This is a genomic window from Microbulbifer maximicatervae (SeqCode) (genome assembly GCF_052467505.1).
This window is the reverse complement of sequence record NZ_CP174313.1, coordinates 1,882,391-1,940,061: the sequence shown is the minus strand read 5'-3', so window position 1 is coordinate 1,940,061 and position 57,671 is coordinate 1,882,391. Positions and strand designations below refer to the sequence as shown.

At 50.6% G+C, this 57,671-nt stretch carries 48 protein-coding genes (1 of these 48 cut by a window edge); 29 read left to right on the top strand and 19 right to left on the bottom strand.

What is annotated here, in order from left to right:
- The 3 genes from nagZ to ACJJIN_RS08475 all read left to right on the top strand — a co-directional run.
- A protein-coding gene (nagZ, locus tag ACJJIN_RS08485; protein ID WP_444897698.1) for a beta-N-acetylhexosaminidase crosses the window boundary here: on the top strand, positions 1-247 show its end. 770 nt of this gene lie to the left of the window's left edge; 247 of the gene's 1,017 nt are visible here — the last part of the coding sequence; its start codon lies beyond the left edge, outside the window; its stop codon occupies positions 245-247.
- An 81-nt stretch (positions 248-328) separates the two neighbouring features.
- Positions 329-1,435, top strand: coding sequence for a mechanosensitive ion channel family protein (locus ACJJIN_RS08480; RefSeq protein ID WP_282932325.1), 1,107 nt, complete (start codon positions 329-331; stop codon positions 1,433-1,435).
- 299 nt (positions 1,436-1,734) lie between these two features.
- Positions 1,735-1,950, top strand: coding sequence for a cold-shock protein (locus ACJJIN_RS08475; RefSeq protein WP_020413094.1), 216 nt, complete (start codon positions 1,735-1,737; stop codon positions 1,948-1,950).
- Between the two features lie 514 nt (positions 1,951-2,464).
- Here ACJJIN_RS08475 and ACJJIN_RS08470 read toward each other — a convergent pair.
- On the bottom strand, positions 2,465-3,460 hold the full coding sequence (locus ACJJIN_RS08470; RefSeq protein WP_444897697.1) for a CsiV family protein: 996 nt from the start codon (positions 3,458-3,460) through the stop codon (positions 2,465-2,467).
- A 123-nt stretch (positions 3,461-3,583) separates the two neighbouring features.
- Positions 3,584-7,063 carry a transcription-repair coupling factor gene (gene mfd, locus ACJJIN_RS08465; RefSeq protein WP_444897696.1) on the bottom strand — a complete coding sequence of 1,160 codons (3,480 nt, stop codon included), beginning with the start codon at positions 7,061-7,063 and terminating at the stop codon, positions 3,584-3,586.
- Positions 7,064-7,367: 304 nt separating this feature from the next.
- Between mfd and ACJJIN_RS08460 the strand changes: the two genes are divergently transcribed.
- The 14 genes from ACJJIN_RS08460 (at position 7,368) to ACJJIN_RS08395 (ending at position 22,809) form a co-directional block, all read left to right on the top strand.
- Positions 7,368-8,828, top strand: coding sequence for a glyceraldehyde-3-phosphate dehydrogenase (locus ACJJIN_RS08460; RefSeq protein WP_444898235.1), 1,461 nt, complete (start codon positions 7,368-7,370; stop codon positions 8,826-8,828).
- Between the two features lie 374 nt (positions 8,829-9,202).
- On the top strand, positions 9,203-10,543 hold the full coding sequence (locus ACJJIN_RS08455) for a Na(+)-translocating NADH-quinone reductase subunit A (protein WP_444897695.1): 1,341 nt from the start codon (positions 9,203-9,205) through the stop codon (positions 10,541-10,543).
- Positions 10,544-10,545: 2 nt separating this feature from the next.
- A complete protein-coding gene (locus ACJJIN_RS08450; protein ID WP_108733655.1) occupies positions 10,546-11,757 on the top strand; it encodes an NADH:ubiquinone reductase (Na(+)-transporting) subunit B in 1,212 nt (403 codons plus the stop codon).
- On the top strand, positions 11,750-12,532 hold the full coding sequence (locus ACJJIN_RS08445; RefSeq protein ID WP_282932330.1) for a Na(+)-translocating NADH-quinone reductase subunit C: 783 nt from the start codon (positions 11,750-11,752) through the stop codon (positions 12,530-12,532). Before ACJJIN_RS08450 ends, ACJJIN_RS08445 begins: the two co-directional genes overlap by 8 nt.
- Before the next feature lie 2 nt (positions 12,533-12,534).
- Positions 12,535-13,191 (top strand): NADH:ubiquinone reductase (Na(+)-transporting) subunit D, encoded by a 657-nt coding sequence (locus tag ACJJIN_RS08440; protein ID WP_282932331.1) that lies wholly within the window; start codon positions 12,535-12,537, stop codon positions 13,189-13,191.
- Positions 13,192-13,194: 3 nt separating this feature from the next.
- The gene (nqrE, locus tag ACJJIN_RS08435; RefSeq protein ID WP_020413086.1) at positions 13,195-13,803 is read left to right on the top strand and encodes an NADH:ubiquinone reductase (Na(+)-transporting) subunit E; all 609 of its coding nucleotides are present in this window, start codon (positions 13,195-13,197) and stop codon (positions 13,801-13,803) included.
- A 17-nt stretch (positions 13,804-13,820) separates the two neighbouring features.
- Complete coding sequence (gene nqrF, locus ACJJIN_RS08430) at positions 13,821-15,044, top strand: NADH:ubiquinone reductase (Na(+)-transporting) subunit F (protein WP_108733652.1); 1,224 nt, start codon at positions 13,821-13,823, stop codon at positions 15,042-15,044.
- A 14-nt stretch (positions 15,045-15,058) separates the two neighbouring features.
- Entirely contained in the window at positions 15,059-16,120 is a 1,062-nt protein-coding gene (locus ACJJIN_RS08425) for an FAD:protein FMN transferase (RefSeq protein ID WP_444897694.1), read from the top strand.
- Complete coding sequence (nqrM, locus tag ACJJIN_RS08420) at positions 16,117-16,359, top strand: (Na+)-NQR maturation NqrM (protein WP_282932334.1); 243 nt, start codon at positions 16,117-16,119, stop codon at positions 16,357-16,359. The genes ACJJIN_RS08425 and nqrM overlap by 4 nt, the downstream gene beginning before the upstream one ends.
- A gap of 147 nt (positions 16,360-16,506) precedes the next feature.
- Positions 16,507-17,904: a Si-specific NAD(P)(+) transhydrogenase gene (sthA, locus tag ACJJIN_RS08415; RefSeq protein ID WP_108733649.1), complete on the top strand. Its 1,398-nt coding sequence runs from the start codon at positions 16,507-16,509 to the stop codon at positions 17,902-17,904.
- The gene (locus tag ACJJIN_RS08410; RefSeq protein WP_282932335.1) at positions 17,901-18,365 is read left to right on the top strand and encodes a thioesterase family protein; all 465 of its coding nucleotides are present in this window, start codon (positions 17,901-17,903) and stop codon (positions 18,363-18,365) included. Before sthA ends, ACJJIN_RS08410 begins: the two co-directional genes overlap by 4 nt.
- Before the next feature lie 96 nt (positions 18,366-18,461).
- Positions 18,462-19,100, top strand: a complete 639-nt coding sequence (locus ACJJIN_RS08405) for a LysE family translocator (RefSeq protein WP_444897693.1) — start codon at positions 18,462-18,464, stop codon at positions 19,098-19,100.
- Between the two features lie 765 nt (positions 19,101-19,865).
- Positions 19,866-20,567, top strand: coding sequence for a YopT-type cysteine protease domain-containing protein (locus ACJJIN_RS08400; protein ID WP_444897692.1), 702 nt, complete (start codon positions 19,866-19,868; stop codon positions 20,565-20,567).
- Positions 20,568-21,225: 658 nt separating this feature from the next.
- Positions 21,226-22,809, top strand: a complete 1,584-nt coding sequence (locus tag ACJJIN_RS08395) for a bifunctional AfsR/SARP family transcriptional regulator/alpha/beta hydrolase (RefSeq protein ID WP_444897691.1) — start codon at positions 21,226-21,228, stop codon at positions 22,807-22,809.
- A 99-nt stretch (positions 22,810-22,908) separates the two neighbouring features.
- Here the strand turns inward: ACJJIN_RS08395 and ACJJIN_RS08390 are convergent, their stop codons facing one another.
- Positions 22,909-23,244, bottom strand: coding sequence for a hypothetical protein (locus ACJJIN_RS08390; protein WP_444897690.1), 336 nt, complete (start codon positions 23,242-23,244; stop codon positions 22,909-22,911).
- A 1,046-nt stretch (positions 23,245-24,290) separates the two neighbouring features.
- Here ACJJIN_RS08390 and ACJJIN_RS08385 point away from each other — a divergent pair.
- Positions 24,291-25,244 (top strand): helix-turn-helix transcriptional regulator, encoded by a 954-nt coding sequence (locus ACJJIN_RS08385; RefSeq protein WP_444897689.1) that lies wholly within the window; start codon positions 24,291-24,293, stop codon positions 25,242-25,244.
- 104 nt (positions 25,245-25,348) lie between these two features.
- Positions 25,349-25,798, top strand: coding sequence for a GyrI-like domain-containing protein (locus ACJJIN_RS08380; RefSeq protein ID WP_444897688.1), 450 nt, complete (start codon positions 25,349-25,351; stop codon positions 25,796-25,798).
- 32 nt (positions 25,799-25,830) lie between these two features.
- Here the strand turns inward: ACJJIN_RS08380 and ACJJIN_RS08375 are convergent, their stop codons facing one another.
- Complete coding sequence (locus ACJJIN_RS08375) at positions 25,831-27,798, bottom strand: DUF3604 domain-containing protein (protein ID WP_444897687.1); 1,968 nt, start codon at positions 27,796-27,798, stop codon at positions 25,831-25,833.
- Between the two features lie 282 nt (positions 27,799-28,080).
- Here ACJJIN_RS08375 and ACJJIN_RS08370 point away from each other — a divergent pair, with 282 nt between their 5' ends.
- Positions 28,081-29,760: an NAD-dependent malic enzyme gene (locus tag ACJJIN_RS08370; RefSeq protein WP_444897686.1), complete on the top strand. Its 1,680-nt coding sequence runs from the start codon at positions 28,081-28,083 to the stop codon at positions 29,758-29,760.
- Between the two features lie 44 nt (positions 29,761-29,804).
- Here ACJJIN_RS08370 and ACJJIN_RS08365 read toward each other — a convergent pair whose 3' ends face one another.
- From ACJJIN_RS08365 to ACJJIN_RS08330, 8 genes are all read right to left on the bottom strand, one after another.
- Complete coding sequence (locus tag ACJJIN_RS08365) at positions 29,805-31,109, bottom strand: patatin-like phospholipase family protein (RefSeq protein WP_444897685.1); 1,305 nt, start codon at positions 31,107-31,109, stop codon at positions 29,805-29,807.
- 41 nt (positions 31,110-31,150) lie between these two features.
- Complete coding sequence (locus ACJJIN_RS08360) at positions 31,151-31,945, bottom strand: M48 family metallopeptidase (RefSeq protein WP_444897684.1); 795 nt, start codon at positions 31,943-31,945, stop codon at positions 31,151-31,153.
- Between the two features lie 7 nt (positions 31,946-31,952).
- Positions 31,953-35,276, bottom strand: a complete 3,324-nt coding sequence (locus tag ACJJIN_RS08355) for a type I restriction endonuclease subunit R (protein WP_444897683.1) — start codon at positions 35,274-35,276, stop codon at positions 31,953-31,955.
- 14 nt (positions 35,277-35,290) lie between these two features.
- Complete coding sequence (locus ACJJIN_RS08350) at positions 35,291-36,631, bottom strand: McrC family protein (protein ID WP_444897682.1); 1,341 nt, start codon at positions 36,629-36,631, stop codon at positions 35,291-35,293.
- Entirely contained in the window at positions 36,628-38,904 is a 2,277-nt protein-coding gene (locus ACJJIN_RS08345) for a DUF8426 domain-containing protein (RefSeq protein ID WP_444897681.1), read from the bottom strand. Before ACJJIN_RS08345 ends, ACJJIN_RS08350 begins: the two co-directional genes overlap by 4 nt.
- 65 nt (positions 38,905-38,969) lie before the next feature.
- The gene (locus ACJJIN_RS08340) at positions 38,970-39,659 is read right to left on the bottom strand and encodes a UPF0149 family protein (RefSeq protein WP_444897680.1); all 690 of its coding nucleotides are present in this window, start codon (positions 39,657-39,659) and stop codon (positions 38,970-38,972) included.
- Positions 39,656-40,900 carry a restriction endonuclease subunit S gene (locus ACJJIN_RS08335; protein ID WP_444897679.1) on the bottom strand — a complete coding sequence of 415 codons (1,245 nt, stop codon included), beginning with the start codon at positions 40,898-40,900 and terminating at the stop codon, positions 39,656-39,658. The genes ACJJIN_RS08340 and ACJJIN_RS08335 overlap by 4 nt, the downstream gene beginning before the upstream one ends.
- Entirely contained in the window at positions 40,890-42,428 is a 1,539-nt protein-coding gene (locus tag ACJJIN_RS08330; protein ID WP_444897678.1) for a type I restriction-modification system subunit M, read from the bottom strand. Before ACJJIN_RS08330 ends, ACJJIN_RS08335 begins: the two co-directional genes overlap by 11 nt.
- A gap of 37 nt (positions 42,429-42,465) precedes the next feature.
- Here ACJJIN_RS08330 and ACJJIN_RS08325 point away from each other — a divergent pair, with 37 nt between their 5' ends.
- Entirely contained in the window at positions 42,466-42,690 is a 225-nt protein-coding gene (locus ACJJIN_RS08325; protein WP_444897677.1) for a hypothetical protein, read from the top strand.
- Between the two features lie 648 nt (positions 42,691-43,338).
- Here ACJJIN_RS08325 and ACJJIN_RS08320 read toward each other — a convergent pair.
- Positions 43,339-43,584 (bottom strand): hypothetical protein, encoded by a 246-nt coding sequence (locus tag ACJJIN_RS08320; protein WP_444897676.1) that lies wholly within the window; start codon positions 43,582-43,584, stop codon positions 43,339-43,341.
- A 589-nt stretch (positions 43,585-44,173) separates the two neighbouring features.
- On the opposite strand from ACJJIN_RS08320, the gene ACJJIN_RS08315 reads away from it, so the two are divergent.
- On the top strand, positions 44,174-44,548 hold the full coding sequence (locus ACJJIN_RS08315; RefSeq protein WP_444897675.1) for a hypothetical protein: 375 nt from the start codon (positions 44,174-44,176) through the stop codon (positions 44,546-44,548).
- 46 nt (positions 44,549-44,594) lie between these two features.
- On the opposite strand, the gene ACJJIN_RS08310 is transcribed toward ACJJIN_RS08315, so the two are convergent.
- The 3 genes from ACJJIN_RS08310 to ACJJIN_RS08300 form a co-directional block, all read right to left on the bottom strand.
- Positions 44,595-45,341 carry a siderophore-interacting protein gene (locus ACJJIN_RS08310; RefSeq protein ID WP_444897674.1) on the bottom strand — a complete coding sequence of 249 codons (747 nt, stop codon included), beginning with the start codon at positions 45,339-45,341 and terminating at the stop codon, positions 44,595-44,597.
- 5 nt (positions 45,342-45,346) lie between these two features.
- Positions 45,347-45,796: a MarR family winged helix-turn-helix transcriptional regulator gene (locus tag ACJJIN_RS08305; protein WP_444897673.1), complete on the bottom strand. Its 450-nt coding sequence runs from the start codon at positions 45,794-45,796 to the stop codon at positions 45,347-45,349.
- A gap of 157 nt (positions 45,797-45,953) precedes the next feature.
- Entirely contained in the window at positions 45,954-47,678 is a 1,725-nt protein-coding gene (locus ACJJIN_RS08300) for a hypothetical protein (protein ID WP_444897672.1), read from the bottom strand.
- Between the two features lie 438 nt (positions 47,679-48,116).
- On the opposite strand from ACJJIN_RS08300, the gene ACJJIN_RS08295 reads away from it, so the two are divergent.
- From ACJJIN_RS08295 to ACJJIN_RS08275, 5 genes are all read left to right on the top strand, one after another.
- The gene (locus ACJJIN_RS08295) at positions 48,117-48,509 is read left to right on the top strand and encodes a hypothetical protein (protein ID WP_444897671.1); all 393 of its coding nucleotides are present in this window, start codon (positions 48,117-48,119) and stop codon (positions 48,507-48,509) included.
- Between the two features lie 185 nt (positions 48,510-48,694).
- On the top strand, positions 48,695-49,129 hold the full coding sequence (locus ACJJIN_RS08290) for a type 1 glutamine amidotransferase family protein (protein ID WP_444897670.1): 435 nt from the start codon (positions 48,695-48,697) through the stop codon (positions 49,127-49,129).
- A 260-nt stretch (positions 49,130-49,389) separates the two neighbouring features.
- Positions 49,390-49,734, top strand: coding sequence for a type 1 glutamine amidotransferase family protein (locus ACJJIN_RS08285; protein ID WP_444897669.1), 345 nt, complete (start codon positions 49,390-49,392; stop codon positions 49,732-49,734).
- 912 nt (positions 49,735-50,646) lie between these two features.
- The gene (locus tag ACJJIN_RS08280) at positions 50,647-50,898 is read left to right on the top strand and encodes a hypothetical protein (protein WP_444897668.1); all 252 of its coding nucleotides are present in this window, start codon (positions 50,647-50,649) and stop codon (positions 50,896-50,898) included.
- Positions 50,899-51,391: 493 nt separating this feature from the next.
- Positions 51,392-51,826, top strand: coding sequence for a hypothetical protein (locus tag ACJJIN_RS08275; RefSeq protein ID WP_444897667.1), 435 nt, complete (start codon positions 51,392-51,394; stop codon positions 51,824-51,826).
- A gap of 82 nt (positions 51,827-51,908) precedes the next feature.
- Here the strand turns inward: ACJJIN_RS08275 and greB are convergent, their stop codons facing one another.
- Together greB and ACJJIN_RS08265 are read right to left on the bottom strand one after the other, a co-directional pair.
- A complete protein-coding gene (greB, locus tag ACJJIN_RS08270) occupies positions 51,909-52,409 on the bottom strand; it encodes a transcription elongation factor GreB (RefSeq protein ID WP_444897666.1) in 501 nt (166 codons plus the stop codon).
- A gap of 39 nt (positions 52,410-52,448) precedes the next feature.
- A complete protein-coding gene (locus ACJJIN_RS08265; protein ID WP_444897665.1) occupies positions 52,449-54,395 on the bottom strand; it encodes a S9 family peptidase in 1,947 nt (648 codons plus the stop codon).
- A gap of 206 nt (positions 54,396-54,601) precedes the next feature.
- Between ACJJIN_RS08265 and ACJJIN_RS08260 the strand changes: the two genes are divergently transcribed.
- Both ACJJIN_RS08260 and ACJJIN_RS08255 read left to right on the top strand, forming a co-directional pair.
- On the top strand, positions 54,602-55,513 hold the full coding sequence (locus ACJJIN_RS08260) for a beta-keto acid cleavage family enzyme (RefSeq protein WP_444897664.1): 912 nt from the start codon (positions 54,602-54,604) through the stop codon (positions 55,511-55,513).
- Positions 55,514-55,760: 247 nt separating this feature from the next.
- Positions 55,761-57,227 (top strand): alanine/glycine:cation symporter family protein, encoded by a 1,467-nt coding sequence (locus ACJJIN_RS08255; protein WP_444897663.1) that lies wholly within the window; start codon positions 55,761-55,763, stop codon positions 57,225-57,227.
- 41 nt (positions 57,228-57,268) lie between these two features.
- Here ACJJIN_RS08255 and ACJJIN_RS08250 read toward each other — a convergent pair whose 3' ends face one another.
- On the bottom strand, positions 57,269-57,643 hold the full coding sequence (locus tag ACJJIN_RS08250) for a SirB2 family protein (protein ID WP_108733614.1): 375 nt from the start codon (positions 57,641-57,643) through the stop codon (positions 57,269-57,271).
- Between the last annotated feature and the right edge of the window lie 28 nt (positions 57,644-57,671).

Sequence of the window (57,671 nt, the reverse complement as noted above, 5' to 3'; positions counted from 1 at the left end):
GGCCGGAGGCTATGGCGATAGGATTCGCGCAGCCCTAGAAGCCGGTTGTGATATGGGTATCGTATGCAACAATCGTGTCGGCGCTTTTGAGGCGCTGGCGGCACTGGATACCTTTGTGCCCAAACCGGAGTCCACTCATCGGTTGTCGGCCATGGGTGGCAGGCCGGTGATCGGCTCCTGGGAGGAGCTTGAGAAGAGTGCGCGGTGGCACAGAACCAGGGAGTGGTTAGCTTCCATAATGCGCTGAAATAAGTTGTTGAGATCCGTCGTCTATTGAGAAGGCGTTGTACGGATATTACTGATTGTTGGTTAAAGCGGAGGGGTTCGAGTGGAGTCCGTTGAGAGCGTGCTGTTGTCCTGGCTTGGTGAGAACCGGGTCTGGATAGTTTCTGTTTTCCTCATAGTACTTGCGTCTGGGGTGTTGGCCTGGTTATTTGGCCGGTTTGTGCAGCGCATGGCCATTAAGGCGGAAAAGACGGTTAATCCCTGGGATGATGCTTTGGTTGGGGCACTCTCCCCTCCCGGGCAGGTACTTGTATGGCTGCTGGGCTTGAGTGTCGCTGCCCAGCGAGCGGGGGACGCCACTGGTGCCGAGATATTCTCCCTGGCTGCACCGACGCGGGAAATAGGCTTGATCCTGGTGATGGCCTGGTTTGCCTGGCGATTCTCACACAGCGTGGAACATAACCTGTGCGATCCGCGCTATATGGGCAAGCCGATGGATGCCACTACGGTACGTGCGATCGGCAAGCTGGTCAGGGCCTCAATCGTGATCACAGCGGGAATTGTGGTCATGCAGTTCCTGGGCTATAGCGTCAGCGGTGTTTTGGCGTTTGGTGGTATTGGTGGGCTGGCTGTCGGTTTTGCGGCCAAGGACCTGCTGGCAAACTTTTTCGGCGGCCTGATGATCTATCTGGATCGGCCCTTTGCGGTGGGCGACTGGATTCGCTCCCCCGATAAGGAAATTGAGGGGACCGTGGAAGATATCGGTTGGCGCCTGACCAGAATCCGCACTTTTGATATGCGACCCGTCTATGTTCCCAATGGCATCTTCACCCAGATTGCGGTAGAAAATCCTTCCCGTATGTTAAATCGTAGGATTTTTGAAACGATTGGTATTCGTTATGAAGATGCCCATCATATGGCGGCAATCGTGGCGGATGTTAAAAATATGTTACAGGAACATCCGGAAATTGATTCTAATCGTACGCTTATTGTTAATTTTAATAGTTTTGCTTCCTCTTCTTTGGATTTCTTTATATATACGTTTACCCGCACTACCGATTGGGTTCGTTATCATGAAGTAAAGCAGGATGTTCTATTAACGATTCTTAAAATAATTGAGGGATATGGGGCATCCTGTGCATTCCCAACCTCAACATTACATATTGCCGATATACCTTCATTAACGCGAGAGGCCGCGTTAGACAGTTGAGGAATGGGAGTGCAATAAGGTACAAATGATTAGTTTCTAATTGAGCACTATTGAAGATTTTGACGGTTAATTACGCATATTGGGAAAAACGTAGTATTTATTTCACATAGAAAACTAGACACTGGCGCTGTTTTATCTAAGAATCAGGGTACGTCCTTTGAGTATATGCTCATTGGATTAAGCAAGATAGCATTCTGCATGGAGCAGTTTGTTAACAATGGGGTGGCGTTTGCCCCTCTTGCCGAATTGAGCAGTGAGGTAAAAGAGGTAGGCGCAATAACAATAATGAGGTTTTCTCAATGAGTGATCGCGTTACAGGTACAGTGAAGTGGTTTAATAACGCACGGGGTTATGGCTTCATCACCTGTGGAGAAGGAACTGAAGATATTTTCGTTCACTATCGCAGCATTCGCGGCGAGGGCTACAAAACCCTTAATGAGGGGCAGGCGGTAGAGTTCGAAATGCAACAAGGTGACAAAGGACTGCTGGCGGAAGATGTTGTTCCCTGTGAGTGATTTATAGATCACTCGTTGAAAGAACTGTTGTCGTGTAGGGTCCTGCGGCTCAATTGACGCCGGCCCTGTCAGCGCCTCTGAAAAGCGGATCTTTATGATCCGCTTTTTTGTTTGCTACTTTGCAGTGGATATAGGCTTTTCTTCTTTAAGTTGCATTTGTGTCCCTCTTTGTAGGTTTGGTCATATCCCGCCCCGCCTAAAGCCCCCAATGTAATTGTGTGTATATGAGTGAGTTTATTGTGCTCAATACCCTGTGCTAATTATTACTTTAATACTCCCGGAATATTGGCCTACTGATAGTAATTTTTTTGTTGTTGTGGGGTGGCGGTATTTGCTTGTTTGCTGGCTGTATTTTGATTAAAGATAAATTGATTAAATATCGGTTGGGTGGGGTGTGCTTGCAGTGATGGTGAAATTAATTCGTTTGAGGTGAAGAGTTTTAAAGGTATATTTAAAATAACAGCCCCGGCAAGATTTGCTGGGGCTTTTGGCGAAAGTCGATTATTTAAATAAATTAACTTTCCGTGCGGTTATCTTTTTCTTGGTCGGAATTAAGCATATCCATATTTTGCGAATCTTCTTTGGGTTTGGCTACAGTGCGCACTTCAATAAGAATTCCAAATGCAGGGTGGTCGATATAATGAAGTTGTCCGCTACGCAAACGTCTCTCGTGTTGCAGTCTCGCAGTATGGGCTACATATAATGGCTCTTCTTTTATAAATTCCGGCTCGCCCAGTGTGAGTGGCTCAGTTGTGTTAATTGCGCCCTGACTATTTTCGATATCAAACCCGTTATTTTGTGAATATGAATTTTCAATATCACTGTAATTGCCGGTTAGGATTTGTAGCGGCTTTTCGATTTTATTTTGTGGGCGTTGAGGAAGAAGAATACTGTGTTCCCCGGGTTGCGTATAAAAATCGCTGAGCCACAAATTAGTACTGATATGTAAATAGCGAGCGACACTCAGGGTGATAGATCCCTCAAGCTGGCTGTGGCCGCTGAGCTGGCTGCCGCCATCAATCAGAATGGCCGGAGAGTTTCTCTTGGTATTTAAAACCTGGCGCCAGGCCTTGTGAAACAGGACCCTGTCACCAGCCCTGGAAATTGCGGCGGCTTTGTTGTCCAGCAGCCTGGGTACAGGTCTTAGCAGCAAGTTTCTTTGTGCTTGCTCAGAGTTCTGCGAACTAGTAGATGCGTCGCCCTCAAGCTCCGATGATTCAATATCGGCTGGGCCGCTCGTTTCTGGGCTCGAGATGATGTCTTCAAGCGATAACACCTCATCCTCTGTTGGCTGAGTTGGGGTGCGCAGGGTGTCAAAGTCGATCCACTTTGATGGATACTGAAGACGGGGTGCCGTCGGCCAGGTCTCTGCGGTTCTTTCCATCCCCTGGGGGCGCTCGAATACGATCATTTCTATTTCGAAAGTATTGCCAGCGTAGTTGACGGCCTGGGCACTGGTTGCTGCCAGCGTGAGCGCCAGGGTTGAGCAGAGGCTAATTATCCTTTTCATGGGTTTACCACTTAAACAATTCTATTTGGGTGCCGAGGGTGTCATTGCCGACAGGCCGTTTAAGCGGGAGTAGGAGACTAATTAGTTTTGCCGCCAGCTCCCGCCGCTGCCTGCCGGATGGTATCACTGTGCAAGCTTTTCCAGAACTTCGTTAATTTCCTGGAGCTTGCGATCAGTACCCTCCTCATCGAGACTGAAATTCAGTTGGTTTGCGCCGGCCAGCTGGTAGCGCCCCGGCTGGGTTTGCACCATCTTAACCAAAGTGAGCGGATCTACACGGGTATTCTCCGCAAATTCGATACGCCCTCTTGCCGCAGAGGCCTCAAGTTTGCGGATGCCCATATTCTCGGCCTTTAACTTGATCTCCGTGGTGCGGAACAAGTGTTTTACCGATTCCGGCAGTAGCCCGAAACGGTCGATCATCTCTACCTGAAGTTCTTTCAGTTGCTGCCTGTCGGTGGCATTGGCAATGCGTTTGTACATGATCAGACGGCCGTGGACATCGGGCAGGTAGTCCTCGGGAATCAGCGCAGCAACCCGCAGATTGACGTCCACCGCAGGGGATTCGAGGGGTTCGTCAATATTCGGTGTGCGGCCCTCGCGAATGGCCTTCACTGCCTTGTCGAGCATCTCCATATACAAGTTGAAGCCAACACTCTGAATCTGCCCGCTTTGTTCCTCACCCAGCAGTTCGCCTGCACCGCGAATTTCCAGGTCGTGGGTAGCCAGGGTAAAGCCTGCACCTAAATCCTGGGCCTCGCTAATCGCTTCCAGGCGCTTCACGGCGTCATTGGTCATGGAGCGTTTGTTGGGAGTCAGTAGGTAGGCGTAGGCCTGGTGGTGCGAGCGTCCCACGCGACCGCGCAACTGGTGAAGCTGGGCCAGGCCGAACTTGTCTGCGCGCTCGATCAGTATCGTGTTGGCTGTGGGGACGTCGATACCGGTTTCGATAATGGTGGTACAGACCAGGACATTAAAGCGCTTGTGATAGAAGTCGCTCATCACCTGTTCCAACTCCCGTTCGCGCATCTGGCCATGGCCTATGCCGATACGGGCCTCGGGAATCATCTCCTGTAGCTCCCGCGCGATTCGCTCAATGCTTTTGACTTCGTTGTGCAGGAAATACACCTGACCGCCGCGCAAGATCTCCCGCAGGATAGCCTCTTTTACCAAGGCATCATCGCGCTCGCGCACGAAGGTTTTCACAGAGAGGCGCCGTGCTGGTGGGGTGGCGATCACCGACAGATCGCGAATACCGGCCATGGCCATATTCAGGGTGCGGGGAATAGGGGTGGCGGTAAGGTTGAGGATATCCACCTCGGAGCGCAGGCTCTTGAGGCGCTCCTTCTGCCGGACGCCAAAGCGGTGTTCTTCGTCGATAATCAGCAGGCCGAGATTTTTAAAGTCCAGATCGCTTTGCAACAGCTTGTGGGTGCCAACCAGGATATCCACCTTGCCACTGGCAACCTTCTCTTTCACGCTGTCCACTTCCTTGCCGGAGCGGAAGCGGGAGATCACCTCGATATTGATCGGCCAATCGGCAAAGCGATCCTGGAAGGATTGATAGTGTTGCTGGGCCAACAGGGTGGTGGGAACCAGCATGGCCACTTGCATACCTGCGTGGGCCGAGACAAATGCAGCCCGCATGGCCACTTCTGTCTTACCGAATCCCACGTCGCCGCAAACCAGTCGGTCCATCGGCTTATCTGAGAGCATATCCCCCAGAACTGCCTCGATAGCCTGTTGTTGATCCGGTGTTTCCTCGAAGGGGAAACCTGCGGAAAACTCCCGGTAGGCCAATTGAGGGTTATCGAAGGCATGGCCAATACGGGCTTCGCGGCGGGCGTAGATATCCAGCAGCTCCGCAGCTGCATCGCGGACTTTCTCGGCGGCTTTGCGTTTGGCTTTTTGCCACTGTTCACTGCCCATTCTGTGCAGCGGGGCCAGGGCTTCATCGGCACCGGAGTAGCGGCTGATCAAGTGCAGGCTGGCTACCGGTACGTAGAGTTTGGCATCGTCGGCATATTCAAGGGTCAGGAATTCTGCCGGTTGCCCGTCGATCTCCAGATGCTGTAGGCCGCGATAACGACCTACGCCGTGATCAATGTGAACGACGGGAGTGCCCATGCGCAGTTCAGCCAGGTTTTTAACCGCGTTGTCCGCTTCATCTTTGGCTTTTTTACGGCGGCGTTGCTGCAGTACCCGCTCACCAAATAACTGCGGTTCCGCGATCAAGTTGATTTGCGGGTCCTCAAGCAGCAGCCCTTGATCGATGGGGGCTACGGTAATCCCGATAGTGTCCTTTGCGGCGAGGAAGTCCTGCCAGCTTTGGAAGCTGGGAGGGCTTAGCCGTATGCCCTTTAATAGCTCCAGCAGCGCTTCGCGGCGCCCGCTACTTTCAGCGCAGAAAAGCACCCGACCGGAGTATTCCATCAGGTAGCTTTCCAGTGCAGCCAGGGGTTGTTCGGACTTGCCATCTACTGGCAGTGAGGGGGGTACTGAAGTGTCAAAATTACAGTTGCCCTGGGCTTCCGGAAGACTCTCGGCAGAGAAGGTTGCCCGGGGCATGGACTTCAGGGCACCGTTAAGCTCATCAATTTCCAGTAAAATCTGGCGCGGTGGCAATATGGGGCGGGTCAGGTCGCCGCGACGACTTTCATAGCGATTGCTGACTTCGCGCCAGAAATTGTCCAGCGGCTGTTGGATATCTCCCTGTAAAAATGCCTGGCTGCCCTCGGGCAGATAGTCGAACAGGCTTGAGCAGTTCCCATCGAAGAACAGGGGCAGGTAATACTCAATGCCCGCCGGGGCAATTCCTGCACTGATATCCTGGTAAATTGGCACTTGGCTGGGATCGCTATCGAATTCACCGTGCCAATTTTGCAGAAACCCTGATAGGGCAGCCTTGTGCAAAGGGAATTCCCGCGCAGGTAAAAGGTGAATGGTTTTCACCTTGTCGATGGTGCGTTGGGTTTCCGGGTCAAAGGTGCGCAGGGATTCAATTTCATCGTCGAAAAGATCGATGCGGTAGGGCAGGGGGCTGCCCATTGGAAAAATATCCATCAGTGAGCCGCGCACAGCGAATTCGCCGTGTTCGTAGACGGTGTCTACGCAGTGGTAGCCGGCCTGCTCCAGCAGTCTCCGCTGGATATCGATATCAAACTGCTGCCCCTCCTCCAATATGAGCGCATTGCCAGCAATATAATTGCAGGGTGGTAGCCGGTGCATCAGGGTGCTGACTGGGATTATGACGATCCCGGCCCCCATTTTCGGCAGCTGGTAAAGGGTGGCGAGGCGATCCGAGATGATGTCCTGGTGGGGAGAGAAGGTGTCGTAGGGGAGAATTTCCCAGTCGGGAAAATGGAAAATTTCCAGCTCCCCGTTTTCCCCCTTATCTCGCCGCGCTTTGTTAAAAAATTTCAATTGCACCTCTAAACGGTGCGCTTCGAGACTGTCCTTTGTGATTAACAGGGTGGGCGCTTTGTTATTGCGTGCCGCGTTGAGGATGGCGAGCGCGGCAGCTGCGCCATGCAGTTGTCCCCAAAATTGTCGGTCACTGGAGGAGCGAAACTTCGGTGGGGTCAGGGGCTGTATTTCTGTCATCTTTCCTTATATATCCGCGCATTCATTCGAGATGTCTTCGAGGTCGGCTATTGTAGCCGCGAACAGTTTTGCTTGCAGGGAATGTTAACCCTGCCTGTGTTTCCAGTCGGGAACAACTACGCTTTTTTATGGATTGCGCAATGTCGCTCGGGTGGACTACAAAAAGGTAGTTTTACTACATTTTTTTGGCTCTTTTTTGCTCAGTTGCGCAGTGTAAAGCGAACACTATAATGCGCAGCCATGCGGTCGTGAGTGGTTTCAAGGCCGTATTTCTTGCCTACTAAATACATTGCAGAGGTGTCCGATAGTGACTCAGAAGCGACCGAAGCCCGCGGACTTTTTCAAGGACTGGAAACAGCGTGAAGCACTGGCTGAATCCATGATCCCGATGATTGGAAAGCTCAACCGTGAGAGCAACGTCGGTATTTATATGTACGGCCGCAACCTGGTTAATCGCTCAGTTCTGAGCATTATGAAAGCGCACCGTTTCGTGCGTCAGGTTGAGGAAAATGAACTCTCCGAGTTTGAAACCTTCCCTGTATTGGAAGCCATCTGCAAGATGGAGCTGGGTCCCGTACATATCGACCTGGGAACCATGACCAACAAGTACATGCGCGACGATCGCGGCTTGTCTGTGGACGAGTTTGTACGTGAAGAGCTGTCCGACGCAGCGGGTGCCGGCAAGCCTCTGCCCGAATCCAAAGATGTTGTGATCTACGGTTTTGGTCGTATCGGCCGTCTGGTTGCCCGCCTGCTAATCGACAAGGCTGGTAGTGGTGATGTTCTGCGTCTGCGCGCTATCGTACTGCGCAAGGGCAAGGCCCCTAACGATCTGGTGAAGCGCGCTTCTCTGCTGCGTCGCGACTCCGTACATGGCGCCTTCCAGGGCACTATCCGTGTGGACGAGGAGACCAACTCCCTGATCTGTAACGGTAATGAAATCAAGATCATCTACGCCAACTCCCCCCAGGAAGTGGATTACACCCAGCACGGTATCAACGATGCGATTATCGTTGACAGCACCGGTGTATGGCGCGATGAAGAAGGTCTGAGCCAGCACCTGCAGAGCCCAGGCGCTTCCAAGGTGCTGCTGACTGCACCGGGCAAGGGCGATATCAAGAATGTTGTTTACGGTATCAACAGCAGCGATATCAAGCCGGAAGACAAGGTACTGTCCGCTGCTTCCTGTACCACTAACGCCATCGTACCTGTCCTGAAGGCGATGATGGATGGCTACGGCGTTGAGCACGGCCACGTAGAAACCGTACACGCCTACACCAACGACCAGAACCTGATCGACAACTACCACAAAGGCGAGCGTCGCGGTCGCGCAGCAGCGCTGAATATGGTTCTGACTGAAACCGGAGCTGCCAAGGCGGTTGCCAAAGCGCTGCCTGAGCTGAAAGGTAAGCTCACCGGCAACGCAATTCGTGTTCCAACCCCGAATGTTTCCATGGCGATCCTGAACCTGAACCTGGGTAAAGAGACCACCAAGGAAGAGTTGAACGAATACATGCGCGATGTGGCACTGCACTCGCCGCTGCGTCAGCAAATCGATTTCACCAACTCCCCGGAAGTGGTGTCCAGCGATTTTGTTGGCTCTCGCGTTGCCTGCGTATTCGATTCCACTGCGACTATCGTGGATGGTAAGAGCGCTGTGCTCTACTGCTGGTACGACAACGAGTTCGGCTATAGCTGTCAGGTGGTTCGCTGCCTGGAAGATATGGCTGGCGTTCGTTACAAGCAGTTCCCTAAAGAGGACTAAGGCGTCACGCCTCCTTGCCGCAGTCGGTACCCAGATCCGACTGCGGGGTTTCGGCGACTGTTCCAGTCGCCGCACCATATCTCCCCAAATCCCTGTTTTTTCAACAGAAATTTCCAATCTTAGTGCCACTTAAAGACTTTCCAGACTGGTAATGACTCTGGCCCATCTTTATAATGCGCGCGATTTTGCGGGGCGGCCGTGCGCCGAGAAGTTAGCGCGCACATCCTTTTTAGTTAGCTTCCTTCCTCCCGGTTCACGGGTGATACGGCATAAGCCCTCGCAGCACGGAATTCCACAATAGGACCCGTCATCCCAGGCATGGGACGGTGGGTCCTATTGCAATTTTTTTAAACTAGAAACTTAGGCATAGGCGTATGAGAAAGATCCGTCGGGGATTGGACTTACCCATATCCGGCGCGCCCGAGCAGGTCATTCAAAAAGGACCTGCGATCAAGACCGTTGCTGTTCTCGGCCCCGATTATCACGGGATGAAGCCGACAATGGCAGTGGCTGTAGGGGATCGCGTCAATCTTGGTCAGCTGTTGTTTAGCGACAAAAAAACTGAAGGCGTGCGCTACACAGCGCCTGCTGCCGGTCGTGTTGTTGCGATTAACCGTGGCGCTCGTCGTGTTCTGCAATCCGTCGTGATTGGCATAGACGGCGATGCAGCGGAACAGTTCCAAAGCTACAGCGCAGATAAACTGTCTGGTCTGACTCGCGAACAGGTCGTTGAAAACCTGGTTGAGTCCGGCATGTGGACCGCACTGCGCACCCGCCCGTTCAGCCGCGTTCCCGCCCTGGACGCTGAGCCGGTAGCTGTGTTTATCAATGCGATGGACACCAACCCTCTGGCAGCCAATCCAGAAGTAGTGATTGCTGAGAATCCCAAAGCCTTCTCTCAGGGCGTTGAGATTCTTTCCAAACTGGCAGAAACCACTTACGTCTGTACTGCTCCAGATACGGATATTCCAGTACCGAACGCAGCGAATATTCGCCGCGAAACCTTTGCCGGCCCCCATCCGGCAGGTCTGTCCGGTACCCACATCCACTACCTGAAGCCAGTTTCTGGCAACCGCAGTGTATTTACCATTAATTACCAGGATGTGATCGCTGTAGGCAAACTGTTTACCACCGGTAAGCTGTTTACCGATCGTGTCGTTTCCCTGGCAGGCCCTCAGGTCAAGCAGCCGCGTTTGCTGCGCACCCGCCTCGGTGCCAGTCTGGAAACCCTGACTTCTGATGAGCTGAAAGGCGATAACGATCGCATCATCTCCGGCTCTGTATTCGGTGGCCGCACCGCTGCTGGCCCGATGGCTTACCTGGGTCGCTACCACAACCAGGTTTCTGTACTGGAAGAGGGCGATGAGCGCCCGTTCCTGCACTATCTGCGTGCGGGTAATAAGCGTTTCTCTGTATTCCCGATTTATCTGTCGCGCCTGGTGAAGAACAAGCTGTTCAACTTCACCACCAGCACCAACGGTTCTGAGCGTGCCATGGTACCGGTCGGTAGTTATGAGAAAGTCATGCCGCTGGATGTACTGCCCACTCAGTTGCTGCGCTCCCTGATCGTTGGCGATACTGCAATGGCGCAGAAGCTGGGCGCACTGGAGCTGGACGAAGAAGATCTGGCGTTGTGCACCTTTGTGTGTCCGGGCAAGTACGAGTACGGCCCCATTTTGCGGGACAACCTGACCCGTATTGAGAAGGAGGGGTAAGTATGTTGCGTAAATTCCTCGATTCGATCGAACCCAAGTTTCACAAAGGCGGTAAGTTCGAAAAGTTCTACGCCCTGTTTGAAGCGATTGACACCGGTCTGTTCCAGCCGGCAGACAAGACCAAAACCACTGCTCACGTGCGCGACGGTATCGACCTGAAGCGTATTATGATCACCGTTTGGGCTTGTGCCATGATCCCGGCGTTCTACGGTATGTGGAATATCGGTTTCCAGTCCAACACCATTCTGGAAGGTATGACCAACCCGGATCTGTCCGGCTGGCGTCACGCCATTATCGGCGCTCTGACTTCCTACAACCCAGCTAGCCTGTGGGACAACTTTGTCTACGGCGCTATGTACTTCCTGCCTATTTATGCGGTCACTTTTATTGTGGGCGGTATCTGGGAAGTCCTGTTTGCTGCGGTGCGCGGTCACGAAGTCAACGAAGGCTTCTTTGTAACCTCCATCCTGTTCGCCTTGACCTGTCCGCCGGATCTGCCTCTGTGGATGGTGGCTATGGGCATCAGCTTCGGTGTGGTTATCGGTAAGGAAGTATTCGGTGGTACCGGCAAGAACTTCCTCAACCCGGCTCTTACCGGCCGTGCCTTCGTATTCTTTGCCTATCCGGCAGCAATGTCTGGAGATGCGGTTTGGACTGCGGTTGACGGTTATACCGGTGCTACTGCGCTGTCTGTTATGGCCAGCGAAGGTATCCAGAACGGTATCGTCAATGCTGCTGTTGGCCAGGTAACCTGGTTCGACGCTTTCTTCGGTCAGATCCATGGTTCCATTGGTGAAACTTCTACCCTGGCTATCCTGATTGCCGGCGTAATCCTGATGGGCATGAAGATCGCCAGCTGGCGCATCGTAGCCGGCACTCTGCTGGGCATGATGGCCACCTCTTTCATGTTTAACATGATTGGTTCCGAGACCAACCCGATGTTCCAGGTACCCTGGTACTGGCACCTGGTAGTGGGCGGTTTTGCCTTCGGTCTGATCTTTATGACTACGGACCCTGTATCTGCTGCGATGACCAACACCGGTCGCTGGTGGTACGGCATCCTGATCGGGGTGATGGTTGTCCTGATTCGTGTGGTGAACCCGGCCTTCCCGGAAGGCATGATGCTGGCGATTCTGTTCGCCAACCTGTTCGCTCCGCTGTTTGACCACTTTGTGGTGCAGTCCAATATCAAACGGAGGTTGGCACGTGGCTAATAAAGATTCCGTAACCGGTACTCTGATTGTCGCGCTGGTAATGTGCCTGGTGTGCTCCGTAGTGGTATCCACCGCTGCGGTAATGCTGAAGCCTGCCCAGCAGGCGAATGCCGAGCTGGACATGAAGCGCAACGTACTGATGGCTGGCGGCCTGTTGAAAGACTCTCACGCTGATAAAGCGGAAGTCGAAAAGGCCTTCGCCGACGTAAAAATCAAATACGTCGACCTGAATACCGGTAAGTTTACCGATCAGGCTCCGGCTGGTGGCAGTGGTCGCGCTGCTGCCAAGATCCCGTCTGACAGTGAAAAACTGCCGGCTGACGAGGACACTGCCAAAATTATCCGCCGGGAAAATACCAAAGAGGTATACCTGGTAGAGAAAGACGGCAAGCTGGACAAGATCATTCTGCCGATTCGCGGTTATGGCCTGTGGGGCACCCTGTACGGCTTCCTCGCTCTGGAGAGCAACCTCGACACCGTAGCGGGCCTTGGCTTCTACGAGCACAAGGAAACTCCGGGACTGGGTGGTGAAGTTGACAACCCCAACTGGAAAGCCCAGTGGATTGGTAAGAAAGTCTTCAACAACCAGGGCGACGTGGATATCGCAGTGATCAAGGGTCAGGTTAACCCCAACAGCCCAGACGCGATTCACGAAGTAGATGGTCTGTCTGGTGCAACTCTGACCAGTAAGGGCGTTAGCAACCTGGTGAACTTCTGGTTGGGTAACCAGGGTTATGGTCCCTTCCTGAAAAACCTTAAAGCAGGGGAGGCATAAGCATGAAAATTAAAGATACTCTGCTAGAGCCGATTTTTAACAACAACCCGATCGCGCTGCAGATCCTGGGTATCTGTTCTGCACTGGCTGTTACCAGCTCGCTGCAGGTTACCCTGGTAATGTGTATCGCACTGACCTCGGTTGTGGCCTGTTCCAACGTTGCGGTATCCCTGATCCGCAAACAGATCCCGAACAGCATCCGTATCATTGTACAGATGACCGTGATTGCCTCTTTGGTAATCCTGGTAGACCAGCTGATCAAGGCCCTGGCTTACGACATCTCCAAGCAGCTGTCTGTATTCGTTGGTCTGATCATTACCAACTGTATCGTAATGGGCCGTGCGGAAGCCTTCGCTATGAAGAACCCGCCGCTGCCCAGCTTCTTCGACGGTCTTGGTAACGGTCTGGGATACAGTGTGATCCTGATCGGTCTCGCGGTGGTTCGTGAACTCTTCGGCGCCGGCAAACTGTTCGGTGTAGATATCCTGACTACCGTGAGCAACGGCGGTTGGTATATCCCCAACGGCTTGCTGCTGTTGCCGCCGAGTGCATTCTTCCTGATCGGCCTGTTCATCTGGGCAATCCGTGCCTGGAAACCGGCACAGGTGGAAGAAGATGAGTTCAAGATTGCGCCTAATTCCCAAGCGCAGGAGGCCTAATCCGTGGAACATTATATTTCTTTGATTATCCGCGCCGTTTTCGTTGAAAACATGGCGCTGGCCTTCTTCCTCGGTATGTGTACCTTCTTGGCGGTATCGAAGAAGATTGAGGCCGCTATTGGCCTGGGTGTTGCGGTTATCGTGGTGCTGACTCTGACAGTACCAGTGAACAACCTGATCTACACCTACCTGCTGAAAGACGGTGCACTGGCCTGGGCCGGTTACCCCGACGTGGACCTGAGCTTCCTCGGCCTGTTGTCCTACATCGGCGTAATTGCGGCACTGGTACAGATCCTGGAGATGTTCCTGGATAAATATGTACCGGCTCTCTACAACGCGCTGGGTGTATTCCTGCCGCTGATTACCGTGAACTGCGCCATCATGGGTGCTTCCTTGTTCATGGTTGAGCGCGAGTACGCGTTTGGCGAGAGTGTTGCCTATGGCTTCGGTGCCGGCCTCGGCTGGGCACTGGCGATTACCGCTCTGGCCGGTATTCGTGAAAAGCTGAAGTACAGTGACGTTCCGGATGGCCTGAAAGGTCTGGGTATCACCTTCGTAACTGTTGGTCTGATGTCCCTGGGCTTCATGTCCTTCGGCGGCATCGATATCTAAGCGGGGAAAACAATAGAATGAGTATTGAAATTATCCTCGGCGTAGCGATGTTTACCGTCATCGTTTTGGCGCTGGTAGCGGTGATCCTTGCGGCCCGCTCGCGCCTGGTAAACACCGGCAACGTCAACATCCTGGTTAACGGTGAGAAGACTCTCACCGTACCGGCCGGCGGCAAGCTGCTGCAAACCCTGGCTGCCAACAACCTGTTTCTGGCCTCCGCCTGTGGTGGTGGCGGCAGCTGTGCGCAGTGTATCTGTAAGGTGAATTCCGGTGGTGGCGATATGCTGCCGACTGAAGCGGCTCACTTTACCCCGCGCGATGCAAAAGAAGGCAAGCGTCTTTCCTGTCAGGTTGCGGTTAAGCAAGACATGGAAATCGAAGTGCCGGAAGAGGTGTTTGGTGTTAAGCAGTGGGAATGCACTGTGGAATCCAACCCGAACGTGGCCACCTTTATTAAAGAGCTGACCCTGCGTCTGCCCGAAGGTGAAAACGTTGACTTCCGCGCTGGTGGTTACGTACAGCTGGAAGCTCCGGCTCACCATGTCAAGTTTGCTGACTTCGATGTCGAAGAGCAGTACCGTGGCGACTGGGAGCACTTTGGCTTCTTCAAGCTGGAGTCCAAAGTGACCGAGCCTGTGGTTCGCGCTTACTCCATGGCTAACTACCCGGAAGAGAAAGGTGTTGTTAAGTTCAACATCCGTATCGCGACTCCGCCGCCCCGCACTGAGGGCATTCCGCCGGGTCAGATGTCTTCCTACGTTTTCAGCCTGAAGGCAGGTGACAAGATTAAGGTGTATGGTCCCTTCGGTGAGTTCTTCGCCAAGGAAACTGACAACGAAATGGTATTTATCGGCGGTGGTGCCGGTATGGCGCCAATGCGTTCACACATCTTTGATCAGCTCAAGCGCCTGAACTCCACCCGTAAGATCAGCTTCTGGTACGGCGCGCGCTCCCTGCGCGAGATGTTCTACGAAGATGACTATAACGGTCTGGCTTCCGAGTTCGATAACTTCCAGTGGCATGTGGCTCTGTCCGATCCGCAGCCGGAAGACAATTGGACGGGTTACACCGGATTCATCCACAACGTGGTATATGAAAACTATTTGAAGGACCACCCGGCTCCGGAAGATTGTGAGTACTACATGTGTGGGCCGCCCATGATGAACGCGGCAGTCATCAATATGCTCAAGGACTTGGGTGTAGAAGATGAAAATATCCTGCTGGATGACTTCGGCGGATAATTGGAGGGCTTAGCTTGCTAAAAGCAATCACAGGCCCGACAAACTCAAAAACAGGGCCCGTCTTTACGGCCCTGTTTTTGCTTTGGGCGGCTGTAATTTTATCGGCTTGTGCTCCTTCGCCGGAGTCCTGGCAGTTGGCTGGCCGCACCATGGGAACCAGCTATCACATCACCGTCGTTCAGGTGCCCCCTGGGCTGGAGCAGGGTGAGTTGCAGCAGTTGATCGACGATGAGTTGCAGCAGGTCAACCAGGAGATGTTGACCTATATCGACGACTCTGAGTTAATGCGCTTTAACCAAAGCCCGGTAGGGCAGGCGATCCCGGTTAGCCAACACTTGGCAGATGTACTGGAAATGTCCCTGGATATTTATCGCCGCAGTGAAGGCGCTTTCGAGGTGACGGTCGGCCCTCTGGTCAACTTGTGGGGTTTTGGTCCCCAGCCCGAACCGGAGCATATCCCCTCAGATAAAGACATTGCCGATCTGCTAACCGTCGTCGGTTCCGATGCGTTAACCCTGACCCGTAAGCCAGACACTGTTATCAAGAGCCGCCCCGTTGAGGTGGATCTTTCAGCGATTGCCAAGGGCCATGGCGTTGATCGGGTTGCCGAGCTATTGGAAGACCTGGGTATTCGAAACTACTTGGTCGAAATTGGCGGTGAACTGCGAACTAAGGGTGTGAATCCAAAGGGTAAGACCTGGGTAATTGGCATTGAAGTACCCAGCGTGGCAGGTCAGATGGTGCAGGAGCCAATTGCGGTGAGTGGGAAGGCAGTAGCTACGAGTGGAGACTATCGCAACTACTACGAAAGGGATGGTGTTCGTTACTCCCATAGCATTGACCCACGCTCCGGGCGGTCCATCAAGCACAAGTTGGCATCGGTAACCGTTATTGCGGAAACCTGTGCTGAAGCCGATGGTCTGGCTACCGCGATCAATGTCCTCGGTGCTGATGCCGGCATGGCGCTGGCAGAAAGAGATAATCTAGCCGTCTTTATGGTGGTGAAAACTGATTCAGGTTTCGAAGAGCGTTCTAGCTCTGGCTTTAAACCTTATGTAGAGAGGTCTGAGAAGTGACAATTTTCATATTTGCCTTTGTGGCCATGTTGCTCGTTGTTGCCGGTATGGCGATCGGGGCCATGGTTCAGAACAAACCGTTAAAAGGAACTTGTGGCGGGCTCAACAATATCGGCATGAAGCAGGATTGCACAGTCTGTGGTGGCGATGACGATGAGTGTGAAAAGGAACAGGAGAGGCAAAGACAGCAGCAGATGACTGCCGAAGATCTCGCTTACGACGCATCTAAACGCAAGTAAGCTTTCCCTCTCCAACAAGCCCGTGATCAACGGGCTTGTTGTTTTATGTCATTGGCACAAGTGGTGTCGATAACCGTATATTTAGTATTGAGTAAATGGCGTTAGCACGCTGTGGACTCTGTTTGGAAAATAGAATTAGAGCATTTAATGGCAGAGCAAAAGTTTGACCTGGTAGTAATTGGTTCTGGCCCGGCTGGAGAGGCCGCCGCAATGAGCGCAGCAAAAAAGGGCATGCGCGTTGCGGTTATTGAAAAGCGCCAAGTGGTTGGTGGTAATTGTACTCACAAAGGTACCATTCCCTCCAAGGCGCTGCGCCACTCTGTCAAACAGTTGATGCGTTATAACACCCAGAGCGTTTTTCGCGCATTGGGTGAACCCCGCCGCCTTACTTTCCCCCAGGTAATGCAGACGGTGAATAAAGTCATTTCCTATCAGGTGGAAATGCACACTTCATTTTATGCCCGCAACCGGGTTGAGCTGATCGTCGGCGAAGCCAAGTTCCGCGATGAACATACTGTCGAGGTGCTCATGCCCGATGGTGCGGCGGAAACTATTACCGCGAAGAAATTTATTATTGCTACTGGCTCACGCCCTTATCGCCCCGCCGATGTAGACTTTGATCACGAACGAGTCTACGACAGCGATATGATCCTGGACATGCAGCACACCCCTCACTCCATTATGATCTATGGTGCTGGTGTTATCGGCTGTGAATACGCGTCTATCTTTGCTGGCCTCGGCGTTAAAGTGGATTTGATTAATACCCGAAACAGCCTGCTGGAATTTCTCGATGATGAGATTTCTGATGCGCTGAGCTATCACCTGCGGGATATGGGCGTGACTGTTCGCCACCAGGAGGAGTATGCGCGGGTACTGCCCAATGAGCAGGGCGTAATTATGGAGATGCAGTCCGGCAAACGTATTCATGCGGATGCACTGCTCTGGTGTAACGGCCGTACTGGCAATACCAGCTCCCTCGGCCTGGAGAATGTCGGTCTGGAAGCGAACCATCGCGGACAATTGAGCGTTGACGATCACTACTGTACCGAAATTGAAAATATCTTTGCGGTAGGTGATGTGATTGGGTGGCCGAGCCTTGCCAGTGCCTCTTATGACCAGGGGCGTGCGGTTGCAGCAGCGATTGCGGGCCGTGGCCATCGAGTAATTGAAGATGCGCCTACCGGGATTTATACCCTTCCAGAGATTTCCTCTGTGGGTAAAACCGAATCAGAGCTCACCGCAGCCAAAGTACCCTACGAAGTGGGCCGCGCACTGTTCAAGCACACTGCGCGGGCGCAGATTTCTGGTGAGCGCGTAGGCATGCTCAAGATTTTGTTCCATATCGAGACTCACGAAATCCTGGGCATTCACTGCTTTGGAGCAGAGGCTGCTGAGATTGTGCATATTGGCCAGGCCATTATGAAACAACCAGCACCGAATAATTCAATCGATTATTTCGTTAATACCACCTTTAACTACCCCACCATGGCAGAGGCATATCGCAGTGCTGCACTGGATGGGCTCAACCGGGTTGCCCGCCTATGACAGAACCCTCACCCAGTGAGTTTCAGGCGTTGGTAAAGGAATTTTTTGAGCAGATTCCTTTTAATCAACAAATTGGACTTGAGATGCGCGACCTGGACCTGGAGGCGCTCACACTTTCCGCAGGCTTTGAACTGAACCCACAGTTGATAGGCAATGTGTGGAAGAACATCCTGCACGGTGGCGTAATTGCCACCGCCCTGGATACGGTTGGTGGTTTGACCGCAATGGTCGCCGCCTACCAGCATCTGGGAGATGTGCACTGGAAAGAAAAAGTGGATCGCCTATTAAAGCTGGGTACGGTCGACATGCGTGTAGACTACCTAAAGCCGGGCAGGGGAGAACACTTTCTCTGCCATGGCTCAATTCTGCGCACCGGTAACAAGCTGGTTGTAACGAGAATGGAGTTGATTAACGACACGGATGAATTGATTGCTACCGGTACGGCAACTTACCTGTATTGACCTTAGTCCGAGCCAACCCTTGGCTCGGCGACCTCCTTAGATATACCCCTTAGATGTACCCCTTATCCACTGGCTTTCTTTAAGGTGTTTATTATTATGAGTGAAATCCTCGCATTTGCTGCAATCTCTCTTTTGTTGGTTATTTCACCAGGGCCGAACAGCGTCCTGATTCTTAAAACAGTAGCTAGTAGGGGGCTGAGGCCGGGAGTGGAGAATATTTTTGGGCTGGTTTCAGCAACATTTGCCCATGGTGCCATTTCGATCTTGGGTTTATCGGCGATTATATTGCAGTCGGCTGAAATTTATACATTCATCAAATATCTTGGGGCCGCCTACCTGGTTTATTTGGGAGTGAAAACGATATTAGCCACACTATCAAAATCTTCCGTGAAGGATACAGGGGATGAATTGTTACCAATTACAGCAGCTCCTGGGAACTCATTCCGAAATTTTGGAGAGGGCTTTCTAACCCAGATTCTTAACCCCAAGGTATCGATGTTTTATCTCGCGGCCTTTCCGCAGTTTATCTCAGTTGGCAGCTCTAGTTACTATGAGGCTTTCCTGCTGGTCTCACTTCATGCATCAATAATATTCCTGTGGTTTCTGGCTCTTGCGATTATGTTGTCGAAGTGGAAAGTGGCTTCCATTGGTGGGAATATGCAAAGATGGGTTCAGCGTTTTAGTGGTGGCCTATTGATTGGTTTTGGCTGTTTAGTAGTTCGCCAGGATACTTAAGGTTCTCTCGTGTAACTGATGTTATTTCCAGGGCTTCCAGTATTTATTCCTTCCTCCCTAGGTTAAAACTTCCCCTGGCGGGTATGGAACACAACAATAGCAATATCCCTCCGAGACAAAAAAGAGCCACGATGTAGTGGCTCTTTAGCCTTTTTGATCCAAGTTCATTGATTCTTTCTTCTGATCGTTTGTTTATGTCTCTTTTGAGTACGTTATGCGGTGTAGCGAAAGGTACTGATTGTTGCCTGTTTATCGAGGGTAATGAAATCATTGTATTGATTTAAAATTAACTGGGTGTTTAGTCAAATTGCTGTACTGATAAGTATATTTAAAACCAGTCTCTATTTAGGTAAGCCGAAATACCTTGATGCTTGTAGTGAATTTTAAATAACAATAATTATTTTGTGGTTGTTTTGCCTGATGGTGACATTGAGCGCTTGTCGTGGACTTGTAGTCTGTAAAAATATAGCATGTTGAAAGCGTTATATTTTCGACCATTCAAACTAATATAGTCATTGCTAAGATGCGTTTTAATTTTAAGGTTCCCTTAAATGTGGGTGATACCTCAGTGTTTTGTTTGTCACTTTCTTGTGATGAGATGATCGGTTGAGGTGCAGTCTTTGAATTTTTGTCGTGGTTTTTAAAGGAAGTGTTCGGGTGATATTTTTTCTAATAATAATTAATCACTAAATTTGCACATTGTTTGCATAAAGCCCGGATAATATAAATAAAGCCGAATATTCGGTTGTGATGTGAGGATAAAAAATGCCAAGTTTACTGAATAGTGATGCAAGTGCGTCCAATTACGGTGGGCAGTTAACCTGGAAATTCAGTCAGGGAAGCTATTCAAAAATCACCAAAAAGCATCCACATACCAAGGGTGGGATTTGTGAGGCTCTGTCAGTTAGTTGGATCAGTAAAGCCCTTCAGTCGGGGCTTCAGGATGCTCTAACGACTGGTAATAGTATCGATGAGACAAAAATAGCGGTGGTCGCCCAGCGCTTCGCCTCTATGTATCGATTTAAGTTTGCAAATGGAAGTGAGGGTAGGCCTAGCACATCTCATGAGATGATTAAGGAGACTAAACAATATTTGGAGTCTCAGGGATTTCGCAATATTGGGCAGGCGGGTAGCGGTATTGCACAGAAAAAGAAAAGTCCTTCGTTGAACGATCAGTTCGCAGCATCTTTTGATGTTCTTGAATCCAAAGACTGCTTCAAGCAGCAGTCCAATACTATCCACTGCGTCTTAAGGACGGCTGGTACTGGTTGGGGACATGCGATGGCATTTCGTGTTGAGCCATCTGCTGATAAAGTAAGTTACTTTTTTGATCCTAATAAGGGTGAGTTTAAATTTCTTAAATATTCACAATTTAGAAAGTGGTATGAGCACTATCATAGTGATTCGAGATTATATAGAACTTCAAGGGCTTTGGGGTTTGATATCTTTGTGCATAGCGACAGATAAATTAGGGCTTGTGAGTTAGCGCTTGCGCATTTGAAGAGCACTTTGGGTAGTTGGGTAGGGTGTCTACGGGTTGTAAACCTAGAGGAGCCGCTCTCCCTTCTACTTTAGGCTTATACAGTTTTTATTTTGACCTTCCGTTTTTCGTGCGTGTCTTAGCATAAACTTTGAAGGGCCTTTGTGAGTCAAATCTCCGGCTATTCGCCTGAATTATAAGTCTCGCGCTGACATAGTTTTTGAATTTGTAAAAATAGGTTTTTAACTCACTTTCAATATGTTCACTTGGCCTCTCAATACTTTTTCTACTTTTTATAATTGCCGATGATATGTTCGCCTGGCTCAGGGGTATTCAGCCCTTTTCTTGGGTCTATTTTTGGCGTTCTCAGTATCTCTTGAAGAGGCTATTGGATTAGACCAATCTTTCAATTTCAGTCTAGGCCCTCAAAGAAACCTAGCGGAGTACGCTTTTTGGGGTAGGGATAAGCCTCACAGCGGCGTTTATACTGTCATTGCCAAGCGACTCGGAATAAGGGGTTTTGGCAGAGGGTTTCACATCTTTCGCGAGCGGTGTTTGCAGCTAACAATTATCCTTGAGAAAATCACCGGCGCCTTTCTCTGAGAACTGCTAGTACTTTACATTTCAGGGGTTAATAACTTATCAATGGGAATCTCAATCCAAATGCTGGGCGACCTTCTTGTCTCCCGTGATGGCAGCCCAGTTAATCTACCACCCTCAAGAAAAACTCGAGCACTTTTGGCTTTCTTACTGTTGGCTGCGAGACCTCACAGGAGGGATCGCTTATGTGAGATATTTTGGGAGCTGCCCGACGATCCGCGCGCCTCCCTGCGCTGGTCTTTGAGTAAAATTCGATCCATTGTCAACGACCCAGAAGTAGAGCGCCTCATTGCTGATAGAGAGCGTGTCAGCTTGGATACGGAAGGCATTTGTATTGATGTTGCCGAAATAGCACTCAAGCTTGATTCCCCCGGCGTTTTGGCAGCAGAGCTGGAAGATATCCATCGACAGCTGCAGGAGCCTTTCCTGGATGGGATCGATCTGCCCGATCAAGAACTATTTCAACGGTGGTTGATGTCTGAACGTCAAGAGATTGTTCAATTGGAAGGGAGGGTGCTGTCCCGCTTGTCCTCTCACCCGGGCGTCCCTATACCGGACCAGTTAACTTGGGCCCGCAGCTGGGTGGCATTGGAGCCCTATAACCCAAACGCTGCAACGCAGTTACTGCATTTGTTGAGCTCATTGGGATTGAGTAGTGAAGTGGAGTTTGAACGGACAAGGCTTGCTGAAAGATTCCGCAAAGCAGGCATTACATGGTCGCCCTGCAGGCTTGGTGAGTCGGCAGTTCAGAAATCCGGTGATGATTTAGCTACGGGGCGTAAACTGCTAACTCAACAGAAGGTTGAGTTTTGTACGGCCAGCGATGGTGTGCGTATTGCCTATGCCAAGATGGGAAAGGGGCTTCCTATAGTTAAAGCCGCAAACTGGTTGAGTCATTTAGAGCATGACTGGGACTCCCCGATATGGAGTCCATTGTTTCGGGAGCTTTCTGTCGACCACCAGTTTATTCGTTACGATGAGCGTGGGAATGGCCTGTCGGATTGGGAAGTTGAAAATATCTCTTTTGAGTCGTTTGTTACAGACCTTGAGACAGTCGTCGATGCCTGTGAAGTTGATAACTTTACTTTGCTAGGTATATCGCAAGGAGCGGCAGTATCTATTGAATATGCAGTAAGGCATCCAGAGCGTGTTAGGCAGCTGATTTTGTTTGGGGGTTATCACGCAGGTTGGCGAATAGGTGCCAGTGAGGCCACGATAAAAGAGCGTGAAGCAGTAATGACCCTGACAGCGACGGGCTGGGGGCAGGATAACCCTGCTTATCGGCAGATTTTTTCCACGACATTTATGCCAAGCGCGAATGCCAGCGAATTAGAGTGGTTTAATGAGTTTCAGCGGCTGACTACTTCGCCGGAAAATGCTGTCCGCTTCCTATCGGTTTTTGGCAGTATTGATGTGCGGGACAAGCTCAAAGAGATTAATGTGCCCACTTTAGTGATCCATTCGCTAGGGGACCAGCGTATTCCTGTTCAAACGGGCTGTGAAATTGCTTCTGCTATACCTGGCGCTCGATTTGTTGGTCTCAATAGCGACGGTCACTTACTCCTGGGGCGTGAGCCTGCCTCGAATGTATTTGTGGAGGAAGTTCGTCAATTTATATCAAAGCATTAATTGCCGATAGTGTGACCTATAAAAATAATATGAGGGAGGGCGGTTCTGCGGTGCAGCCACCCTACTCAAAAACCAACAACTAAAGCTCTTAAGGGTTGGCTATAGGTAAACAGCCAGTTCTTTAGCTGAAAGATAGCGAATAGATGCTTCTGGAAATTTTCGAATGATATCGAGGGCGGCAGAGCGGGCATCGGCCTCATCGGCATATATATTGGGGAGCTTAACATTGGAGGTTGTTCTACCAGATATATAGCGCATTACCACGATATATCGCCCTTTCCATTTGCCCCAAAAAACGTCACTAGGAGCGTTGTTGACTGAGGGTTTTTCAGGAGCTGCTTCTTTCTCTTCCTGGGGCTTAAGCTCCAACTCCGCTTCTTGCTCCCACATAAGTTGGGCAAGCCGATTTAATTCTTTAGAGTAACTAGTTGACATAAATCTCAAAGGCTTAAGAGTTTATTGGTTTAGGGTGTTTTGCTGATTACTAATACTGGCAAATTAAAGAGTTAACAGAAAAGATCTTGATAAATACTAATCTATAGTTGAAATATAGAAGTTAAGTATGGGTATGATCTTATCCGTTTGCATAGTTTATATATAAAAATTCTCTTAATTTGCCAATAAATATTCCGCTTGGTTCCATGGCATCTATTTGGTGCAAAGTCTGTCATGACGAGCCGAGGGATATTGCTAAAAGCTATTTTCTCACATTTTAGAAAAAAATCATACCTGGTACAAATCAATTGCTTATTAAGTTTAAAGATAGTTAAGTTAACAGCTGCATTACCCGGCAGTATCTTTGTGATTACCTAGCGGTTTTTGGGTGATTACACCAGAGTGAGGGACTTAATCAGGCAAATTGTTTGGGTTTTCCATAATTTACAAGGCCAGTAGATGGTTTTGGGGCCTGCTTTAGATATCTTTTGCCAAATACCTGAGGTCTCTCATTACCGGGCTGCTAGTGAATACTTAGGGTTTTTAAGCCAGTAATTTTCATATGGTGACACTATTTCTAATAGAATAGGCGATGCTTAAACCTCACAATTCCTCACTCACAGAGACTCCTCTTGTTCCGTTTAAGGTAGTGTAAATAAATGTAAAGGGTGCACTGGGGTGTCTACTTGCTTTGTCGCGCATGAAGAATAATTGAATTTTTCGGAAGGGCCCGCTAAGTAGTGCAGGATTGTATGCTCCTGTTTATAGGTTAATTTACGAGACTTCCCCCTTATCCTGGCTAATAAAGTTGCCCTTCCCAAAGAGGTTGGCACTTTAGTCCTGCAGATAGTTTCACTGTATCCGCCTTTCAAATGATTCTTCAAACGCTCAATTCAACGATTGTGAGTTTTAATGGCTGAACTCGAAAGCGGCTTTGTCTCCCCCTTGGTGACCACGCACCCCGTGCACGGATCTCTTGATGAGTGCTCCCTGGGCACAGTGGAAACAAAAGTGTCGTGATTGGAGCTTGGCTTCAGCTGAGTCAGGTGAAGCGTAAAGATACAGAAGAAGTAAATTTAGTGGTGAATTCCATGATTGCCCCTCGCCAAAAGGATTTGGACACTCACATAAGGCAAAATGTCTTATTTGAAAGTCAGTATTTAGGTGACTTGTTTCGGTTTCAAAAGATACTTGTTTCACCGAATGGAAATGTTTCAATTGGGTTTTCTTCAGATTTTAATCTGACAATGGTGATTTCAGGTGTTGCTGATATCAATAGTGATGCTTGCGAATTCCCTATGGCTTCGGGGGAGATCTGGCTGTCGAGTGAAATGAGCCATGTTACAGTTGATAATTTGTCTGAGGGAGATGACCTAATAATCATCTGTGCGAGTATCAGCCCGGTCATGCTGACACGATTTTATGAGCGACACACTCACGTACTGATTAAAGCAAAGAATGCTCTTGCATCCAGCGTGACAACGCTCCCCAAAAGTGGGCCTTTTGTTTTTCCAGAGTGTGATCTCACGCGCTTTACTTTGGACTCACTGAGTGCATTTAGCAAGTTAAATGACGAGAGTTTGAATTATTTAAAGCTGGAAGAATTACTTCTCTTAAAGCTAAAGGGTGCTTGCGGTTGCCGCTTAGCTGACGAGCTGCTTCGGCAGGTTAATCCGGTGAACGAACGTTTCCGTCGATTTATGGAGGAAAATGCTACTCAGCACTGGTCTGTAGCAAATTATGCTAAACAGATTGGGATGAGTCTCACATCATTCAAGAATAAGTTTGGCCAAGTCTTTAAAGCTGAGTCACCAAAGGCTTGGATTAACGAACGTAGGTTACAACATGCTGATATTCAGTTGAAGACTACCAATAAGCGCTTAGTCGATATAGCTCTGGAGAGCGGATTCTCAAGTCAATCTTATTTTACCCAGCTTTATAAATCGATGTATGGGTACCCCCCTTCAGAGGTAAGGCAGAAATCCGTAAAGTCAGCTTGAAAAGGTACTTGTGATTTCTTGTGACCGTGTGCGCCTGGCCAGTTCCCGGAGAGCTGTTATAGTATTCGGCACTCTACGAATAACTAAATAATTGGTCCATAGAAATGGAAGTTAGAGAATTAGAAGGCCTGGAATTAGTGGGTTTTTATACCCGCACTAAGAACGCCAATGAGTCTGACCCAAAAACAGCAAAGATAACGCCAATGTGGGAGCGCTTCGGCGCAGAGGCTGCCCCCAAATTAAGGGGCAATCCTAAGGTATTTGGTGTTTACTCCAACTACGAATCTGACCATAACGGTTTTTTTGATGTCTATGCATGTTCAGATATGTTGTCGGAGGATATGTCTAAGGATTTCAAGTCGATTCAAATACTGCCAGGTAAATACCTGATGTTTTCAGCCAAAGGGGAAATGCCTCAGGTCGCCATTGAATTGTGGGGCGAGGTTTGGAGTTACTTCGCTGCGGAGGATTGCCCCCATCAGCGAGCTTTCACCACAGATTTTGAACAGTATGTGGATGGAAACGAGGTTCAGATAGCCATATCCATCAAGTAATTGAATCGCGTATATATACAGGCTATTTGACTCTAGGGTGAATACCAAATTGGCGAGCTGAATGCTCGCCCCTGCTGGGTAAGGGGTACTTTTTCATCCATTTCAATACCGAAGCGTACCTTGTCAAATAGAGTCCATCGGGGAGTGGGTATCTCCAGGGCGCGCAGGTAGTAGACGGCTCTTTCCTTGGGGTTAAAGTCGGGATCTTTGAATACCGCGACTAGCTGAGGGGAGCCGATGGAGTTGGTGTATTCCGCCGTCTTCATATCCACAGTAGTCCCAACCGGGGGTAGTTTTCCCTCGGTATCCAGTTTACGGCTTCCAGACCACTTCACATTAAAGATCTTCTCCCGGGTGAGTCCGCTGCTATTCAACCAGCCCTTGATGATTTGAATGCGGTCCAGGTTGGCGCCCTCAGGGTCTTTCAGTGCTGCGATAAGGAATGTCGGTACCTGTCCCTCACTGGCTTGAGGTAGTTTCCCGCCCATTGGTACGCCTTTTTTATAGCCATTGGCGACCAGATCACCGTGAATATCCCCATCGTTATAGTCATAGCCTCCAAAGAAGCGAACTGAGATCCGGGGACCTGTGGTGGCAAAAGTCTCCTTGCGGTACATCGCATCCCATATTGCCTCCCGGGTATTCTCGTTGGCCCAGACTCCCGTAACGCCTGAGGCAGCTTGTTCCCAGCCGAAGTACTCTCCACCAACCCCCTTGAGCAGGGGAAATGCCCAGCGCTCCTTGTTGCTGGGTTCCAGGGTCTTGAACTTGCCAAAGAAGTTGTCCTGGTCCGGTGTCGAAAGCCCGGTATGGGTGTCGGTGGCTGCGTTTGCGCCTAGCACGAAAGGGTTGGTGCCCAGCTTCTCCTCCAGGCGTAGGCCAGACTTCAGTGCCTCCCTCCAGTACTCGTATTGCAGGGCACCGGGGGGCTTGGGCTTTAAGATCAGGTTGCCTCTATCCCACAGATCCCAGTTGGCAAATTCATCTTCCGGGGATAGGGCAGGGTGGGACTCACTTTGTCCCTTTACCTGCACCAGCTCATAAAGGGGTTCATAGCGGGCGCGCATTTGTGCCCACTCTGGGGTGAGTTCGGAGCCATCAAACTGACGCTCGATAAACATACGGCCATTAGACATATTGCCGTTGTGGGGGATGGCGAGCACCCGGCCGCCGGTTTTGTCTTCGTAGGCTTTCATCCACTCCCAGAGTTTTACCGGGTTCTCGGTATCAAAGGTGGTCAGGGGAAGCAGGGTCTTAGTGCGGTTTGCGCCATCACGAAAAATAATATTGCGGTGCAGGTTGTCGCCACCATCGGCGTTAACTGTCCACTCAAAGGCAATAAAGGTAGAAAACTCTCCGGGTTTGTAATATTTCTCTGCGGCTTCAACGGTTTTTTCCCAGGCGGATTTCATCCATTTGGGGTCCATTACCTGCTCGGGCAGTTTGCCTTCTGACTGAAGCACGATGACTTCACTTTTTGCTTCATTGGTCGCTTCTTCGCTGCCTGAAATTAATGCCTCGTGCCATTTTTTCAAGGTGGCATTGGACATCATTTCCGGATTGCCATCGACGATCTCGCTGATAACTCCCATACCGTCTGAATGATCGGTGATCATGAACCAGTCGTAAGGGCGGCTGAGCTTGGCTTTCAGTCCGCTGTTGGAGGTAACAGTTTCTCCCAGGGCAAATCGATAGGCGTCATCGGGAGTAAGAATTGCGCCATCCAACCCCGCATCTACCGACCAGCCAGTATGGACATGTGTATCGCCAAAATAGACATTGCGAGCGATGCGTTTATCGCTGTCCCGTTGGGCTTTCAGCTCCGCTTCTATCTCCGGTGCCATCGCCGTGAGCGGCCGTTGTTTTTCTGGAGTGGCGTCCTCTGTCTGTCGGGCGTTTGAATTTGTATCTTTATCTCCGTCGGGCTTTTTACTGCAACTATAAAGGCTGAGGACAAGAATAAAGAGGAGCAGGGTTAATCCAGCTTTGCTCTTGTGCATCGATGGCGGCTCCATTTCCTGAATGTGTCGGATCGCTTTTTAACTTAAAAGAATTCGTTGCGAAGAGAAGATAAATTACAGCTAGCATAGTTGAGCGACTCTGTTTATTCGCGAATTGGGCCACACCGGGGGCCTTGTTATCTATCGGCACAATAGATAGTCTTCGGCTCAAGTTTAGTTAGCACATTTATGCAACTTCAAGAACATGGTTGGCTAATTCAGTCATATTGAAATATGGCTACGCAATAATCATCGCTTCGGGCGATAGGCAAAAGCAGGCATATGAGTAACAACGAAAAGCGTCCACTTTACATCCCCCACGCAGGCCCCTCCCTACTGGAAATACCACTGCTCAATAAAGGCAGCGCATTTAGCTTGGAAGAGCGTCTCGAATTTAATTTGGTCGGTCTTCTGCCGAATACCGTTGAGACGATTGAGGAGCAGGCCAAGCGCGCTTACCTCCAATTCCAGCAGTGTAAGACTGGCTTGGAAAAACATATCTACCTGAGGGGAATCCAGGACGACAACGAGACGTTGTTCTTCTATCTGATCGAACATCATACGGAAGAGATGCTGCCGATTATCTACACCCCAACTGTAGGTGCAGCTTGTGAAGAGTTTTCCAGTATTTATCGCAACCACCGGGGATTATTTGTCTCCTATCCGGACCGGGAATATATCGATGATATTCTGCGCAGCGCCACTAAAGAGAACGTCAAAGTCATTGTGGTGACCGATGGCGAACGGATACTCGGGTTGGGTGACCAGGGTATCGGCGGCATGGGTATCCCTATTGGCAAGCTCTCCCTGTATACCGCCTGTGGCGGCATAAGCCCGGCTTATACCCTGCCTGTCACCTTGGATGTTGGCACCAATAACCGCACTTTGCTGAATGATCCCATGTATATGGGGTGGCGCCATGAGCGGATTTCCCAGGAAGAGTACGATGAATTCCTGGAGCAATTTATTGAAGCGGTAAAGCGTCGCTGGCCCAAGGTATTGGTTCAGTTTGAGGACTTTGCCCAAACCAATGCCACGCCGTTGTTAGAGCGCTATCGCGACCGCCTGTGCTGTTTTAATGATGATATTCAGGGCACGGCGTCTGTAGCACTGGGTACTATCCTGGCTGCCTGTAAAACCTGGCAAGAAACCCTCGCCGCGCAAAAGGTGACGATCGTGGGTGCCGGTTCAGCCGGGTGTGGTATTGCCGAGCAAATCGTCAGTGCAAAAGTGCAGGCAGGTCTTTCCGATGCCGAGGCTCGTGAACAGATCTTTATGTTCGATCGCTACGGGCTTGTGACTTCCGATATGAAAGGCCTGCACGACTTCCAGGCAGCTCTGGCCCAGGACCCGAGCAAATACGATGGAGTGTCCAGCTGGAATCTTGAGACGCTGATCGGCAATGTTGAGCCCAGCATCCTGATTGGTGTTTCGGGGCAGGGTGGCTTGTTTACCCAGCCAGTAATCGAAGCTTTGCACAAGGGGCACCGCCGTCCTTTGGTGATGCCACTGTCAAACCCCACTTCCCGTGCTGAAGCGACTCCAACTGAGATATTCAGCTGGACCAAGGGCGAAGCTTTGGTGGCTACCGGCAGTCCCTTTGCAGCGGTAGAAATCGATGGTCATCACTATGCGGTAGCGCAGTGTAACAATGTCTACATATTCCCGGGCATTGGCCTCGGCGTGATTGCTTCCGGTGCTTCGAAAGTGACTGACAGTATGTTGATGGCAGCATCCAACGCCCTGGCAGAGCAGGCGCCGGTGGTGAAAGTTGGTGAAGGCGCCTTATTGCCACACCTGAATGATATTCGCGATGTGAGCATGCATATTGCCAGGGCAGTGGCTGCCCAGGCGCAATTGGATGGCGTTGCGCCCAAGGTGAGCCGCGAGCATCTAGAGCGTTTGCTAGAGCGTAACTTCTGGCGTGCAGATTACCGCTCTTATCGTCGTCGCTCTTTCTAAATGAGAGTGCTGGGCCCGCTGCGACTATCGCATCGGGCCTGCATTTAAGCCAGCTTTTCCCCGGTATAGAAGGAGTCCGGTTGGCGCAACACCAAGTAATCCTCCCAGTGGAATCCCTGATTCAAAAACTCAATTGCTGCATTGACGCCAGATAGGAACAGGTGTTCGCAGTGGTGGTCCGGCATGGAAAAATCCAGCCAGTGCGGGTTTTCTCCGGTATCGGTGGGGTTGATGGGGATTTCTTTTACCAGCGCATGGTATTCCGCGTTCAAGCTCGCGCGTACATGGTTGTCGAGCATATTGCGACAAGTGCTGATCAGCCCCATCGCAAACCTTCCTACCTTATCTGATTTTGGCTGGTACAGGTCCACTTCCAACTTGATCCCAAAGGTTGGCAATTTGGGGGTGCCGATGGGTTTATGGAAGATATCGAAAGGGAAGTTGGAGACAAGGCCGCCGTCAACAAATTCAATATCTTTGGGAAAGCCAGCGCGGAAAAAACGTTTGGGATCACCGATGCCTTTAATGCTGCGCCAATTCTCGGCGACAGTATTGCACTCACTTAATTGGGGGATGCCCTTTACGGTGTAGGGCTTAAAGAAACCGGGTACCGACATGGAGGCACGTACGAACTCCGCGGGGTTTACTGAGCTCGGATTATCGAAGTAGAGCGGCGCCTTGGCTGGAAATACCGCGCGGGTCTCGGTAGTGATATCCGCTGCCACCAGGGCAACCTCGCCGCTACCTATCAAGTGATCCGGTGTGCCGCGGTACAGGAGCTGTGGGAACTGGTTAATTCTCTGGTTGAGCTGTGCGGTGTTGGTGATGCCCAGCTGTTTCAACTCCGTTTGTAACCACTGGGTAAAGGTATCTCCCGGATTTAGCCCCTTATGTCTGAGTAGGTGCCGCAAGGTGCGGATAGAATCGAAGGGGTGCAGTGCCAAACTACTCATCAAGCCTTTGCCCTTGAGCAGGCGCTGTACCGTATTGCGGGCATAGCGCTCGCCATCTTCAAAACTGGCAAAGTCGGCATTGGCGAGGATACCCAAGAGCTTTTCGCTCTTGCCAGTGCTCGGTGTACCGGCCGCTGCCAAGAAGAGCGCATTGATGGCGCCCGCTGAGGTTCCTGCAATTTTGCGAAACCGAATTCCCGCCTTTTCCAGAATATAGGTATATCCCACCAGGGCGATCCCCAGCATACCGCCACCTTCCATCACAATATCGACATACTGAAGGCCCTGGTTGTCCTGTACATCACTGAATACTTTGCCCTCAATGGTGGACTTGGATGCCTGCCAGTGTGCATCCGCTTTTGCGATGGCGTTTTCAACCCATGGCGATTTTTGCATGTCGGCTTTCCGTAGTGTGACAGCGATCTACTTTAGATAACTTATGTGCAGGTTGGTGAAAAAGCCAGGGTATCACCCAGAATCAAATTCGCCATAGCATCCAGTTTGTTTTTCGTGCCTTCCCACTTGGGCATCACTTGATTCATTAAACGGTAAAATCGCTCGCTGTGGTTGTGTTCGGCGATATGGCAGAGCTCGTGCAAAATGACATAGTCGATGCACTGGCGCGGCGCTTTTACCAGGTGGGGATTGAGGGTAATACGCCCCTGGGGGGAGCAGCTGCCCCACTGGGTTTTCATACTGAGGATACGCAGGGGCGGGCGCCCGGAAACCCACAGGGTCTGCTCAAGCAGTGTATCCAGGCGGCGGTGAAAAATTTCTTTGGCGCGCGACTTGTACCATTCGACCAAAAGCAGGCGCACCCTTTCGGGATCTTTTTTCCGCACGGATACTTCCAGCTTGCCGCGCAGTAATTTCACCTGTTGTTGGGTGTCTTCAGACTCAATGACTTTCAGCAGATATTGCTTGCCCAGGTAGTAGTGGCTCTCGCCGCTGATATATTGCCGTGGCGTTATGTATTCCAGCGCTTTGCGGAAATCCCGCAGCTGCTGGTAAATCCAGCGCCCGCGTTTTTTTACCGCTTCTAAAACCGCATTGTTATCGATAGGTTCGGGTGCGCTGACCACCACACGGCAGTCGGGGTGTACTTTGATCAGCACTCGCCCATTGGCCTGGGGGCGGGGTTGGCATTCAAACGTGATGCGTTCATCCCCATAGGCAAAGCTCAATTGCCGGATGTTGGGGTTATTTTTTGGGGAAATAATAGGCACATTCATGCCGAAGTTAGTCTCCGCTTAAACCAACGCGGGTGATCTGTAAGATCATCTCCACCATTTTCTTGGCCTGCACCATACCACTGCCGATGGATTTGCACTCCATAAATAATTTGGGCATCAGCTTTTTATGGATATCCTTCTCAATATTTTGCGGGCTGATGGAGTGCTCCATTACGGACTGGGCAACCATTGTATCGATCTCGAAGGCCAGCTTGATCCACTTATCCTGTACCTGGCTATCACCAACCGCAAAAACTTCCGGCAGGTTTTTCTTGAATACACCAAAATAGGCCTGGGCATGACGATTATCGGCAAAAGCGTTGGGGATTTCGTCCAGGCTGCGGGCTTTTACCTGGGCTTCCAGCGCTTCGAACAGTAAGTACTGCTTGTGTGGGTGATCGAACAGTTTTTCCGCCTCCTCAATCGCTTGTAGCAGTAACTTCGAGAAGGCCTCCTGGGCATAGGGGTCGTCGCGCAACTCCTGTTCGATCATGCGGGTGACGCGGGTTTTGATAATATCGGTTTCGTTGCGGGTTTTGTCCTCCCCCCAATCTTCAGGCCGCTCCGCCTTGCCCATTTTATTGACTTCGTATTTACCCTCGGGCTCTAAGATTTCCACGCCCACCACATGCTTATCCAACAGGTTTTTTACCTGGGCCGCGTACTGGTCATAGTCCACAGAGATTCCGGTTTGCTGTAGCGCCCATTGGCGCAAACTGGCAAATTGTTTAACCGTCTGTTTGTAGTGCTGGCGATCACTGTCGCTAAAGCTTTTGTCTTCGAAGAAGGTGGCCGATTGCAGGGCTACTTTCAGGCAGGTGGTGAAGTGGGTGAGTGCCTCGTAGAAGTCCTCGCGCACTTTCAGATTCACATCGACCAATTCACCGTTGCGCTGTTCTATCCTTGGTACCACAACACTCTCTAACTGCCTAGGATCTTGCTTATTTTTCACACCGGCGAAAATGCCCCAAAGATTTTTATACAGTAAGGGCAGGCGCTTGTACTCGCTGCTCATGGGGCTATAGAGCCCGGCGATATCGTCGATATCGTAACCGCCCTGGGTGCGCGCGGCCAGATCCTGGTATTTCTGCATGGTGGTATCCAGCTCTGCCAGGATGCCCCGGTAATCGATTAGCAGGCCAAATTTTTTATCCGGGTGCAGGCGGTTGACCCGCGCGATCGCCTGGATCAGGTTGTGTTCCTTGAGGGGCTTATCGATATACAGCACTGTATTCTTCGGCTCATCGAACCCGGTCAGTAGTTTGTCCACCACAATCAGCAGTTTCAGGGAGCCGTCTTTATCGAAGCGCTCAATCACTCCCTGGGTGTAGCGCTGTTCATTTTGCGAGCCCACATTGTCTTTCCACCACTTCACCACCTCCGGCATCGAGGATTCATCTACTGCCTCGTTGCCCTCGCGGGTATCCGGTGCACTAATCACTACCGCCGATTCAAATTTCTGCCCCTCTGGCCAGTGCTGCTGGGCTTCATCCAGGTACTTTTTATATTGGATGGCAGTGGCTTTGCTATCGCAGGCCAGCTGACCTTTTAAGCCCGCATCGATATTTTTAACAAAATGGGTGGCGATATCGGTAGCAATCAGACGAATGCGATCGTCGGCGGTGTAAATCTCTCCCTTGCGGGCAAACTTGCGCTTTAAATCCGCCTGCTGTTCCTCGCTCAAGCCCACCGTAATGCGTTCAAACCAGCGGTCGATCGCGCGCTCGTTAACATTCAGGTCAGGGATACGCTCTTCGTACAGCAGTGGGGTTACGGTGCGATCCTCCACCGCGCGCTGCATGGTATAGGCATGGACTATGGGGCCAAATTTATTGGTGGTTTTGTCGTCTTTCAGCAGTGGCGTACCGGTAAAGGCCACAAAGGCGGCATTGGGCAGGGCCTGACGCATGCGGATATGGTTTTCGCCGCCCTGGCTGCGGTGGCCCTCGTCGATCAGCACAATCAAGTCGGCACTGTCGTTGCGACACTCCGGCAGGGCAGTGGCGCCGGTAAATTTTTGCACCAGCGAGAAGATAATCCGCTCATTGCCGCTGCCAATCTGCTGGGCCAAACGCTTGCCGGAAGTAGCCATGGCCGCTTCTTTGTCTTTCTTGCCCGCCAGTTCTCCACCGCTGGCAAAGGTATTGCTGAGCTGGCGCTCCAGATCCACCCGATCGGTGACAATAACCAGGCGGCTCTGTTTGAGACTCGGCTGGAAGATCAGCGCCTTGCTTAAAAACACCATGGTGAAGGATTTGCCGGAGCCGGTGGTATGCCAGATCACACCACCCTCCCGCGCACCGTCATTGCCGCGTTGGGCAATGCGTTCTAAGAGCCGTTTAATGCCGAACACCTGCTGATACCGGGCGACGATTTTGCCGGCCTTTTTATCGAACAGGGTGAAGTAACGGACCATCTCCAGCAGTCGCTGGGGCGATAGCAAGCTGATCAATAACCGATCCTGGCCGCCCAGGGCCAGCTCGCCGCCGGCGATCAGGGTCTGGTACCAGTCCAGATCTGATGGGGAGCGCTGTTTAAACAGGGTTTGGATTTGTTCGCTGGAAAGGGGGCGGTTTTTGATCGCCAGCATTTCCTCATCGGCGATATCCTCCTCGCGCCAGGCCGCCCAGAATTTTGCCGGCGTGTTACAGGTGCCGTAGCGGCCCTCGGCGCCGTTCACCGACAACAACAACTGGCTGTACGCGAACAGTTGCGGGATTTGATCGTTGCGCTGGTTGCGCAGGCTCTGGGAAATGCCCTCGTCGATAGAGGGGCCTTTCTTGCCATCCGGGCGCTTGGCCTCGATCACTACCAGGGGAATACCGTTGACGAAACACACCATATCCGGGCGGCGGGTCTCTACGCCGCTGGCACGGGTTACGCTGAATTCCTCGGTAAAGGCAAAGTGATTGTTTTCGATGGTGTGCCAGTCGATCAGGGCAATAGTGGGGGTGGCTTTTTTGCCGTCGACGAACTCGGTCACCGAAATGCCATAGAGCAGGTGGTTGTACAGCTCTTCATTGGCCGCCAGCGGCCCTTTGTTCAGCGCTGGGCTGCACACTATGCCAATCAGGTGGTCGATGGATTTTTGCGAGAGCGGCTGCTCTTTACCGGCGAAATGGAAGGTCCGTTTGCCCAGCTCCCGGCGCAGTATGTTTGTGAGCACTACCTGGTCCCGCTGCCCACAGCGGGCCTCGTTGGCCTCGGCGGGCGGCAGAAAAGTCCAACCCAGATTGCAGAGCAGGGCCAGAGCGGGGATCTTTGCGGCGTATTCTTCTTGGAATTTCGGTACTGCTGTGTAATCCATTTCCACGGTAATGCATGTCTCCAAAGGGAAATCCATTTTTACTGGGATAAAAGTGTCTCTGTTTCCGGGCTGTGGAGCAAGCTGGGAAAATACGCTTGCCAGTCTCCGGCCACCAATTGTTGGCTGTGCAGATTAAATGGCAGCGCCCAAAGGTGCAGGTTGTCGGAAAAACTAAAGCGCGGTAGGGGTTGGCAAAAATCCCCGTGGGCGGGAAAGATCAGGGCCATATGGCCGCGGCCATCCATGTAATAGTTGCCGTAGGCAAAGAGCTGGTAGAGATCAGCTTGGCTCAGTTTGTATTTCTCGTTGCTGCTGGCGCGGCTATTTAATAATTTCCACTTGGTATCCATCACGGATACTTGTGGTCGACCTTTTTCCATGGTGTCACTTTCCAGCAACAAATCCGGGCGCAGTTGAAACCAGCGGTTATCGGTTTCTGTGCCCTCGGGCCTGTGCTTTAACAGGTATTGGCTGCTTGCCTGGGTGCGCAGGTGGCTGCTGGGCGGTAATGTTTGTTGCAGGCTGTGCGCCACATAATTTTCAAATAACCGCTCCATGGGGAAAAGCAGGGCGATACCGCGATGCTCGCCCTGGGTAAAACTGGCGTTGAGGTTTTGTAAAATTAAACGGCACCAGGGTTTGATCGCCTCATAGCTTTGCATCAACCGGTCCGAGCGCCATTTTGGCAGTTCGGCCAGTGGCGCCGGGCTTGCCGGCACCGCCGCCATCTGGTGATTAAAGCTATTGGCCAAGCGCCAGTTATCGGCAGTGGCACAGAGCTTCAGGGTTATTTCCAGGGCGCTTTTGAGCAGGCGGTTTTCACGGATTTGAGGGCTGAAAATATCGTGCTCAATATGGAACCAGGTAGCCCTGTCCGGCGTTTGTTGTGCCTGCCGGGCCATGTTAAGGCGGCCACGAATAAATCGGCTCTCCTCCGCCCGGCGCTGGTAGTCACTGCGCAGCCCGCGTTTTAACAGTCGGCTCAGGGCTTGCAAGAACTGTGAAAAAATCCACTCGTGCAGGGGCAGCGGTTGCTGCTGCAAATCAGCCGGGCCGGCATTGCGGGGGGTAATACCCAGGCTGATAGCGAGCATTTTCTGCAACAGTTGCCGGCTCCGCTGCGCTTCGGTGGCTGAGGGTGGTTGCCGGTGGGTTTTCGGCAGAATTTCGATAGCTTCCCCAGTGGGGCTCTGCAGAAATCCCACATAGCTGCCCAGTTTAATGCTGTGGGCACCGCTATCCCGAATAAAATGACTGCCCTGGTTCTGCCCCAGTTCCCGCAGCCACGCCAGGGTTTGTGCTGAGACTCGCGCCCGATCCAGACTGGAGGGGCCGGCGAGATCGCTGTGTAGAGTGGCGTACTCGCGGACCTGGATCATTCCGCTACTTCGCTCTCGGCTTCTTCCAACGCTTGCGACTTCGGTGATGTAGTGGCAGCCGCAGGGGGCAGTATGCCTCGATAGGCATCCGGCTGGGTAAAGGCTTCTGTATTGAGAGAAAAACGCCGCTCATTGATTTGGCTGGCGATATCCGCAGGGAATAATTCGTTTAATTGCTGTTGCCCTCCCTCAGTGATAAAGCGGTGGTGCGGATGTTTCGCCGGGTCGTTCAGTACCCAGCCGATACGCTGCCAGTCATCGAAAAAGTATTCCTGTAACAGTGGCAATATTTGTTGCTGGAAAATAGAGGCCAGCTTGCTCTCACGCTCTTCTAAAGGGAGGCCGCACAGGGGTAAAAAGTAGCTGTGGCCGATCAGGTGATCTCGATCTAACAGTGCCTCGATACGCTGGTTTAGGGTTGTGAGCAACTCACCGATATCAATACCGTAAACCTGTGTACCTGCCAATAATTCAGGATTGGGGGGCATTTCTACAAAGCTAAAGCGGCGGCGCAGGGCCAGGTCCAGTTGAGCCAGGGATTTATCGGCGGTGTTCATGGTGCCAATCACATACACATTGGGCGGCACCGAGAAGGTTTTTTTGGAATAGGGCAGTATTACTTCGCGGGCATCTTCAGCGCCCTTGCGCTTGGCGGGTTCCAGCAGGGTGATCAGTTCACCGAAAATCCGCGAAATATTGCCGCGATTGATTTCGTCGATAATCAAAACCAATGGCTTTTGCTGTGGCTCGCTAATATCCTGCGGTGCCAATAGCTCTGCAAGTTTGTCTATATCAATGGTGGAAGGACGCAGCTCGTAAAGTGTCATTTGTGAGAGAGCTTTTTTAAAAAGTTGCTCACGGGGCAGGCTGGGTTCGTACTGCCGGTGCCATTTTACCGGGCGCGCCTGCTGGTAACCGGTGCGCTCATCGGTTTCCAGTCGTTGGTAGTCACCGGTGATTTCCGCAATTGCGCGGAACTTGCGGTTGCCATCTGAAATAACCACCAAATCCCCAGCCTGAAGGGTATTACGGAAGTTATGTACAGCAGTGATGGGGTAGTCAGATTGCTGAATTTCTAGGCTATTGGCCGTCTCAAACTGTTTGCGCACGGAATCGCGGCTAGTACAGCGAGAAAAATCGATACTCTCGCCATAGCCCAACAAGACATAATTATTTTCCAGGCACTCCTGATAAATATCGTCGTTGTCCTCCAGGGTATTGCCCAGGGACATTTTCCAAAAACGGCGGCCATTAAGGTCAATCTGTTCGCCGCTCTGGCGGGTAACTTTGGCATCGGCGGACTCACATAACTCCTTAAATACACCGTCCTGAACGGAATAATTTAGTTGCCCGTTGTCACTACTCTCCGCGCGGATACCCTCAATAAAGTCCTCGTAGGCAAAACTCTGGTGAAAGGTGGTAAAGACAATGCGCTTTTCTGCCTGTAGAGCGTCGTAGCGCTCTCTCACTGCGCGATTATCGGGCTTATCTTGATTGGCGTACCACTGCGGGTCGGCGATCTGTACGGCCAGGCGGGTGGTATTGTAGGTTTTGCCGGTGCCGGGAGGGCCGAACAGGATTTGGTTGAGAGGCTGGATAGGTAAGTTAGCGAGGGGGAGTTTCTCATCCATAAGCTCATTCTCTTGTGAATCGTTCTCTGCGTAGAGCCGCCAGATCAGAATATTGGTTTGTACATCATCAAAAATTTCCGGCTTGTACTGGTTGATAATTTTCTTGAGAGCTTTATTACTCGCCAACCAATGCTCTTTTCCATCAGGAAGGTCTATATTCCATCGCCGATGGATTTCATTTAAAAGCAGCCTAAAAATATTGGGGGATACCACAGTGGTACATTGGTTGGGGTGAGCGGCAGCAAAGACCCGGTTAATCACTGAGTGCAACACGCCAATAACCAAGCCCTGGGATTTAAAAGCAATAAAGCTATCGACAACCTGACGGTGTGTTGCTTCTGAGCCATCAGAAAAAATTTGCCAGGTTAGGCTGCGAAACTCTTGTTGTAATTGTTCGAGCGCTTTCCGTGAGAGGGCTCCTGTCTTTATGGTGGCGACGCCATTGCTGCGGGTCCACCATAAGTCTTCCAGTAGCTTATCGGAAATAGTACCGGTTTCTCGCGCCTCCTGAATACGGGAAAGTAGATCTTTATAATCTGCTTCCCACTGGGCTTTCGAATCGAGAAAGGTTATTCCGGCAGCGCCGAAAAGTGTAGCAACGGCGCTAGAGAGTTTGCGGGCGCTGGTGGTTTCCGTATCCATCTATATCATCCCTGTAACTGGTTATTTTCTTGGTTTGGACTGCCCCGGATTTCTAGCTGGAGTGCTTAATGCAAACAGCAGCGTTTAAATTTTTTGCCGCTGCCACAGGGGCAGGGGTCGTTGCGGCCGGTTTTGGGGTCGGCTCGATGGGGGGCTGTTGCTGGCTCCGGGGCGCGTTGTTGCAGCCAGTGGCCGTGCAGGGCGCGGGCGGCGGGTTCTATTTGGGTAACGGTCTGCTGATACTCGGCCTTCGTCAAGCCCCCTAGGTAATCGAAATGTTCCTCGCGGGCGTGCAGGGCGATGGCTTGCAGTTGGGCGTCAAGTTCTGCGGGCAGGCTGGGCCACTGGCCCAGGTCCACACCCTGCATATAGCCGAAACACCATTCCCCAGGGAAGGTAAAAGAGGGTTCGCTCTCTTTATTGGCCTCATTGAATAGGGCTTGGAACTCTTCGGGGGCTTCCGTTAGCACCATGGCATTACTGTTCATCAACTGGAATAGCAGCGCCATAAAGCGCTGCATCTCCTCCTTGGATTCCCACTCCGGTTCATTGCCGGGGCCGCCCCAGATTTCGGAGAACCAGCGGCTGGGGGAAATCATCTCCGGGCCTGACACCAAGGCGGTGAGAAAGCCGTCCAGCTCGCAGATATCCAATATTGAGTCGTCGTTGCCGTACTTGTGCAGTACTTCGTCTATATAATCCAGATCGGCTTCACTGATGGGCGCATCGAGATCAAGGGTTTTGCTAAATGTCATTGGGCATTCTCCACTTGGACCCGGCGCTTGCCGGTAAGCAGCTGCTGCATCAGGGCTTTTTTCTCCTGCTTTAGGCAGTCGAGTTTTTTTTGTAGGGTTTCGATTTCCCGATCGGCGCTGGATAGTACGTTCGCTATCGCTTTTTGCTCTATTAAATTTGGTAATTTAAAGTGAGCTTTATTTATCCCTCCCACTGATAGGCCAAATCTCGTGGCGCCAGTAGCTAGAGTGAAGAAGTAATATCTCATTTGAGGAGTTGAAAGTAGTTGGCTAAGAAAAGGGCCATGTAAAAACTTTCGGTTTGGTCGAATTATTGCTAGGTGATAGCCGCAAACGACTCCCCCTAAATCCTCTGCTACCAGTGCAGGAACAGCTATGTCTCCGGGTGTTTCAGAGTCTTTAGTTATTATTACATCGCCTTTCTCTAGAGTATATTTTTCAATTTCAGATTTCTTTGCTGTAGCTTTCATGAAGCTCAGTTTTCTTGTTATTTGATTGTTGTAATATACATCTGTGTAGTTACAAAGCTCTACTGGTATCTCACCGGGAATTATTTTTTTGTCAACAGGACTGACGATAATTTGGGAGGCGTCAGTTAAGTATGTGTCATGCCAGCTTTCACTAAAGCGAACCCCATTCTTATCCCGCAGGCGCTTTTTGCCGGTTAGCAATTGCTGCATCAGGGCCTTTTTCTGCTGGCGGCTGTTGGCGAGCAGCTTTTCGCTGGTGTCGATGGCCTTATCCCAGGTGGATAGGAGTTGGGCGATCTTTTTTTGTTCGGGGAGTGGTGGAAGGTTAACTGGGTATTCTTTTACAGAATTAGTGTCAAGTCGACCAGTTCCGTGACCGGCGGTGCTCACAAGTTGTCGGATTTTGTGTTTTTCACCCGCAAGTAAAAAGGACAGGAAAAGCCCATTTACATCATTAGTGGGAATTAATGCCTTCAAATCCTGATTAAAAGCTACTTCCCTTTCCGCATAACCTACAGGAAAGTCATTTAATAAGGTCATACCCCTTACAAGAATTAATGAGGCTCCTTCAGGTGCCTTTTTGGCTTTTGCAAAACCCTGTGGGGTAAGTGTATCAATGCTGCTATTAAGGTAATGAGATTTTAAATCCTTCCCTGAAATCCAAGGCTCTGTACCTCCCCAAAATTCCGTATTTTGTTTGCTCGGAGTACCGCCAGAGGTAAATTTGGCTATGTCACCGATTTGGGTTGCTATCCAACCATTAATTGACATAACCCAACTCCTGCAAATACTGCTCCATTTCCCCCTCCAGCTCACTTAGCTGCGCTTTCAGCTGCTGCCGCTCGGCGCGCACGGCCAGCAGGTCGATCTCTTCCTCTTCCTCGAAGGTATCCACATAGCGGGGGATATTCAGGTTGTAGTCGTTATCCTGAATTTCCTTGAGGTTGGCCACATAGGCGTATTTGTCCAGATCGGCGCCCTGGCGGTAGGTGGCTACCACCTTGTCGATATTGTCCTGGGTGAGCAGGTTCTGGTTTTTGCCCGCTTTACATTCCCGCGAGGCATCGATAAACATCACGCTGTCATCCTGCTTGTCGCGGGCGAAGATCAGGATGGCGGCGGGGATGCCGGTGCCGTAGAAGAGTTTTTCCGGCAGGCCGATCACTGCGTCCAGCAGGTTTTCCTCAATCAACTGCTTGCGGATCTTGCCCTCAGCAGAGCCCCGGAACAGCACGCCGTGGGGCACCACCACGCCCATGCGCCCGCTCTTGGGATTGAGGGTTTCGATCATATGCAGGATAAAGGCGTAGTCCCCTTTGGTTTTCGGCGGTACGCCGCGATGAAAACGGCCGAAGGGGTCGTTGCCGGCTTCGTCGTGGCCCCATTTGTCCAGGGAGAAGGGCGGGTTGGCGGTGACGATATCGAACAGGTCCAGGTTGCCGTTTTTGTCCAGCAACTTGGGATTGCGAATAGTATCGCCCCATTCGATTTTGTGGTTGTCCTCGCCGTGCAGGAACATATTCATTTTGGCCAGAGACCAGGTGGAGCCGATAGCTTCCTGGCCGTATAGCTCGTACTGTTTGCTGTCGTGGTGTTCCCGCACCTTGCGCCCACACTTCATCAGCAGGGAGGCGGAGCCGCAGGTAGGGTCGCAGATACGGTCGCCGGGGCGGGGGTCGAGCAATTCGGCGATCAGCTCGGATACCTCCGGCGGGGTGTAGAACTCGCCGGCCTTCTGGCCGCCGCTGGCGGCGAAGTTCTTGATCAAATATTCGTAGCCGTTGCCGATCACATCCAGGTTGCCCACGCGGCTGGGGCGCAGGTTCAGCTCGGTTTTGGCGAAGTCTTCCAGCAGGTGGCGCAGGATGGTGTTCTTCTGCTTCTCCTCGCCCAGCTTATCGGTGTTGAAGGAGATATCCTGGAACACGCTCTTGCCGGCGTCCTTGAGCTTGGTGCCGTTGGCCTCTTCGATGGCGTGCAGGGCCTGATCGATACGCTCGCCATTGCCGGGCTCGTGGCGGTGCTCGTACAGGGTGTAGAAGCTGGCACTGGGCGGCAGTACAAAGCGCTCGCTCTTCATCATCTCTTCGATAAGCTCCGGCTCGTCGCCGTAGGTTTCCACATACTCCTCGTAGTGGTCCTGCCACACATCGGAGATGTACTTGAGGAACAGCATGGTGAGGATAAAGTCTTTGTAGGTATCGGCGCTGATGGTACCGCGAAAGGTATCGCAGGCACTCCACAGGGCCTTGTTGATGCTGTCCTGACTGATTTGTTCGGCGGCGCTATTGCTGCTCATGGGGTGCTTCTTGTCCTTTGTGTACTGCTGGGGCGCTGTGGCCCAGTCGAATTCGGTTTGCGCTGGCATTGCTACAGGTGTTGTCGCGGGCGTTGTTACCCGGTTTTCCGGTGCTATCTGTTTGGGTGGCTCGCTGGTCGGGCCTGCTCTGGGACGGTTGCCCGACGGTGCGAGAGCTTCCCAGATAAGGCCGGGACAAACCCGGATTGCGCTAAATGTTGGGGATGGTGATTCAGCTGCCGGATGGCGTCAAGGGTTGTAGGGCAGCCTGTGTCTTTTGGGGAATCGGGTTGGTTGTTTATTGTTCAGTTAGAGGTCTGGTTTTGTCGAGGGGATAGGGGGCGGCAGGCTTGGTATGTTCCAATTGCTCGTCAATCTTGTAGAAGTGGGGTTCGCAGTTGCTATTGGTGTTATTGGTTATATGAATAATTTCGATGGCTACAAATAAATAGCTGTAAGTACTGATTGCAATAAGAAAATGACGGCTCCAGTCTGCAACCTCAATATCCGGTTACGAACTGAACCAAATAGATTTGGCTTCGATTACTCTATCAGTTTGGGCTTGTAGAAGCTGGATGTTATAGGGCTCAAAGGTGTTCATTTCTGGCGCTATGACTAAGTTGCCTCTGAAGTACCCAATTAGTTTTCTATCTCTTTGATCAGTACATGTTTTGGCGAGGGAAAGGGTGGTAGGAAAGTCTTGGCCTGGGATGCGCTGGTATTCTAAGCCGCAGCCTCTACTTTTCTCAATAGCCTGTTGCGGTAAGTTATAGCCACCGAATCGCTCTCCCGCACAGCTGGATAGCAATGGCATCGCTACTAGAAGTACACGCCTAAAATCTTATGTTGAAATACTACCCTAAAGATCATTAGGGTGTACTTAATTGTGGGCACAATTAGTTTGTACTGTTTATTCCCCCTTTTTGGCTATTGGCATCCAGCCTAAATAGGTGCGAGCATTTTCATAATGATCCATACCCACTTCCCAGGTGGTATTGGCGTCTCCATTAATAGATCTTGTTGATTTCCAGATTACCCGTACATAGCCGCGGCTGGTGGCGTCCCCTTTGTGGGGTAGGCGTTCGCGGCAACTGATCCACTGTGGGAGTTCTGGAGTGGCCACTTTGTCTGTTTTTGAGGGGGAGTGATTGATCAACTGATAACTCCTTTTGAAAACAGGGTTTTTATTGGAATTTTCTAAACCAGCTTTCTAACTCGGAAGCTTCTGCTCACTACCTAATCGCTTCGGATGAGTATAGTTGCTGTTTGTGATTTCTGCCGCCTGATAAGCTCGGTTACTACGGAAAGTAAAGGTTAGTTTGTAAAGTCCTAGAGGGCGCCATACTAAAGTTGTTAACACCCTTGGATCTGGCACTTGAATAGTGCGGGCGGAACTTACTACCGGGGTGGAAGGAAAGAATACACCGCACTCGAGACAGGTTGTGAATACATCCCTGTAAGCTCCTAATCGGCATCCATGCCTCATAGGGTCCCAAGCGCGGTGTATTCTTTCCTTCTCCCTTTTTAGTAGGTGGCAGGTAAATCCTTTATGGAGCGGACTGGGATGATGCTAAAAGTGGCTGCTCTAGTCGTGAGTATTTTTGCGCTGTTATGGATATTGATCGCTGCGGTTAACTCTGAAGTAAGTAGCGCTGGAGGGGGGCAAGCTATCCACCAACCCCTTTGAATATTGCGCGGCAGTAGTGAATGACGATAATCCAGTTAAGACTTTTACTGGACCGGCTATGCCACAGTCAATTGTTGAGGGGTTACGAAAAGCCGCCAATCTCGATGCAGAAGCACCTGAAGATTGGGTCGCGAGGGGGACCTATTGGCGATGTATGGATGGAAGTGTCTATGCCTGCTTTGTTGGGGCTAGTCTCCCCTGTGATGAGAAAGCTGACACTAGTCGGGAGCCGAGTAGTGCCATGCTTTCATATTGCAAAGATAATCAAAGTTCCACGACCGTTCCTGCAGTAGTGGCTGGCCGTGCCTCTATGTATGAATGGCGCTGCAGGTCGGGTGCCCCGGAAATTATCAGGCAGATTTCTAAACCCGATACCCGGGGTTTTTTGTCTAATTACTGGTATCGGTTAGATAGGCCCGTTTCTGTTGAGTAGGGAAAGCCTGTAATCAGAAGGCTTTCTCTTCCTGTCTATCTGTAAATTATCCCTGTCCTTCCATCTTTTCATTGTCCATGCGCTTGGCGAGTTTGTGACCCTCGTCCGACTGCCCAATTTTCCAGTAACTGGAGATATAAATATGGGTTTTTGGAATTACTCTTTCCTGCTTAAAAAATTGCCGTAGGCTGCGCATGCTGTCGAACTCACAGGCGGCCCATACGGAGGCCTGTCCATCGAGCCAGGTTAGTGCCTGTAATTTCTCCAGGAGTTTCTCGCCGGATGGAGCCGGATTGATAATCCATTGGATTTGCAGGTTCTCTGGGTGTTCCAGCTCCTGAATATCAGCTTCACTGGATATCTCAATTAATGCGTACCCCTTTGCATCCTTGGGTAGCTCCGCAAGGTTTACGCTGATGGCTGGCAGTGCAGTCATGTCCCCCAATAGTAAAAACCAGTCTGCCTCGGGATTGGTCATTTTTTTGGGGCCGGGGCCGCGGGTTAAGATCGTATCGCCAGGCTGCGTTTTAAGTGCCCAGCTTAGAGCGGGCCCTTCGTGTTCATGCAGGGCGAAGTCGATATCAATTTCAGTTTCACGCTGGTGTCTGATGGTATAGCTTCGCAATAGCGGGCGCTCGCTTCCAGCTTGTGGAAACAGAAATTTGATATAGGCGCTTTCCTGATTGGGGGCGAGAGTTTTTAGATCATCGCCACCGAGGGTGATGCGCAGCATATTTTCAGTAACTTGTGTCCTGCGAATAACGACCAATTCTCTGGTAACTTTCTCGGCCATAGGGTTTAGCTCCTTTCGTCAGGGGTGGAGTGCTCTTTCATATTGGCGACCATAACGCTGGCAATGCGGGCGAAGTTTTCTAGCTCTTCAGTACTCAAGTTGCGAGTCATTTGCCTGGCCACTTCAGCTTCTTGTTCGCTTACTTTTTCCAGCGTGCTTATTCCGTTAGTAGTTAGTGTCAAAAACTGGCTGCGCCGGTCGTTGGGGTTGTCGGTCTTTGCGATTAGCCCTGAGTGCACCAGGTCGTTTAGCACTCGTGTTACTTGGGCTTTGTCCAAATTCATCCGCTGGGCAATTGACCGGGCAGTACTCAGTGGAAATTTGAAGACACCTTTGAGTACCCGTATATGGCTCACCGGCAAGCCAATTTGCTGCTCCTGTATGCCAGCTCGCAAGCGCCGTTTGTAGGCGTGAATAAGCTGGTGGAGGGATTCATTGATTGCGGTATCTTTCATGGCGCCATGCTAACTGGTTGATAGTGTCAACTTTATTGATGTTGGTTGACTCTGTCAACTAAACATAGATGGAGAGAGGCTGGATTGGTGGTCTGTGGAGGATAATTTGGTTGAGGGCGCAGGGAGGCAGGGAAGGGGGTGTCCCCTTCCCGTGAGCTTACCAAGTTAAGCTGATATCGGTTCCATCAAACTTTACATCTGAATCGTACACATACTTCAAGGTGCCTTTCCAGAAGGAGCCGTGCCATTCCCAGTCGGCATCGTAACTGACCTCATTGAGTACTTTCTGTCTAAAAGCATCAAAGCTGCCGTAGCGCTCTTCACTTCCCATGATGACGACCCAGGTCTGCTCGTTCCAATCGCAGGTCACAGTGTTGGAGTCACCATTGCCACAGGGGTAGCGGATGGCTACGTATCCATCATCTTCCTTACCAAACTTCCAGTTACCGCTGCGGGACTCCTCCTCGAACTCTTCGGGCCACTGTAGTGCGACATCGGAGCCACCGGAGTGAAACAGTTCTATCTCTGGGTAGGGGTTGTATTGGATCACTGCGACATTGTTTACCTGCTTTATTTTCGGCAGGTGGTCGTTTTGCATGGTGCTATTGCCGTCACCGACTTTTGCCCAGATAGATTGGGAACCGGTGGTGGCTATCCAGGGGGTTTGCTGGTAGCCCTGGCGGCCTCCCCAATAATTCTGGATGGAGTGCATCATGACTCCGCCATCTTTGTACATGGAGAAGTTGGCCGAGGAGAGGACAGAGCTGCGGCTGAATACAGCCCCCGCCTTGGCGGCCGCAGGGGCGGCTGCTTCCGATAGCCCCAGGAACTGGTCAAATGCTTTGGGCCCCTCATAACCTTCGAGTTGGTATTTGCTGGCGAACCAGGCGGTATCCGCTGCGACATCGGGATGGAAGTAGGCTCCCTGGCTCCAATAGAAGGGTACGCGCTCTTCCCGGGGGAAGTCTGCATAGATCTCGTTTCTGGCATCCCCCAGCGAATGGCCGACTGAATAATTTATGTTGAGATCTTTACCGAAATATTCGAAAACTTCATCGGTGATTTCCAAACCGGATGTGGCGAGCATTACACCGGCGGGACTGGGGGTGCGTACTGACTCTTTGCCCAGGCCTGTCAGGAGGTAGATAATCCGGTTGATATTCCCTCCGGACCCATTGCGGCGGTAGCCGTCATTACTGCGCCCGGCTGCGGCGAAGTTGATCCCCTGGTCGTTGGTCACCAATAAAATATCTTGCAGCAAGCGATGAGCAGCGCCGATTGCAAGTTCACGGATCTCCTCATCTTCTGCAAAGTCTACGAGGTTTAGCAGTGCCGAGAGGGTATAGGGGTAGTAAACAGGGGAGTAAAACTCATAGTAGCCATATTGGTTCTTCACTTCCAGATAACGCTTTAGGCGCTTATAAGTTCTGTCGTCCTCAAATGCCCCATATTTCTCCTGGAGGAGATATTGGGCAGAGGTGTACATGATCATATGGTTTTCTGAAGCAAAGACATGGTCACCCGTCCCGCCTTCTTTAAACCAGAAGTGATAGCCGTCGAGTGCGGCAAAGAGTTCGTCTTTTATTTCGGGGCGGAAGAATAAGATGCGGATTAGGCGGGTGAGAGTGAAGTCAGAATTTTTTTTGCCGCCGTTGCGGAGTACATCCAGGTTCTTATTTAGCGCATCCCAGTTGAGATCATCACCGGTATATGCCTGAAGTACGACGGCAGTATCGTTGGTAGAGGTGACTCCTTCCTCAATATATTGTAGCTGCCTGTCAATATAGGCGCTCTCATCAAAGGACTGGGCTTGAGACGTCGCTGACTGAATCACCAATCCTAATAAAATCGGGTACAGCACTCCTGCTGATGGCACTTTCATAAGTACTAGTTCCTATTTGGTTTTAATTGATTTATAAAATAAATACAAGCGTACCACTTATCTATTACATAAATTTGGCGCTTGAGAAGCTAGTTATTTTCTTTCGGGATTAGTTGCAAAAACGATCAGCGGATATTGCTGGTTCTCAAATTGAAAATATTTTTTAAGTAGTCATTCTTGAGAAGTAGGGGGCTAGTGCTTTATCTAATTTTTCTAGGGTTTCTGCTGTGTCTAATTGGTACGCAGGAGTACTCAAGCTAAATCTGGTTTATGTTCTGTATTATTGGGTAGGTAAAGTAGAAAAGTTACTCTGTCATCTCGGGTGGGGTTGTGATTCGTACGCGAGGTTATTTTCCGTTGAGTGACGATGGTTCTTCTATATTGTGGTGTGATTCGCGAGTAAATATTGCAGTGGTCCTACAGTTCTAGGAGAGGGAGATGAAAAACCTACTGATATTCTTCGCAGCCGGAAGCCTCGGTGCTTTGGCAAACAGTATTGCGGTGTGGCTATTTGGCCAGTTGGGGATTAATGCCGCTTTGGGCGTATCAATTGCCCCTCCTCTATCTCCTGAGTGGCTTTATCCTCGTATTGTTTGGGGTGGCTTGTGGGGACTGCTATTTATTCTTCCGTTCTGGTCATCAAAGTTACTTGTAAAAGGAACTCTTCTTAGTTTGTTTCCCTCTGCATTTCAATTGTTTGTAGTTTTCCCTGTGATGGCTGGGAAGGGTGTTGCCGGATTTGAGTTGGGAGTCTTAACACCAGTCCTGGTGTTGTTTTTCAATTGGATTTGGGGTGTTGTTACTGCCCTAACTATTAAGGCTGCTCGGTAATAGGGTGTTAACTTTGTGGTGGTAGGCTTGGCGCTATAGAAATGTTGGCCGTTGTTACTTTTTGGGCAGTTTGACCTCGCTATATCGCTTTTCTCCTGCAAACTATCGATCTTATGTCAAGGTTGTGCGTTACTCATGTAATCTATCTATTCCGTATCAAAGTTATTCGAATGGGGAAGTTGAACGTGGGAAAAACGGCAAAAATCTGTAGCCTTATCTGCTCTATGATAATTCTTGTGATGGGCTTTATTACAACTTCACAAGCAGCTGAGACTAAGCGGATACTAATCGTTGCTTCTAATCTTCAGGATATGGGTGATCCGGAGAAACACGATGCAAGAAATAATTTGTGGGAGTACGCTCCGCCTTACCATATTTTTGTTTCCCATGGGTATGGCGTGGACTTTGTTTCGCCAAAAGGTGGGGTGGTCCCGTTTATGATGGATCCACTGGGAATTAGTAGTTACACCATCAAACATGAAGGTTTTTTAGAGCGGGCTAATAGTTCACTAAAGCCTGAGCAAGTAGTTATAGAGAATTATGCAGCTGTTTATATTGGTGGAGGCTATGGAACCTTATTTGATGTGGCATCCAATCGTGAGCTGCTAAGGAGCCTCTGAATAACTCCGTAATGCCTCTGCGGGTCTTGAAGGCTGCAGATGTTAGGCGCAGCTCGCCGCGAATGGCCGTAGCCCTTTGCAAGAGCTGCAACGCAGCAGCTGTGGCCTTCAAGGCCCGCCCTTCGGGGCTTGCAGAGCGATTCACACTCCGCGTTGCGACTTCTTGAAAGGTCTAGACATTCCTGCGAAGCCGCGCCTTGATTGTGAACCGCTCTGCATGCCAGAGGTATCACGGAGTTATTCAGAGGCTCCCTAATATTATGGGTGAGATTTACCAGAAAGGGGGAGTTGTGGGCAGCTGTGGCCACGGGGCAGGTGCGTTTGCAGATGTGAAACTGAAAGATGGCCATTATATGGTAAAGGGCAAGAAGGTTGCCGGTTTCCCGAACTCTACAGAAAAAGAGAAGTCATGGGCTAAGCAGGGTACTTTATTACCGTTCTTGGTAGAGGAACGCCTTCGTGAGAATGGAGCCATTATTATTAATAAGGATAATGTTGCTGATAAGCATGATGTAATATCTGATCAGCGTATTGTTTCTACAATGTTTTTACCTTCTTCTGCACTGGTTGCAAAAGAAATGTTGGGTTTAATCGAGAGCAATTAAATTGCTCCAGTACTTTATTGTGTATTTGCTCTATCGTTAGGCAGTCACTCTGCGGGTCAAGCTCTAACGAGTTTGGCCTCGATGCGACCAATCTCTACCTGTTAGTTTCAATATGCTATAGCGCGGGCAACCAACTCGGGATCACTCGATCGCCCTGTAGCTTAATCTTGTCTCTGCATATTTATCTGCCATTCTTTCTAAAGGGAACTGAAATCGGCGGCAGTGAATATGCGTCCATTTATTGTATTAATAATATCGGTAACTTTGGGGAAGCTGGCCTATGTGTTTAGCCCCTCTCTGGGGAACAATGTAATAGTGGCCTTATTGGCCCTATTGGGTGTGGTTCCCTATTTGTTAATGCCGATTAGATCCGAGTTTTTCAGGGCGCAAATTCTTCAATGGGCTAAACAGAATAATATTGGCGTTTTGAGACTCGAGAGTAGGGGGATTTCCAAAGGACGATTGTTTTGGCGTGTATCTGATGCGCAAAGCGTCTTCTGTGTTACCTCAAGAGAAGCCACTTACTGGGTGGCCTGCGGCTCCTGGTTGCTGGGTTCTTATAGTCGGAAGCTAATCATATATAAAGAGGTTGGGGGTGCCTTGGATTTGATTGCAGCATTTGACGGAGATAGTTGCCAGGCTGAGTGATTCTGATCGGTGCTTACTGGACTAGAGGGTTTGATTTGATAGCAGCAATGTGAATATAAATGTATTTTTTCTTGCGATTCATTATAAGAAGCAATCTATCTCGACAATTCTGTAAAGGATTCCCTGGCTGACGAGCAGAAAGTTGCTGATCTGAGGCAGGATACCAAGAATTTACAGGCAGATATCAAACGCCTGACTGCCAGCATCGTTACTCTGGATATTGCCGATGCCACTGCTATCTCTCTGGGCACGGTTGCTTCTATCGTGGCTTTTCCTGAAGGTTTGTTGAAATGGTTTGTGATGGGTCCGGTGGCAGCTGCAAAAATTGTTGCCGATCAAAAGAGTATTCAGGATCAACAGGCAGAGATGAACCTGTTCACTACTGATGTATCCACTCTACAAAAACTGTCTCAGAGCTTTGGACAACTAGCAGAAAAACCCAGTAAGTTAAAGATAAGTTACAGGCCGTATTACAAGAGTGGCAAAGAATTGAAAGTGATGTTTCCGATGCGATAAGTGATATTCAAACTGCGATCTCTGGTGAAGAGGGGGCAAACTATACAGCAGTTATTAATGGCCTCAACGAGGCGGTGTCCGAGTGGAATGATGCGTATTCCCAAGCGGAAGCCTGTTTATTGAGCTCAACGTAAACAATGCAGATTTGAAAATTAGAATGAGTTCAGAGCAGGTTAAATCTGCTTTTTCTGCTGGAAGCACTGTTGGTGTGATTCAGTATTATAATACTCTATAAGAAGTATTTTTTTAGATTTACTGAAGGATTACCAAAAAAGGTAAGCCTTTTTGGCTTTTGATAGGGCGTATAGGTTCGCTTTCTAAGGTTGTTACAGAATGGCCATCGATTTTCACCTGGAGCTCACACTATTTTTATGGGCACATTTCAATTCGTGTATTTGTAAGCGATTCTAAATTATTCATCTAGTGTTTTTGAAAGCGCTGACCTGAGATACTATAGTCGCACTTCGGCAAACTCTGAAAGTGTACAAGCCCCATGAGTGATATTTATAAAGCCCCTAAAAGTGAATTAAATACAAGTAAGTACCACTCTTTGATTGAGAGGTTACTGAAAGAACAGAGTATGCCCCTCGCGATATTTGCGGTGTTGTTAGGTACATTGGGTACGCTCGTTTTGCTTTCATTTGCCCGCGGTATTATCCCTTTGTATGTTTATGTGATCCCAGGATTTATTGCAGGTATCCTCGTTAAGTTTATGGGGCGGTCTGTAACAGCATCCTACCGTGTGATTCCTGGGTTATTGAGTGGGGTGATCGTCTCTATCTGGGTGAGCTTAGGGGGGATTTCTATTTATACATTTTTACTTCCACTATTAAACATCTTGTGTTGTCTGGCTGTGTCAAGGCGCCGATTAAACTATGAGGAAGAGAAAGCGTTGTATAAGTACCGGCATGGATTGGTGAAGTTATGACAATGATTATCTCAGCTTGGTTGTTTAGAGGTCGTATTTAGTTCTATAAGTACGACCTCTTCATAGGCTCTGGAGGCCGAAACTACTCCTCGTAACGAATGTCAGTAATGTAGAAAGCCTGCCACTTTTCCCCCTGACGGATATCCACCTCATCATCGAGCTTGCGCCCTAATAAGGCACGGGCAACGGGGGAGTCCATAGATATCAAGCCTGCTTTTACATCGAATTCATCGGGTCCTACAATGCGGTAGCAAACGCTCTCTCCCTCATCATCTTCAAGCGTTACCCAGGCTCCAAAAAAAACCTTTTCCTTATCGTCCGGTATTCGATCTACAACAGTAATTTCTTCCAGGCGCTTGGTGAGAAAACGCACGCGGCTGTCGATTTCCCGCAGTCTTTTTTTACCATAGATATAGTCTGCGTTTTCCGAGCGATCTCCCAGCTTGGCGGCGTCGCTAACCGCCTGGGTTACCCGGGGGCGCTCCTCCTCCCAGAGATGCTTAACTTCGGCGCGCATACGTTGCGCGCCCTCTGCGGTGATGTAGCGGGAGCCGCGTGGACGCGGCGGTCTCCATCTTCCCATAGTATTTTTTTAAACTCTTTTTAATTCAATATTGTTTAATTATAGGTTTTCGATGGTAATTCCCGGGCCGGGTTCCGCGAGCGGGAAATTAAATATGCGGCTATAGAATTCAAGCTCTCCCTCCAGGGCCAACTTGATACTGTCGCCACTGCGGAACCCATGCCCTTCATTGGCAAATGTAATATAAGACACCGGGATACCTCGCTCCCTCAGGGCATCCACCATGGTTTCGGCTTGGTTGGGTGGTACTACCTTGTCCTCCATGCCCTGGAAGAAAATCACGGGGCAATTCAGCTTTTCCACATCGTTAATGGGGGAGCGCTGAAGGTAGACTTTTTCTGCGGAAGGCCAGGGCCCTACCAGTTTATCCAGGTAGCGGGACTCAAACTTGTGGGTGTCTTTGGCGAGGCTGCTCAACTCCCCGATTCCATAATGGCTGGCACCTGCTTTAAAGGTATCGTGGTAGGTCAACGCTGCCAGCACTGTGTAACCGCCGGCACTACCACCTTTGATCAGCAGGCGATTGGGGTCGGCGAGCCCATCTTCTACCAGGTATTCTGCGCCGGCGCAGACATCTTCCACGTCGTAGATGCCCCACTTATCGGCGAGTCGGTCCCGATACTTGCGGCCATAGCCGGTACTGCCGGAGTAGTTAACGTCCAGAATGGCGAATCCCCGGCTTGTCCAGTATTGAACTTTCAGGCTGAGGCCTGCTGATGTAGCGCCGGTGGGGCCCCCATGACTAAATACAATTAGCGGTGGCTTATCGCCACTAGGTGCTTGGAAGTTGGGGTTGTGGGGTGGGTAATAAAACCCGTGTACCGCGCGATTATCCACTTGGAAAGTGACGGCTTGAGCGATGGAGAACAAATCGGTTGGCAGCGAGCTGCTATTGCTACTGGCAATCTGTTCCGTTTTACCCGTCTTTTGGTTAAAGCTAATAACAGCGGGAAAGCTCTCTGCACCTGCGGCAATCATCACCCCGTTGCCATTTTCACAGTGCAGGCTTTCGATATCACAATAAGGCTGGGGAAGAGTTTGATGCTCTCCGCTTTTTATGTCGACCTTTCCAAGGTGCCAAGTGCCATTCTGGGTGTAGGTACAGAGGATTTCCGTGGGGCTAATAAAGCCGTAAGTGGACATTCCAAATACCCACTGTGGTGTGGCGAATTCTGCTTCTTTTTCCCACAAGGGTTCGCTTTGTCCCAGCCTATATAGGATCCACCAGTTGTTGCGATCAGAGACATAGCAGAGTTCGCCCTCAGGAGACCACTGGGGCTGAAAGACGGATTCATTCTCACCGCCGGCTACTTGGGTGACTTCACCGATATCCCCCACCTGATCGAGTTTGGCGATACAGAGCTCTGTCGCGTCCCAGGGGAGGTTAGGGTGGTGCCAGCGCAGAAAAGCCAGTTGATCACCGGCCGGATTCAGGGTTGGGTTCGAATAAAAGTCTGCGCCTTCTTGAAGGATTATCGGTGGGTTAGCCAGTGGGTTGTTTAGGTCTACCGCGATAATGCGCGCACGGGGTTCCTCGCCCTGCTGGTGGCCACTGGTATCTTCCTCGACACAAATTAATCGATTTCTCAGGGGATCGATAATCAGATCGGCGTAGCGGGAGCTATTTTCTGCGGTGATTGCTTCGGGGATCGCATTGTCGAGCTTCATGCGATAAATGCGCTGATCTTCTGCCAGTACGAAATAGGCGGTGTCACCGTAAACAAGATAACTGCCGCCTCCATATTCATGGGCTTTGGTGCGTACGGCGATAGGGGCGGGGGTGAGATCTCTGCGCCCATTTTTTGGACAATACTGCACCAGTACATTCCTGCCTTTTTCAGACGGGCGGGACTCCAGCCAGTAATAGCGGCCATCTACTAAATTGGCTTCTGCCAGGCGAACGCTGCCCTCCACGAGAAGTTCTGCGTTGATTGCAGATTTCCAGCTGCCGTAAGGGGCGATGGTTGGAGTGATAGTCTCGCTCATGAGGTACTTACTTCCTTATTGGGTTTTTTCGCATTCTGCCGAGATGAATCCGGGGAAACAAGGTGCCTTGGCGGGGGCCCTATGATAGTCTCGTATAACCAAGCAAGCGCTTGGTGCTGTATTTTGTCGATGCGCTATCCAGAATCAGCTCTTCCACTCGCTCTGGTCCTCTTACGATCAGTTGGTGTTGTAGGAGCGACGCGCACATGCTGGATAGCCCTGTAAACAGCGGCCTTAACAAAGATAATTCAGGAGAGCCAGCGATGTCTGATGAAGTGGTGATTACTTGCGCCCTAACCGGAGTGCTTACCAACCCCCAGCAGCACCCGGTCCCGGTAACCCCCAAGGAAATGGCGGAATCCGCCCGTGAAGCCTACGATGCGGGGGCTTCCGTTATGCATGTTCATTTCCGCGCGCAAGAGGAAAATAAAGGCCATTTACCCACCTGGGACCCGCAAATAGCCTTGGAAATTGCCGATGCAATTCGCGATAAATGCCCTGGCGTTATTCTAAATTTTTCAACTGGCACTATCGGACGGGATCAGCAAGGCCCCTTGAGTTGTGTGCGTGCCGGTAAGCCGGAAATTGCCGCCTGTAATGCGGGAAGCCTGAACTATTTAAAGGCGCGATCCAACGGCACCTGGGCTTGGCCACCCATGGTATTTGATAATCCGGTCGATAAGGTAGAGGAGCTGTTGGCAGTTTGTCGGGAGACCGGTACCCGCCCGGAATTTGAGTGCTTTGATATCGGTATCGTTCGCTCTGTGGGAATGTATGCGGATGTAGGGATGGTGGATAAGCCCAACTACAACCTGGTGATGGGAGTGGCTTCAGGTATGCCTGCCGATCCCGATTTGCTGGAAATTATTCCAAAATATATGAAGCCCGGCAGCTTATGGCAGAGCACAGTGATCGGCCGCGGGGAAATCTGGCCGGTGCATCGCAAGACTGCAGAATTGGGCGGCCATTTGCGCACTGGAGTTGAAGATACCTTTTACTTGCCGGGAGGAGAGCGAACTTCAGGGAATGGTCAATTGATTGAGGCTCTTGCGGCTGTAGCTGAAGAGACAGGGCGAAAGGTGGTGTCCCCGAGTCGGGCGCGAGAGATTTTCTGCTAAAAGCAGCATGCGCCAATGATTGCGTCCGGCTCCTTGCTGCGGAATTACTTTCCGAGGCTGTAGACTGTCAGCTATTACTTTTCTTCCTTTTGGGCCGCATCAGAATACTGATGCGGCTCTGTCATACGGAGCCGATGGGCTCTGTTTTTCCAGCATTAACTCCAAGGTGACTAGTAGATCGGCCTGCTAGTCTTAGAGCCAAATAACAGATTTGTTTAATAACGATAAGTTGTCCTGGGAGTGGTCAATGCAAGGGTTTCTGGATCATTTCACTACCCTAATCGAGTGGGCAAACCTGCTCGCCTGGGGCGGACTCGGTGGCATCTGGTGGCTTGGAATCTTGATTCTGGGTTTGCTGCCGGCGGGGCTCTACTTTTCTATTCGCACTCGCTTTATACAATTTCGTCACTTTGGTCATATGGTCAAAGTCATGATTCGTGGCATCCATAAGGAAAATGAAAACTCGGTAACTGCCTTTCAAGCATTTGCCACCAGCGCAGCTGCGAGAATCGGCACCGGAAATATTGCTGGTGTGGCTGTGGCTATAACCGCTGGCGGGCCCGGAGCGGTGTTTTGGATGTGGCTGGTGGCCTTGCTGGGGATGGCCACCAGTTTGGTGGAGAATACTCTCGCGCAAACTTACAAAGAGCGCGGCGATGTTCCTGGGGCGTTTCGCGGAGGGCCTGCCTATTACATTGAAAAGGGGCTGGGACCACAGTGGAAATGGCTGTCCCTGACTTTTTCAGTTTTTCTCATGATTTGTTACGGGTTTACCTTTAATGCTGTGCAGTCAAATACGATGGCTGCCGCATTGTATGGAGCTTGGGGTGTAAGCCCTTTATGGGTAGGTTTTTTTATTGCACTCTTTGCCGGGATCATTGTTTTTGGTGGTATTCGTTCAATTGCGCGCTTTGCAGGTATTGTTGTCCCTTTTATGGCAATTGGTTACTTGTTGGTAGCTTTCTATGTTTTGATCGCCAATATTGCTGAATTACCTGGCGTGCTGTTGGAAATTCTGGCAAATGCCTTTGGATTTCAGGAGGCTGGGGCGGGGGCCTTTGGTGCGGCGGTGGCCAATGGAATCAAGCGGGGCCTGTTTTCCAATGAAGCTGGACTTGGCTCCTCGCCCAATGTCGCTGCTGCTGCAGATGTAAAACACCCAATGGTGCAGGGATACGTGCAAATGGCATCGGTATTTCTCGATACCATTATTATCTGCACTTCCACGGCAGCAATTATCTTGGTGGCAGATGTCTTTATGGTCGGTAATTTGGAGGGGGTTGAGTTGGTTCAAGACGCGCTGGCGAGCGAGGTGGGTACCTGGGGAAGCAGTTTTATTGCTACTGCATTGATGTTTTTTGCCTTTACATCAATTATCGGTAACTACTATTACGGCGAAACCAATATTTATTACCTCTACCATACCCGAACATCCATTTTATGTTATCGGCTATTGTTTTTGATGTTCGTACTTTTTGGGGCTTGGGTGGCAGATACGGGAAGTGCAGAAAACTTTGTCTTTCTTTGGCGTATGGCCGATGTCTCGATGGGTTTTATGGCATCGGCAAACCTTATAGCTATCTTACTTTTGTCTGGTGTGGCCTTTAAGGTAATGGCAGATTACGAGAGTCAGTTGTCTTCCGGGGTGCGTGAGCCGGTGTTCAATGGAAGTAAATTTAAAATAAAAGGCATTGAGCACGATGTTTGGGGTTGATACCAGTTTGAGGTTGATACCAAGTGCTCAATGCCATCCAGTTACAAGCTGGGCTTGTGCATCGCCAGATAGAAAATAGCGACTACTTGCAGGAAGGCAAGTACACAGGCAGTGATTCTAATTGGCTTGGAAAAGTTGGGGCGCAGAGCAAAGACGCCAGCAATAATGTAGCCAAATACCAGGGCTACTTTCGCAGCTAGCCAGGGTGATGTGCCCGGGTTCCAGCTGCCGAGAACCACTAGTCCGGCAGCCGCAGCTAACAGCAAAGTGTCGTTGAGGTGTGGCACCCAGCGCAGAGGGCCATTTCGCCAGCCCGTGTTGTGGCTGAACTCCAATCCCACTCTGATGGTAAACAGCAGGATACTGAGCGCTGCGGCGGTCATGTGGACGTGTTTTATAAGGGCATAATCAATCATGGTTATGATCTGGCTGTATGTTGACCAA

What these genes read in the sequence shown, in the direction of transcription:
- ACJJIN_RS08275 (WP_444897667.1), top strand. Translation starts at nt 51,392, where the DNA reads ATGAGTGATATTTATAAAGCCCCTAAAAGTGAATTAAATACAAGTAAG.
- ACJJIN_RS08345 (WP_444897681.1), bottom strand. Translation starts at nt 38,904, where the DNA reads ATGGATACGGAAACCACCAGCGCCCGCAAACTCTCTAGCGCCGTTGCT.
- nqrF (WP_108733652.1), top strand. Translation starts at nt 13,821, where the DNA reads ATGAGTATTGAAATTATCCTCGGCGTAGCGATGTTTACCGTCATCGTT.
- ACJJIN_RS08360 (WP_444897684.1), bottom strand. Translation starts at nt 31,945, where the DNA reads ATGAATGTGCCTATTATTTCCCCAAAAAATAACCCCAACATCCGGCAA.
- ACJJIN_RS08390 (WP_444897690.1), bottom strand. Translation starts at nt 23,244, where the DNA reads ATGTCAACTAGTTACTCTAAAGAATTAAATCGGCTTGCCCAACTTATG.
- ACJJIN_RS08450 (WP_108733655.1), top strand. Translation starts at nt 10,546, where the DNA reads ATGTTGCGTAAATTCCTCGATTCGATCGAACCCAAGTTTCACAAAGGC.
- ACJJIN_RS08365 (WP_444897685.1), bottom strand. Translation starts at nt 31,109, where the DNA reads ATGCAAAAATCGCCATGGGTTGAAAACGCCATCGCAAAAGCGGATGCA.
- ACJJIN_RS08370 (WP_444897686.1), top strand. Translation starts at nt 28,081, where the DNA reads ATGAGTAACAACGAAAAGCGTCCACTTTACATCCCCCACGCAGGCCCC.
- ACJJIN_RS08375 (WP_444897687.1), bottom strand. Translation starts at nt 27,798, where the DNA reads ATGCACAAGAGCAAAGCTGGATTAACCCTGCTCCTCTTTATTCTTGTC.
- ACJJIN_RS08265 (WP_444897665.1), bottom strand. Translation starts at nt 54,395, where the DNA reads ATGAGCGAGACTATCACTCCAACCATCGCCCCTTACGGCAGCTGGAAA.
- ACJJIN_RS08315 (WP_444897675.1), top strand. Translation starts at nt 44,174, where the DNA reads ATGCCACAGTCAATTGTTGAGGGGTTACGAAAAGCCGCCAATCTCGAT.
- ACJJIN_RS08330 (WP_444897678.1), bottom strand. Translation starts at nt 42,428, where the DNA reads ATGAGCAGCAATAGCGCCGCCGAACAAATCAGTCAGGACAGCATCAAC.
- ACJJIN_RS08255 (WP_444897663.1), top strand. Translation starts at nt 55,761, where the DNA reads ATGCAAGGGTTTCTGGATCATTTCACTACCCTAATCGAGTGGGCAAAC.
- ACJJIN_RS08440 (WP_282932331.1), top strand. Translation starts at nt 12,535, where the DNA reads ATGAAAATTAAAGATACTCTGCTAGAGCCGATTTTTAACAACAACCCG.
- greB (WP_444897666.1), bottom strand. Translation starts at nt 52,409, where the DNA reads ATGGGAAGATGGAGACCGCCGCGTCCACGCGGCTCCCGCTACATCACC.
- mfd (WP_444897696.1), bottom strand. Translation starts at nt 7,063, where the DNA reads ATGACAGAAATACAGCCCCTGACCCCACCGAAGTTTCGCTCCTCCAGT.
- ACJJIN_RS08455 (WP_444897695.1), top strand. Translation starts at nt 9,203, where the DNA reads ATGAGAAAGATCCGTCGGGGATTGGACTTACCCATATCCGGCGCGCCC.
- ACJJIN_RS08470 (WP_444897697.1), bottom strand. Translation starts at nt 3,460, where the DNA reads ATGAAAAGGATAATTAGCCTCTGCTCAACCCTGGCGCTCACGCTGGCA.
- ACJJIN_RS08340 (WP_444897680.1), bottom strand. Translation starts at nt 39,659, where the DNA reads ATGACATTTAGCAAAACCCTTGATCTCGATGCGCCCATCAGTGAAGCC.
- ACJJIN_RS08410 (WP_282932335.1), top strand. Translation starts at nt 17,901, where the DNA reads ATGACAGAACCCTCACCCAGTGAGTTTCAGGCGTTGGTAAAGGAATTT.
- ACJJIN_RS08475 (WP_020413094.1), top strand. Translation starts at nt 1,735, where the DNA reads ATGAGTGATCGCGTTACAGGTACAGTGAAGTGGTTTAATAACGCACGG.
- ACJJIN_RS08405 (WP_444897693.1), top strand. Translation starts at nt 18,462, where the DNA reads ATGAGTGAAATCCTCGCATTTGCTGCAATCTCTCTTTTGTTGGTTATT.
- ACJJIN_RS08295 (WP_444897671.1), top strand. Translation starts at nt 48,117, where the DNA reads ATGAAAAACCTACTGATATTCTTCGCAGCCGGAAGCCTCGGTGCTTTG.
- ACJJIN_RS08310 (WP_444897674.1), bottom strand. Translation starts at nt 45,341, where the DNA reads ATGGCCGAGAAAGTTACCAGAGAATTGGTCGTTATTCGCAGGACACAA.
- ACJJIN_RS08260 (WP_444897664.1), top strand. Translation starts at nt 54,602, where the DNA reads ATGCTGGATAGCCCTGTAAACAGCGGCCTTAACAAAGATAATTCAGGA.
- ACJJIN_RS08305 (WP_444897673.1), bottom strand. Translation starts at nt 45,796, where the DNA reads ATGAAAGATACCGCAATCAATGAATCCCTCCACCAGCTTATTCACGCC.
- ACJJIN_RS08380 (WP_444897688.1), top strand. Translation starts at nt 25,349, where the DNA reads ATGGAAGTTAGAGAATTAGAAGGCCTGGAATTAGTGGGTTTTTATACC.
- ACJJIN_RS08285 (WP_444897669.1), top strand. Translation starts at nt 49,390, where the DNA reads ATGGGTGAGATTTACCAGAAAGGGGGAGTTGTGGGCAGCTGTGGCCAC.
- ACJJIN_RS08400 (WP_444897692.1), top strand. Translation starts at nt 19,866, where the DNA reads ATGCCAAGTTTACTGAATAGTGATGCAAGTGCGTCCAATTACGGTGGG.
- sthA (WP_108733649.1), top strand. Translation starts at nt 16,507, where the DNA reads ATGGCAGAGCAAAAGTTTGACCTGGTAGTAATTGGTTCTGGCCCGGCT.
- ACJJIN_RS08335 (WP_444897679.1), bottom strand. Translation starts at nt 40,900, where the DNA reads ATGTCAATTAATGGTTGGATAGCAACCCAAATCGGTGACATAGCCAAA.
- ACJJIN_RS08300 (WP_444897672.1), bottom strand. Translation starts at nt 47,678, where the DNA reads ATGAAAGTGCCATCAGCAGGAGTGCTGTACCCGATTTTATTAGGATTG.
- ACJJIN_RS08250 (WP_108733614.1), bottom strand. Translation starts at nt 57,643, where the DNA reads ATGATTGATTATGCCCTTATAAAACACGTCCACATGACCGCCGCAGCG.
- ACJJIN_RS08395 (WP_444897691.1), top strand. Translation starts at nt 21,226, where the DNA reads ATGGGAATCTCAATCCAAATGCTGGGCGACCTTCTTGTCTCCCGTGAT.
- ACJJIN_RS08350 (WP_444897682.1), bottom strand. Translation starts at nt 36,631, where the DNA reads ATGATCCAGGTCCGCGAGTACGCCACTCTACACAGCGATCTCGCCGGC.